We start from the raw sequence: 55,221 nt of genomic DNA on the forward strand, positions 1-55,221 counted from the left end.
TCCGCAACGCCAATGCGGAGGCAGAAGCGCTGGCCAAGATCGCCGGGCACCCGCTCGAAGCCTGGGACTGGGCCTACTACTCCGCCAAGGTCAAACGCGAACGGTATGCAGTGGACGAACAGGCCCTGCGCCCTTACTTCGAGCTGGACCGCGTCCTGCACGAGGGCGTGTTCTTCGCCGCCAACGCGCTGTACGGTGTCACCTTCCACGAACGCGCAGACCTCTCCGGCTACCACCCGGACGTGCGGGTCTGGGAAGTCCGCAATCCGGACGGCACGGAGCTGGGGCTATTTTTGGGCGACTACTACACCCGCGAGTCCAAGCGCGGCGGAGCATGGATGAACTCTCTGGTGGAACAGTCCGGCCTGCTCAACACCCGGCCCGTGGTGATCAACAACCTCAACATCTCCAAGCCACCGGCCGGCGAACCCACCCTCCTGACCCTCGACGAACTCCGCACCGCGTTCCACGAGTTCGGCCACGCCCTGCACGGACTGTTCTCCTCCGTCACGTACCCGCGTTTTTCCGGTACCTCCGTGCCGCGGGACTTTGTGGAGTACCCCTCGCAGGTCAACGAAATGTGGATCATGTGGCCCGAAGTTCTGTCGAACTATGCACGCCACCATGCCACCAACGAGAAGCTCCCGCAGGAGATCGTGGCCAAGCTTGATGCCGCGCAGCTGTGGGGCGAGGGCTTTGGCACGACCGAGTACCTGGGCGCTGCCCTGCTTGACCTGGCCTGGCATGTCCTGGACGGCACAGAGGTGCCCGAGGACGTTCTGGAGTTCGAGGCCGGGGCATTGGCAGCGGCCGGCGTGGCACACCACCTGATCCCGCCGCGCTACCGCACGGGGTACTTCCAGCACATTTTTGCCGGTGCCGGCTACGCCGCGGGCTACTACTCCTACATTTGGAGCGAGGTGCTGGACGCCGAGACGGTGGAATGGTTTAAGGACAACGGCGGCCTCACCCGCGCAAATGGCGACTTCTTCCGGGCTGAACTGCTCTCCCGCGGCAACAGCCGGGATCCGCTGGATTCCTTCCGCGCCGTCAGAGGCCGCGACGCCGGACTCGAACCGCTGCTCAAGCGCCGCGGCCTCGAGTAGCCCACGGAATCCACCCCGCGCAGCCCAACTGACTCGCAGGTGGGGTCGTTTTGAGCCCTCAAAACGACCATATCTGTGAGTCAGTTGGGCGTTGGTGCAGTTACCAGCCGCGCTCGGCGAGGCGGTGCGGCTGCGGGATTTCGTCGACGTTGATTCCGACCATCGCCTCGCCCAGGCCGCGGGAGGCCTTGGCGATCTCGTCCGGGTCATCAAAGAATGTAGTGGCCTTCACGACGGCGGCCGCCCGCTGGGCCGGGTTGCCGGACTTGAAGATACCGGAGCCAACGAAGACACCGTCGGCGCCGAGCTGCATCATCATCGCCGCATCCGCCGGGGTGGCGATGCCGCCGGCGGTGAACAGCACCACGGGGAGCTTGCCGGTGGCGGCCACTTCCTTCACCAGTTCATACGGGGCCTGCAGTTCCTTGGCCGCGACGTAGAGCTCGTCCTCGGCCATCCCGGCGAGCCGCTTGATCTCCGCACGGATCGAGCGCATGTGCGTGGTGGCGTTGGAGACATCCCCGGTGCCGGCCTCGCCCTTGGACCGGATCATCGCCGCGCCCTCGTTGATCCGGCGCAGCGCCTCACCGAGGTTGGTGGCACCGCAGACGAAGGGAATCGTGAAATTCCACTTGTCGATGTGGTTCGCGTAGTCCGCCGGGGTCAGGACCTCGGACTCGTCGATGTAATCCACGCCCAGGGTCTGGATGACCTGGGCTTCGACGAAGTGGCCGATCCGGACCTTCGCCATGACCGGAATGGACACGGCGGCGATGATCGCCTCAATCATGTCCGGATCGGACATGCGGGACACGCCGCCCTGGGCGCGGATGTCGGCCGGAACGCGTTCCAGCGCCATCACTGCCACGGCTCCGGCATCCTCGGCGATGAGGGCCTGCTCGACGTTAACGACGTCCATAATGACGCCGCCCTTGAGCATCTCCGCCATACCGCGCTTAACGCGGCTGCTGCCCGTAACGCTCTGTGCGGACGCGCCGGCTTCGCTGCTTACATCAGGTGTAGACACAAAAACCCCTATGGGTAGATAGTTGACCTCGCCGGAGCGCTGACGGCGCACAAGAACCGCTTCGCACGCACCGGGTTACCGGATCCATTGGCCGGCACAGCTAATACTAGTCCCCCGTTGCGCGGCGCTGAATTTCCGTTACACCCCGGGCCGCCGTCGAAGGCGCACGCTCAGGCCGCCTGTTCGGACGCGGTGCCTTCGGTTGATTCGATCCACTGGCGGTGCACTGCGATGATCCGCTGGACGATGGTGACGAGGCTCGCGGCGGCCAGCAGAATCAAGGTCACAAAAAGCACCACGCTCGGCAGGCCCAGGCCGGTGAAGCCCGTCACCACCAGCACGGACACCAGCCGCTCGGCGCGCTCTGCAATGCCCACGTTTGCCTCGAAGCCCAGCGCCTCGGCCTTGGCCCGGGCGTAAGAAACCACCATTCCCAGGACCAGGCAGAGGATGGCGGCCACGGCGATGGCGATGTTCGCCCCGCCGGTGAAGAACCAGACCGCGACGCCGGCGAACAGTGCCCCGTCGGCCACCCGGTCCAGGGTGGAGTCCAGGAAATTGCCCCAGCGTCCCCCGCCCTTGTGCATCCGGGCCATAATGCCGTCGATGACGTCGGAAAAAATGAACGCAGTGATAAAAAGCGTCCCCCACCAAAGCTGGCCCAGCGGGTAGAAAACCAGCGCCCCGACCACCACGCCTAGGGTTCCGACGATGGTCACGGCGTCCGGGGAGACGCCGATCCGCAACAGCCACCGGGCGAGCGGGGAGAAAAGCGCGGTGAAGAATCCGCGCGCGTGCCTATTGAGCATCCGTGGCCCCGACAGTCGCCTGCCCCGCGCCGTTCTCCTGCGGCCACGCGTCAGCCACTTGCTGACGTACCTCGCCCAGGGTCTGCGTGATGGCCTTGGTCTGGGCGATGATCGGGAAGAAGTTTCCGTCCCCGCCCCAGCGCGGAACCACGTGCTGGTGCAGGTGCCCGGCTATGCCGGCACCGCCGGTTACCCCCTGGTTCATGCCCAGGTTGAATCCCGTCGGATTGGCGACCTTGCGCAGCACACGCATGGCCGTCTGGGTCAGTTCGGCGAATTCCGCCGTTTCCGCCACGTTTAGGTCCGTATAGTCGGGAATGTGCCGGTACGGGCACACCAGCAGGTGGCCCGGGTTGTACGGAAAGAGATTGAGCACCACATAGCTGGTCCTACCACGGTGGACGATCAACGAATCATCGTCATCGCGGTCCGGCGCCACGCAGAACGGGCAGTCGTCCACGTTCTTGAACTGGTTCTGGCCGCCCTTGATGTAAGCCATGCGGTGCGGAGTCCACAGACGCTGGAAGGCGTCCGGCACCCCGGCCAAAGCAAAGTCGTCCGTCACGCCAGCATCCCCCGGATAGTCCGGGGCGGCACCTGTGGATTCCCGCATCGCTGGTCCCTGTCCGCTAGCTGGTCCGGTTACGGACGGCGTCGACGATCCGCTGGACGGCTTCAGCAACCGGCACACCGTTGTCCTGGCTGCCGTCACGGAAGCGGAAGGATACGGCTCCGGCTTCGGCGTCGTCGCCCCCGGCGATCAGCACAAACGGGACCTTGTCCTTGCTGGCGGTGCGGATCTTCTTCGGAAAACGGTCCGAGGAAATGTCCACCTCCGCACGGATGCCGGCGGCCTTGAGCCGGCCCACAACGTCGAACATGTAATCGTTGAACGCCTCGGCCACCGGAATGCCGACCACCTGGACGGGAGCCAGCCACGCCGGGAAGGCACCGGCGTAGTGCTCGGTCAGGACCCCCATAAAGCGTTCAATCGATCCGAACAGCGCGCGGTGGATCATCACGGGGCGCTGGCGGCTGCCGTCGGCGGCCTGGAACTCGAGTTCGAAGCGCTCGGGCAGGTTGAAGTCCAGCTGGATGGTGGACATCTGCCAGGTGCGGCCGATCGCGTCGCGGGCCTGCACGGAGATCTTGGGGCCGTAAAACGCGGCACCCCCCGGATCGGGAACCAGGTCGAGTCCGGATTCCTCGGCCACCTCGGCGAGGGTCCGGGTGGCTTCCTCCCAGATCTCATCCGAACCCACGGACTTCTCCGGGTCCTTGGTGGAGAGCTCCAGGTAAAAGTCGTTCAGGCCGTAGTCCTTGAGCAGCGCAAGGACGAAGTTGAGGGTCTTGGTGAGCTCATCCTTCATCTGCTCGCGGGTGCAGTAGATGTGGGCGTCGTCCTGGGTCATGCCCCGGACCCGGGTGAGGCCATGCACAACGCCGGACTTCTCGTAGCGGTAGACGGAACCGAATTCGAACAGGCGCAACGGCAGTTCGCGGTAGGACCGGCCGCGGGAGCGGAAGATCAGGTTGTGCATCGGGCAGTTCATCGGCTTCAGGTAGTAGTCCTGGCCGGGCTTGCGGACGGTGCCGTCCTCGTTGAGTTCCGCGTCGATGTGCATCGGGGGGAACATGCCGTCCCGGTACCAGTCCAAGTGGCCGGACACCTCGTAGAGGTGGCCTTTAGTGATGTGCGGGGTGTAGACGAACTCGTAGCCGGCCTCGACATGGCGCTGACGGGAGTAATCTTCCATCGCTTTGCGGATGATGCCGCCCTTGGGGTGGAACACCGGCAGGCCGGAACCCAGCTCGTCGGGGAAGGAAAACAGGTCCAGTTCAGCCCCGAGCTTGCGGTGGTCGCGACGCTCGGCCTCGGCCATCCGCTCCTGGTAAGCCTTGAGTGCTTCCTTGGTGGGCCACGCGGTGCCGTAAATGCGCTGCAGCTGCTTGTTCTTCTCGCTGCCGCGCCAGTACGCCGCTGAGGAGCGGGTGAGCGCGTAGGCGTTGGAGATCAGTTTGGTGTTGGGCAGGTGCGGTCCGCGGCACAGGTCACACCAGACGGCTGTGCCTTCCTTGCGCTCGACGTTGTCGTAGATGCTCAGCTCGCCGCCGCCCACTTCAACACTGGAGCCGTCGGCGTCGGAGCCTGCGCCCTTGAGGCCGATCAGTTCAAGCTTGTAGGGCTCGTCCTTCATCGCCTCACGCGCTTCGTCCTCGGTAACCACACGGCGGACGAACTTCTGGTTCTGGTTGATGATCTTCTGCATCATCTTTTCCAGAGTCTTCAGGTCCTCCGGTGTGAACGGCTCCCCAACGTCGAAGTCGAAGTAGAAGCCGTCGGTGATGTACGGGCCGATGCCCAGCTTGGCGTCGGGGCGCAGCTGCTGGACGGCCTGGGCCATCACATGGGCGGCGGAGTGCCGCAGGACGTTAAGGCCGTCGGGGGAATCGATGGTGACGCCCTCAACTGCCGCGCCCTCGGGCAGCGGCTGGTCCAGGTCCTTCAGCTCGCCGTTAATGCGGGCCACAACGACGTCGCGGCGCTCAAAAAAGAGTTCCGCGCCGGTGGTCCCGGTAGCCACCTTGGTCTCTTCGCCATCGACGAGAAGGGTGATCTGCTGGGCATCTGACACGGGTGTCTCCTATTCAAAGTTGAGGCTTCGTAGCTTGTGGCGTACGGGGGCCACAGCCAGCCCCGTCCATGCTATCGGTTTCTGCAGAGGCCAACCAACGCGCCACTCAGCCTCCCAGCCCGGTAATGGCGAGGTGGCGGCTGATGCCCTCCAGCGGGCCCGGCGGCTCAGCTTCCCGGTAGTCCGGGATCCCGGCCGCCGGGGCCGGGAATGGCAGGGTCTGCGTGCGGCTCAGGTCCCAGGCCATGCTGGCGCTGATACTGATCCCCCTCGGTCCGGTCCGCCGGGTTGTTCCCCTGATCAGCAACAACCGGGTGCCGAACAGCAGCGGGCCTGTAAGCTCCTGGGCTTCATGGAAGAATACCGAGTCCACACAGCCCGTGCCGTCGTCGATGCTGATGAACACCACGCGCCGGCCTCCCCGCATGGGAGGGGTCTGGGTGGCGACCCGGACCCCCGCGACCAGCACCTCGGTGCCGTTGCGCAACCCCAGCAGCTTGTCCGCGGTGGTGACGCCGAGCCGGTCCAGCATCGGCCGGTGGCTTGCCATCAAGTGGTCGCTGACATCCACGGCCATCAGGTCCAGTTCGGCCCTGACGGTGTCCACCAGGGTCGGCGCAGGCAGCCCGGCCTTGAGGTTTTTCAACTCGACATCACCCAGCGGCAGGGACAGCTGACCATCGATCACGTCGATGCCTTTGCGGTGCGGCCGGCTTTGCAGGGCCTGCAGGTGATGGACCAAGTCCGCCCGGTTCGCGGCCCCGCCGGCGGCCCGGTGCAGGGAATCGAAAGCACCGAGCTGCGCCAGCCGCTGGATGCTGGGCCTGCTCAGCCGGGACCTGGCCCGCAGGTCCGCGAGCGAATCATAGGGCTGTCCTGCCACGATCCGTTTCAGCTCGGACCCGGAGAGTCCATAGATGCCGTTCAGGCTCAGCCGGATACCCAGTCTGCCGCGGTCCTGACCGGTATCCACACGTTCCACCCGGTACTCGGCGTGACTCCGGTTGATGTCCAGGGGCAGGATCGGGATTCCCAGCCGCCGGGCCTCGGCCACCAGGAGCCGCTTGGGATACATGCCCGGATCGTGCTCCCACAGTCCGGCGAGGAACGCCTCCGGGTGGTGGGCCTTCAGCCAGGCCGACTGGTAGGTGGGTACGGCAAAAGCAGCGCCGTGGGCTTTGCAGAACCCGAAGCTTCCGAAGGCCTTGAGCGTTCCCCAGACCTTGTCCACCACTGCGGGGCTGTACCCCCGGGCGCGGGCTTCCTTCCGGAAGAACTCCTCCACCTTTCCTTCGAGTACATCGTTGCCGAGGGCGCGGCGGAATTCGTCGGCCCGCGCCAGCCCGCATCCGGTCATCACGTCGAAGGTCTTGAGGATCTGCTCATGGAACACCGTGACGCCGTGCGTCTCCTTGAGGACGGGCTTAAGGTCCGGGTGCGGATAAACCTCGGGTGCAAATCCATGCCGGTACTCCAGGAAAGGCCGGACCATATCCGATTTCATCGGACCAGGCCGGAACAGGGAGATATCGATGATCAGGTCATTGAACTCCCTGGGCGCGAGCTTGCCGATCAGCTCGCGCTGACCGGGTGACTCGATCTGGAAACAGCCCAGGGTATGGGTACTGCGGATCAGTTCATAGGTGGGTTCGTCGTCGAGCGGCACGGCGTTGAGGTCGATCTGACCGTCCTCGGCGATGTAGTCCGGCCCCGTCCCGTCAGGCCCTGCCGGATGTGCGCCTGCGGCGACCACCTCGGCTTTGGAGGGATGGAGCCGGATCACTTCGCGGACGGCGAAGGCCATGGCGCTTTGCATCCGGACACCCAGGACGTCGAGTTTGAGCATGCCCATCGGGTCCATGTCGTGCTTGTCGAACTGGCTCATCGGCAGACCCAGCCCGCTGGGCTGGACAGGCGTCCGGTCCAGCAGGGTCGCATCCCCCAGGATCACCCCGCAAGGGTGCATGGAGATATGGCGCGGCAGCCGGTCCAGCCGTTCGGTGAGGTCCACCAGCAGATCCAGCTGCTGGTTCCCGCTGAAGTCGCGCTGTCCCACCCGGCCGGCGAATTCCTTCAGCTCAGGCTTCTCCACGAGCGCTTCACGGAAGTTCCGGGCTGAAAATCGCCACAACTGCTTGGCGATGTCCCCAATCTCGCCTTCCTCCATGCCCAGTGCCAGGCCGGCGTCTCGCACGGCACCGCGAGCGCGGTAGCCGTTTTGCATACTCATCAGGGTGACGCGCTCGGACCCGAAGCGCTCAAAGATCTTCCGGTACACGTTGTGCCGTTCAGCGCTTTCGACGTCGATGTCGATATCCGGCAGGGTGGCACGGTCCCGGGAGAGAAAGCGTTCGAAGATCAGGTCGTGCTGGAGCGGGTTTACCTGGCTGACGTCGATCAGATAATTGACCAGGCTGGAGGCCCCCGAGCCTCGGGCCGCTGCCCGTACCCCCATGTCCAGGATCATCCGGGACACCTCGGCCACGGTCAGGAAGTACGCGGCGAAGCCCAGGTTGTCGATGATTCCCAGCTCATGCTCCAGCCGCGAACGCAGCTCCCCGGCAGCTTTGCCGGTGATCCCCGGGAACCGCCTGCCGATGCCGGCCTCGCAGCGCAGGATAAGTTCGGCGAGGGGATCCCCGGCGATTCCGATCACTGTGGCTTCCGGCACCACGGGCTGTTTCCAGCCCATGTCCGTTACCGGGTCCATCCTGCAGCGGTCCGCGAGCGCCTCGGTCTGCGCCATCAGGCTTTTGAGGTCGGCAGCGCCGTATCCGGCGGCGTGCATGATCTCCTTGCCCAACTGCAGCATCTGGCCGGAGGATTTCAGCCAGCCCTGCCCGTTGGGCTGAAGCAACGGGGCGGCGGAAAGCTCGGGCAACGATTTCAGCGTGCGGGCGGAATCCAGCACGTCCGCGGTAGCCGCCCCGTCCTCGGCGACGTAACGCACGGCGTTGCTCAATACAGCGGGAACCCCGTGCTCAGCGGCAAGCTTGAGCATCCGTACAGCGTGGGCGGTGCTCAGCGGTTCCCCGGGCGGACTGAGCTGGCTGACCACCTCGGCGGCGATTGTTCCCGGGGGCATGGCATCGAGCCAGCGTTTGAACAGGGTGCGGGGGCGCAGGTAGCGCCTCCCGCCCATGGCACGTCCCACGTCGGAGTCCGGGCCGATCAGCACGGTCAACACCGGCTTGAGCGTTTCCGGGTGCAGGGTCCGGGAGGCCAGCTCGGACCTGGTCACCGCGACCGGCACCGCTCCCCCGGCCTTGCCCGTGGTGCGGGCATGCGCATCGGAGATCAGCCGGCACAGCGCACGGTAGCCCGCACCGCTGTTGTTCCCGTGGGCCAGCACAACCACACGTCCCGCTACCTCGGTGCGGAGGTCGCCGTCGTCGTCAAAGACCGCAAGTTCCACGCCGGCAATCGGATCAAGTCCCGCAGCCATGCAGGCCTTGAGGTGTTTGACTGTTCCATAGAGGCCGTCACGGTCCGTGCAGGCGAGCGCCGTCGCGCCGTCCGCGGCAGCGGCGGCGGCCAGCTCATCCGGCCAGGAGACCCCGTAGTGGGCGCTGAAGGCGGTGGAAACATGGAGATGCGTAAAGCTCATGCTGATTCGGGCGCAAGGAACGGACGCAGGGCGTCGTGGATCCGCAGCAGGCGCCAGCGTCCGCTGCCCACATGCCGGGTGAGGTCAAGGGTGAGGCTGTCGGTGTCGGTGGAATCTGCCGGGCGCACCTGCACCCGCCAGATCTCGTGATCCACCAGCCCGGGACCGCTTCCCAGCGGTGCCCGCTGTTCCTCAGCCCACCATTGACGCCGCTCGTACCAGCGGACCGGTTCCGCACAAAGGATGTAGTGGCGGCCGGCCCAGCCGAGCGTCAAAGGCTCGCCCGAAGGGGCGCAGACGACGTCCACGGTCTCGCTGAACATACCCACTGCGCCTCCCGGACCACACCATGTGAAAAAACGACCGGTAGAAAAACGATCGGCAACAATTCGAACATATATTCGAACAACTCCAGTCTACGACGGTCCTTCGGCAAAACCTAGGTCAGGGGTGGACGGACGTACGCGCAGGTAGCAGGATTGAGCCATGAGCTCCCATAACGCACTTCTGAAACACGTCAGCATCGCCGCCGAGGACACGTCCCTGGTGGCGAAGTTCGATATAGACGGAAACATCCCCGGCCAGGGCGCTTATGTGGTGGGGCTCGTCGCGGCAACACCGGATCATTCCCACCAGCGAAGGATGGGGATCGAGTTTATGAACGGGGAGGCGGTGTCCTTCTACTGCTTCAGCCATGACGGCACGGAGGAGAACTTTGACCTTAAGGGTGTCGACCACTCCGGAAACACCATCACCGGGCATTTCCCGCTCAGCACGGTCATGGGCCTGGCCAAGGGCCACCTGATGACGGCATTCAGCGACTGTGACGGCCGGGAGTACCAGTCAAACGTTGCGGTAGAGGAAGCCCTCTAAGCCGCCCGTCAGGAGCTGGCTTTGTAAACCTCCAGCTCGAGCGTGATAAAAGCATCGACCATGGCCCGGTAGGTTTTTTCGATGAGGTCGACGTCGATGTCCTTCTGCTGGGCCGTGGTGCGGACGTGTTCGATCACCCGCTCCACGCGTCCGGGGGCCCGCACCTCGGCGCTGTCCGCTTTGAGGGTTCCGGCGATCCGGATCAGGCGCTCGCGGCGGCCGATCAGGGACACGATCTGTTCGTCCACCTCGTCAACCGCCACCCGGACAGCCGCGAGCTGTTCCCGGTCGGCTTTGGCAGCTTTATCGTTTTCGTGATTTGTGGACATGTCCATGACAGTATCGAAAGATGCAGCCACGAGTCGATTTAATTTCACTGGGTGTCCGCAGCGTTGGCGCCTCCCGTAGTTTCTACGTCGATGGCCTGGGTTGGCCCGTCCACCGAGAAGTCCGCGGCGAGGTTCTGTTCATCCAGGCCAACCACGGGCTCATCCTCTCGCTCTGGGACGCCGGCCAGATGCAGGCAGAAGCCGGCACCGATCCACCCGCCGGCATTCCCTGCATCACATTGAGCCACAACCTGGCCAGCGCCGCGGAAGTGGACTGGGTGATGGCGGAAGCCGAATCCGCCGGAGCGGCCGTTATCGCGGCGGCCAAGACCCAGCCCTGGGGCGGCTATACCGGCTACTTCGCCGACCCCGACGGCTACCGCTGGGAAGTTGCCTTCAATCCCAGCTGGGCGGTCGACGGCGGCGGGAAGGTGACACTCTGAACCGGCCACCCCGCGTGCCCGCCGCAGCACTGCAGTACGGCTGTGTGCGCATCCCTAGAACAGGCTTCCCACCGGCCGGATCAGCTCCGGGGAATCATTTTTGACATTCCCGACCGCGGTACCCACGGCGTCGATCGTCCAGCCCTCCGCAACGTCGTGCGCGCCCGCCCGGACCAGATCGACCAGCCCTGCGGCATCGTCGGCCTGCGGATCCAGCCACGCCTGCAGCGTCGTCCGGTGCATTGGCAGCGGAACCCGGTCGTGCAGGGCCGTGAGCTCGGCCAGCATCCCCCCGGCATAACCCTCCGGCGGCGCGTCGGTAGTCATGATCGACGTCGAGAGCAGCCAGCGTTCCGGGTCATCGTCGGCCTTGGCGGGGTCTTTCCACCATTCGTAGAGACCGGCGAAAACTATCGGATGGCCGTCCTTCGGGTGCACGTAGTAGGGCTGCTTGCCGCGGCCCTGGCCCTTCCATTCGTAGTATCCGTCAGCGGGAACCGCACACCGCCGGGCCCGGGTTGCCTTCCGGAACGCCGGCTTCTCCAGCACACTCTCGCTGCGGGCGTTAATCATCTTGGAGCCGATCCCCGGGTCCTTGGCCCAGGACGGCACCAAGCCCCAGCGGGCGATATGCAACTGCCGGACCGGCGTGCCGTCCACCAGCCGTTCCAGCAGGATCGGCACCTCCGCGGTCGGGGCCACGTTCCACGACGGCGGAATCACGGTCTCCTCTTCGAGTCCCGCGTCGAACTCGGCCAGCAGGTCTCCGACGGCCCTTGCCATCACGTAGCGTCCACACATGGCACCAGCATGCCACTGCGCCCAAACGGTGTCATCCGGCGGTCTTCGAACCCGGGCCCGCGGCGGCCGGCGTCCGGCCGCCGCTTCGCATCAGGGCGCGTCGTCGACGGTGAGGACTATCTTGCCGCGGGTGTGCCCTTCCATATTGAACCGGAAGGCATCTGCCGCCTGCGGCAACGGGAAAGTCCGGGCAATTTCGACCCGGATTTTGTGCTCGTCCACCAGGTCGGCAAGTTCCTGCAGCTCGGCGCCTACGGGGTTGACCCACATCCAGGTCCCGGCGTGCTGCTCCACTTCACTGTCGGCAATCGAGGCGTGCCGGCCCCCGTCGGCCAGGACAGCGAGGGTGGCTTCGAGATTCCCGCCCACGAAGTCTGCGACAACGTCGACGCCGTCCGGACGCAGGGCACGAATCCGCTCCGCGAGTCCTTCGCCATAGCTGACGGGCTCGGCGCCGAGGGAACGCAGGAAGTCGTGGTTCTTCTCGGAAGCGGTGGCGATTACACGGGCGCCGAGCGCCACGGCGATCTGGATTCCGAGGGACCCCACACCGCCGGCGCCGCCGTGGATCAGCACCGTCTCGTCCGCCGTGAGACCCAGCCGGGTGAGTACCTGATAAGACGTCAAACCGGCCAGCGGAAGACCTGCGGAGGCATTCCACCCCAGGGATGCAGGCTTGCGCGCAAGGAGCCGCTCCGGCAGGGCGATGTACTCAGCAAAGCTACCGCCGTGGACGTAGTCCTTGCGGCCATAGGAAATGACTTCATCGCCGGGCCGGAAATGCGGCGCGTCGATCCCCACCGACTCGACAACGCCGGCCACATCCCAGCCGGGGACCGCCGGGAACTGCACGTCCATCGCCGCGTCCAAGTAGCCGGCCATTATTTTCCAGTCGACCGGGTTCACCGACGCCGCCTTGACCTTTACCAGGACCATGCCCGGCCCTACCTTCGGCAGCGGGAGCTCTGCCAATTCAAGGACGTCCGGATTGCCATATTCGCTATAAGTAATTGCCTTCATGCCAGCGTCAACGGCTGCCGCCGGGACCCTATTCCACAACCTGCCGGAGGGTGTCGGGCCTCACCTCCCGGGCGCTGAGCGCACACGGCGCGGGCATTGCCCGGGAATAGCGCGCCGCAGGTTACGGTTATTTGCAGTGACATCCCACTTTTGCCGGCATGGGCGCTGCCATCCAGCGCCGGCACCCAGCTTTGAGGAGAACTTCGTGGACTTTACCCCCGAATCCGGCACCATCACCATGTTTTCGACCACGTGGTGCGGCTACTGCAACCGCTTGAAGAAGCAGCTGGATGCCCAGGGCATCGGCTACACCGAGATCAACATCGAAGAAGTTGAAGGCACCGCCGATCTCGTGGAAAAGCTCAACGGAGGTAACCGGACGGTCCCCACTGTGCTGTTCCCGGACGGCACTGCAGCCACCAACCCCTCCGCGGCTGAGGTCAAAAGCCGCCTTGCGGCTTAAAGCCCACCTTTGAACCGGTAACGAGCGACGGCAGGGTCTCCCCGGAGGCCGTGCCGTCGCTCGTTATGCGAAAGAATGTTGTGCGGCAAAAACCCCGATACAAGCAGAGGAGCTATTCCCATGGTCCATAAAGTCAAAGGCGTCATAGCCCGCTCCAAGGGCGCGCCCGTCACCCTGGAAACCATCCTGGTCCCGGATCCCGGACCCGGGGAGGCCCTTGTGGACATCCTCACCTGCGGTGTCTGCCACACCGACCTGCACTACAAGCAGGGCGCCATCAACGATGACTTCCCATTCCTGCTCGGCCACGAGGCCACCGGCGTTGTCAGCGCCGTTGGACCCGACGTCACCGAGGTTGCCCCCGGCGACCGTGTGGTGCTGAACTGGCGCGCCGTCTGCGGCGAATGCCGGGCGTGCCGGCGCGGCCAGCCGCAGTACTGCTTCAATACCCACAACGCCACCCAGAAGATGACACTCGAGGACGGCACCGAGCTCACCGCGGCGCTGGGCATTGGCGCGTTCGCCGAGAAGACACTCGTCGCCGCCGGGCAGTGCACCAAGGTCGACCCCGAGGCTGACCCGGCCGCGATCGGCTTGCTCGGCTGCGGAGTGATGGCAGGCATCGGCGCGGCCATCAACACCGGAAACGTCAAGCGCGGCGATACCGTCGCCGTCATCGGTTGCGGCGGTGTCGGCGTGGCAGCCGTTGCCGGTGCCGCGCTCGCCGGTGCCACCACGGTGATCGCCGTTGATATTGATCCCAAAAAGCTCGAACGCGCCAAGGACCTCGGCGCAACCCACACCGTGGACTCCTCCGCCGCGGACCCGGTGGAGGCAATCCGTGCACTGACCGGCGGCTTCGGCGCCGACGTGGTGATTGACGCCGTCGGACGTCCGGAGACCTACAAACAGGCGTTTTACGCCCGGGACCTGGCCGGGACCGTCGTCCTGGTGGGTGTGCCCAATCCCGAGATGACCCTGGAATTGCCGCTGCTGGATCTCTTCGGCCGGGGCGGCTCGCTTAAGTCCTCCTGGTACGGCGACTGCCTGCCTTCGCGCGACTTCCCCATGCTGATCGACCTCTACCAGCAGGGCAAGCTGGACCTGGATGCCTTTGTGACGGAACGGATCACGATCGACCAGATCGAGGAGGCCTTCGAGAAGATGCACGGCGGTTCCGTGCTGCGATCGGTGGTTGAACTGTGAGCGGAGGTTCCGCGCAGGGCCTCCGGATCGACCGTCTGGTCACCTCGGGTACCTTCTCGCTCGACGGCGGCACCTGGGATGTTGACAACAACGTCTGGATCGTGGGCGACGAGTCGGAGTGCGTTGTGATCGACCCGGCGCATAACGCCGGTGCCGTGGCCGCAGCCGTTGCGGGCCGGAGAGTGAAGGCGATCCTGTTGACCCACGGACACGACGACCACATCGCCGCCGTCGGCGATTTCCGCGGCCGCGTCGGCGCGCCGGTATATCTGAACCGGGACGACTGGATGCTGTGGGAGCGGGTCTTCCCGGGAACCGAACCGGACCACGCGATCGAGGACGGCGACAGCTTCGAGGTCGCCGGCGCCCGGCTCGTGGCCCTGCACACGCCCGGACATTCGCCGGGTTCCATGTGCTTCCTGCTGGCGGAGGAGGGAACCGTTTTCAGCGGCGACACCCTGTTCCAGGGCGGTCCGGGGGCCACCGGCCGGTCCTACAGCGATTTCCCCACCATCATCGAGTCCATCAAGGGCCGGCTGCTGACGCTGCCGGCGGACACCGTGGTCCGGACCGGGCACGGTGACCCGACCACTGTCGGTGCCGAAGCGCCGCAGCTGCAGGACTGGATCGCCCGGGGCCACTAGGGGCCAGGGACCACCACCGGCAACAAGCAGGCCGGGCACCGCTGGTGCCCGGCCTGCTTGTTCGAACGTTCACGCGGGCCGGAGGCCAAACCGGGGTGAGCTATCCTGCGGGGGCGAACTGCGGGTCGGCATCCGGGACCGTCTCACCGCCGGTGGCTCTTGCCCTCCGCGGCAGGTTCGCGTAAGAGGGAACCATGAGTTCACAACAAGATCTCCTGCGCGGGCGCGTGGCCGTCGTGACTGGCTCGACACGTGGTTTGGGGTTTGCCATGGCCAGGGTCCTGGGGCACAGGGGCGCCACTGTGGTGCTGGCGTCCAGGTCGGAGGTCGACGTCGCGGCCGCCGTCGAGCGGCTGCGCACGGAAGGGATAGCGGCGTCCGGACGTCACTGCGACACCGGAGAACTGGCCGACGTCGAGGCCCTGCGCGAGGAGGCCCTCGGCCGCGGGATGCTCGACATCTGGGTAAACAACGCAGGTGCCGCCGGCGTCTTTGGGCCGACGGCGTCTACCCCGGTCGACGACTTCACGCGGGTGGTGCGCACGAATATCCTCGGCACGTTCCACGGCTCCAGGGTCGCGTTGCCAGTGTTCCTCGCCCAGGGCCACGGCGACCTCGTTAACATCTACGGCCAAGGCGACCAGGGTCCGGTGGCGCTGCAGAACGCCTATACCTCGAGCAAGCGCTGGGTCCGCCAGTTCACCGAGACGCTGCGCCGGGAGACCAAAGGCAGCGGCGTGCGGGTACATGGCATGAACCCCGGACTGGTGATGACGGACATGCTGGGGCACATCACCTCCCAGCCCGGGTACGGGCACCGACTGGGCGGGCTGCAGATCGTCGTCGGACTCTGGGGGCAGACCGCCGACGACGCAGCGCGCCCCATCGTGGAACTCGTCACCTCGGATGCCGCCGAGTACCGGTATCTGAGCAGGACAACAATGGTGACCCGGGGGGTGCGCAACGTGCTGGCCGGGCGCCTGCGGCGCGCCAACCGCATGCCCCTGGACGTCACAGTCCTTGGCGGGGCCGGCCGGGACTGACTGCGCCGCTACGGCCGCACTGAGGCGGTTGTCGAGCTGCCGTCCGCGCCGCGAAACAGCGCGTGAACAGTCGGCAAAGGCCTTCCGAACTGGGGCCCGGGGGTAGCCGGAGCCGGTGGCGGGGAAGGTATTTTCGAGCCATGACACCTCCCACTTTGCGAAAAGGTGCGGCCGCAATTGCCGCCGTTGCCCTTGGACTTCCGGCAGCCTTCATTGCTCCAACAGGCGTGTCCTTCGCAGACACCGCGGTGCCTGCATCCCAGGTACACGGACGGCAGGATGGCGGCAAACTCGAACTCGGCGCCCCGGATCTTCCCGAGACGCGAACCGTCACCACCTTGGCCCCTGGCCTGACACGGACTTCCATCACCCGCGGCGCTCCGGACGCCGCGCTGTTCTGGACCGCCGAAGTCGCCATCCCGTCCACATCTGCCGATCCCGACGCTCCGGCTTCCGCATTGTCGGATGCAGCGACAGCCGAGGCGGTGGCCCTCAAACTCCGGGACGCCGGAGTCCAGGCGCGGGTTGAGCACGTCCAGTCACCCCAGCTCGCCGACGCCGGCGGAGACCTGGGATACCGTGTGCGCGCCGGCGCGTTTGAATCGAAGGACGCCGGCACGGCAACGATCAGCCAGCTCAAGGCAGCAGGCTACGCCGCCTCCGCCTTGTACACCGGCTGGGACGGTGATGCCGGGACCGCAGGGACAACCCGGGGCCCCTGGAAGCTGGAAGTCCTCACTCTTGATCCGAAGACTTTCCGGGGTGAGCTCACCTCCGGGTTCGGCCCGGACCTGCAGGACCGGGAAACCACAAGCCAGCTCGCGACAGCCGAAACTGCCCTGGCCGGGGTGAACGGCGGCTACTTCGTCCTGGACCCGAGGGCCGGTGCACCAGGCGACCCGGCCGGAACCGCAGTGGTCGGCGGCAAACTGCTCAGCGAACCCGTCGCGGACCGGCCGGCTCTGGTCATCGACGGCAAAAAGAACGAATCATCAATCAAACGGCTGACCTGGAGCGGTCGCATCTCGTCCCCCGGCCACGGCGCGCCGCTGGCCCTTGACGGCCTGAACCGGGTACCGGGGCTGATCCGCAACTGCGGAGGTACCGGCGATCTTCCCACCAACCTGCCCCTGCACGACGCCACTTGCACGGACCCCGACGAGACCGTCGCCTTCAGCGGGGAGTTTGGTCCCTCCACACCGTCCGGTCCGGGACTCGAAGTAATCCTCGATCAACACGGCACCGTAACAGCGGTCAACAACGCCCGGGGTGCAGCCGTCCCTGCCGCCGGCAGCACAGTGCAAGCCACCGGAGCGGACGTGGCCAAGCTCAAGGATGTGGCCATCCTCGGCAAACGCCTCGATGTCGAATCGGACCTGAGCAATGAAGCCGGCAAGGTGGAGAAGACCGGCGGGGCCACCTCCGTCGTCAACGGCGGGCCGATGCTCGTCTCCGGCGGCGTCGAGAACATCACCGCCCGAAAGGACGGTATGGTTCACGCCGACGACAACAACAGTTTCTATTACGGCTGGGTCCACAAGCGCAACCCGAGGACCATCGCGGGCGTCGACGCCCAAGGGCGCACCCTCCTGGTCACGGCCGACGGACGCCAAACCACATCGCTCGGGCTGAGCATCAAAGAAGCCGCCGACGTCGCCCGGTCCCTGGGAATGGTGGACGCCATCAACCTCGACGGCGGTGGCTCCACCACCATGGTCGTAGCCGGCCAGGTCGTCAACTCCCCCTCCGACGCAGCCGGGCAGCGGCCGGTGGGCGACGCACTGCTGGTCCTTCCGCGCCGCAAGAATTGATGCCACCGGCCCGGAAACGGTTGGGCGGACACGGATGGTCAAGGTGGCCGCCCACCGGGGCCGCGGCGCGGGGCTAATGGCACTCCCGGAGAATCTCCCGGAGTGCCAAGATGGCCTCACTATAAAGCCAGGACCCATTGCTAAGCGAAGTGGAGGACTCATGGACGATAGCGGGAGTTTCAGGATTGTGGTGGGGGTGGACGGTTCGCCGCAGTCCAAGGCCGCCATGGACTGGGCAATCGTAGAAGCCAAGCTCCGCAACGGCCAGGTGCTGGCGCTTGCGGCGTGGAACTTCCCCTATGTCGGCGATGCCCTGGGCCAGGTCTGGGACTACGACGTCTTCCAGTCAGATGCCGAGGCCATCCTCAAGGCAGAGCTGGCCCGCGTCACGGACCAGGGAGTGAACATCACCGGACGCGCAGTGCAGGCTAATCCCGGCTCAGCGCTCGTGGAAGCCTCCCGGGCGGCCGACCTGGTGGTCGTCGGTTCACGAGGACACGGAGGATTCACCGGCATGATGCTCGGGTCCGTGTCGGCAGCTGCGGTTCATCATGCGCATTGCCCGGTGCTTGTACTTCGCGAACGCAGCACGGAGTAGGTCCCGATGGTGCGGTGCCCCTGGATCTCTCTTGGGCTATCGTGGGGCCATGCCCAGTCAATTAGCTGCTGTTGCCATCGACGCGATCAGGCCAAAAGTGGTCGCCGATTTCTGGTGCGCCGTCCTGGGCTGGCACGTTGTTGAAGCGGACAGCGACGTCATCAGCATTGCGCCGCAGGATAAAACCCGGCCCTCCATCGATGTAATTGCGGTGCCCGAAGGCAAGACCATCAAGAACCGGCTGCACTTCGACCTGCGGGCCGACGGCCTCTCCACTGCCGAGGAACTGGAGCGACTGCTCGCCCTCGGCGCGCAGCGCACAAATGTGGGCCAAGGCCCGAATGCCAGTTGGGTGGTACTGGCTGATCCCGAGGGCAACGAGTTCTGCTTGCTGTCCCGAACGGTCCAGGACGTCGACCCGGACTAAGCGGTTGAGCCGCCGGCGGACTCAGTATTTGTAGAAGCCTTCGCCTGTCGCGACGCCAAGCTTGCCCTTGTCGATGTAGCTCTCCTTCAGGTACCGGGCGAACGCCTGCGACCCGGCGTCGGCTGAGGACGAGGCGATGTTGTACGCGGTTCCCAGGCCCACAACGTCGTAGATCTGGAACGGGCCGCTCGGTGCTCCGGTAGCAATGCGCCAGGTTTTGTCAATCGTTTCGGGGCTGGCGACGCCCTGGAGCAGCAAGCCGGCGGCCGCATTCAGGAGCGGGACCAGCAGCGAGTTCAGGACGTACCCCGCTTTCTCCTTCTTGATCTCGATCGGCTCCAGTCCGCTGTTTCGGGCGAAGCCAACGACGGCGTCGAACACCGCCGGGTCCGTGTCGGCGGTGCCCATCACCTCGGCAATGTTCTGCGTCCAGATGTTGTTGGCGTAGTGGATGGCAAGGAAGCGGTCGGGGCGGCCGGTGGAATCCTTGAGGTCGCTGGGCAGCAGGGTTGAGGAGTTGGTGGCGAAGATGGTCTTGGCGGGAGCAAGATCCGCGAGCTTGCGGTAAAGGTTCCGCTTGAGCTCAAGCATTTCCGGTACCGCTTCTATCACGAGGTCAGCGTTCGCGACGGCGGCCCCGAGGTCAGCGGTGAGGTGGAGGTTGCCAAGAGCTGCCTCAGCCTTTCCCGCCACGGCGCCGGCAACCGTTTGTTCCCGGTAGATACCGGCGAGGTGATCGAAGCGGGCCCGGGCCTTTTCGAGAGCCGCGTCGTCGATGTCATAGGCCGTGACCTCGAATCCGTGGAAGGCGGCCTGGTAGGCGATCTGCGATCCGAGCACTCCGGTACCGAGCACGGTCAGCGTTTTGATGTCGGGCATTCGAGTTTTTCCTTTCGAGCCGGGCGCTAGGGGCGGCCGGGGTTGACGGACCCGTAGATACTGCGGATCCAGATGGTTGCTAACACGTCCAATGCGCGTGACTCGGCGATGGCGGGGCTCTCCTGGTTGAGCACCGCGGTGATCACCCGCTCGTTCATCAGGTTGAGGCTCACGGCGAGGTCGTGGGCATCGATACCCCGCGGCGCGGCCCCCCGGGCTTGCTCTGAGGTGATCACATCGGTCGAGAAGTCGGCCCAGGACTGCATCGACTTGGACCAGAGCTTGCGGACCTCATCGTTGCGGGAACGGGCCGTGATCGCCGCGGTGGCGACGCCGCGGTGGGACGCGAACACCGCCACGAACATGCCGATGGAACGGGTCCACGCTGCCGCGGGATCGCTTTCGAAATCCCGCGGCAAGTCACCGACCCGGTGTTCCACCTCGGTGATCACGCGGTCCAGAAGCGCCAGCAGCACTTCGTCTTTGGATGAAAAGTAGAAGTAGAAGGTGGGGCGCGAGATGCCGGCGCCGCGGGCAAGCTCCTCGATCGAAATGTCGTCGAAGGCCCGCCCGGCAAGGAGCGCCTCGGCGGCAGCAAGGATTGCATCCTGGCGTTCATCCCCCGAGACCCTCGCGGTACGTCGTCCTCGTTGAACCATGCCGCCCATCCTAATCCAATTTTTCGACGCGGTGTTGACTCTGTCAACGCTAAGTCGATAACTTGGCGACATGAGTGAACACGTGGATGTTTTGATTGTTGGAGCCGGGCTGAGCGGCATAGGTTTCGCCAGCCGGTTGAAACGCGAGGCACCCGGGAAGACCTTCGCAATCCTGGAGTCACGCAGCGCCGTGGGCGGCACCTGGGATCTCTTCAGGTACCCGGGCATCCGCTCCGACAGCGACATGTATACCCTCGGCTACTCGTTCCGGCCCTGGGAAGGTGCCAAGGCGATCGCCGACGGCGACTCGATCCGCGAGTACATCGAAGCGACGGTTGCGGACGAGGGTCTCGAATCGCGGATCCGGCTGAATTACCGTGCCGTCTCGGCCGAGTGGTCCAGCGAAACCGCGCTGTGGACCGTGACGGCAGTCCCGACCTCCGGCGGCGAATACCGGCAGGGCGATCCGTCGTCGACCGCCGAGGAAGTGACGTTCACCTGCTCCTTCCTGTCCGTCTGCTCGGGCTACTACCGTTATGACGAAGGCTTCACCCCGGCCATCGAAGGTGCCGACACGTTCGCCGGCTCGATGGTGCACCCGCAGCACTGGCCGGCCGACCTCGATTACGAGGGCAAGCAGGTGGTGATCATCGGCAGCGGGGCCACCGCAGTGACGCTCGTGCCGTCGATGGCGAAGTCTGCCGCCAAGGTCACGATGCTGCAGCGCTCCCCCACGTACATCGCGCCCGTCCCGTCCCGGGACCACCTGGCCGACCGCCTCCGCGGAAAGCTGCCCGCTCAACTGGCTTACGACGTCGTCCGGGCCAAGAACATCCTCTTTTCGATGTTCACGTACCAGTTGAGCCGGCGGCGGCCGGAAACAATGAAGGCGATTCTACGCAAATCGGCAGTCGCCAAGCTGCCGGCCGGATTCGCCGTCGACACGCATCTGGCCCCGTCGTATCAGCCCTGGGACCAGCGGGTCTGCGCCATCCCGAATGGGGACCTTTACCGGGCGATCAGCGCCGGTACCGCCGACATCGTGACCGACGAGATCTCGCGGATCACTCCGGACGGAATTGATCTGGCCTCGGGCAGGTCAATCCCGGCGGACGTGATTGTCACGGCAACAGGACTGAACCTGCTTGTGATTGGCGGGATGACCCTCACCGTCGACGGCGAGCCGGTGGACGTGGGCCGAACTTTGACCTACAAAGGCATGATGCTCGACGGCGTGCCCAACTTTGCGCTCACTATCGGCTACACCAACGCATCATGGACGCTCAAAGCCGATCTGGTCGCGGGATACATCTGCAGGCTGCTCAAGCACCTCGACCGCCGGAACCTGCAGTGGGTGGCACCCAAAGCACCCGTCGAGGTCGCGGGCGCTGAGCTGACGTCCCTGATTGACCTGAAGGCCGGCTACATCCTGCGCGGCGCCGACAAGCTCCCCCGGCAGGGGGCAGAGTCGCCCTGGCGGCTGCACCAGAACTACTTCCGCGACTTCGCCCTGCTTAGGGCCGGCCGGGTCACGGACCACGTTCGTTTCGGCCGGCGCGGGCAGCAGGTGCGCGGATCCGGACGGACGACGACGGCGGCGCTCCCGGATCCGCTCGACCTCCCCGGCACCGGGCACGTCGACGTCGGCGGTGCGCGGTTTCGCTACCGGAAGACCGGCAGCGGGGATCCCATGCTGCTCCTGCACGGCATCGGCCAGAGCCTGGAGGACTGGAACGAGCAGCACGAACGGCTCGCGGCGCGGCACACCCTCATCAGCGTGGACCTGCCCGGCTTCGCCTACTCCGACCGTCTCTCCGGACCCGCGACTTTGGCCAAGCTTGCCGGCTCTCTGCCTGCCTTCCTCGACGCCGTCGGGGTGCACGAGCCGCTGCCCGTGATCGGCAACTCGCTTGGCGGCGCCGTTGCCATGAAACTGGCGGCGGACCATCCGGACCGCGTCTCAGCCCTCGTACTTGCCAACAGCGCCGGGTTCGGCCAGGAGGTCGCGCTGGTCCTGCGCCTGCTCACGGTCGGGCCCCTCGCGGCTCTGCTCACGCGTCCTGCTGAGGCCGCTTCCCGCCGAACTGTGGAGTCGATCTTCTACAACAAGGCGCTGGTGACCGATGCCCGGGTCGGCCAGGCTTACGCCCTGTCGCGACGGGCGACGCACCGCAGGACCCTGCTTGAGGTCGCCCGCGATCTCGGCACCGTCTCCGGCGTCAGGGCAGAATGGCGGGCTGACCTCATGGCGGCCCTGGCGCAGTCGGACATTCCGATGCTCGTGGCCTGGGGCGACCACGACCACGTCCTCCCCTTCAGCCACCTCAAGGCGGCGACCGCGGCATTGCCACGCGCCGAGTCCCACGTCTTCCCAAAGACGGGTCACATGCCCCAGATCGAAACACCGGACGAGTTTGCAGCGGTAGTGGAGGACTTCCTCGCACGGCGCGTCGCAGACCGCCGGACGGCACGCCGCTGATCCGCCCTTCGGGGCCAGTCCTGCCGGATTTTGGCCGCTTTCATCAGCAAGGAGACCAGCCCCTGGCGGGTGCCGGCAGCTTCACTCCCGGCCCGCGTCAGCTGAACAGGCTGCCGAAGTCGCCGTAGGCCAGGGCTGCGTAGCGGGCGTAGGTGTCGAGCACTGCCGCCTCGACGGCATCCACGTCCAGGTGCGGGACAAGGTCGTTGACGGCGCCCGCGGTGGCAGGGTCCCAGTCCAGGCCCAGGGCCGCGTAGCTTGCCTCCAGCACGGCGCGGATCGGCACCGAGTTCTGCACGACGATAACCGAGCTGAACAGCCAGCCACCGGCCACCACGCGCTGCGCGGTACCAACGAGTTTGAGCTGGCGCCGGGGCACCTGCGGATCCTGCCCGTGGACACTGAACTCGCCCGGGCAGTATTCACCGGGAATCTCCCCGACCGCCGCGTCGACGCCGGCGGTCCGCAGGGCGCTCGCAAGCAGTTCGCCAAAGAAGGAGAAACGCCCTTTGGCTCCGGCGATCGCGTCTGTGGCCGGTTCCAGGTGATCGATCACCAGCGTGCCCTCGTGATAGGCGGCGGCGCGTCCGCCTGCCTTGCGGATCAGCGGCTCGAACCCCAGCTCGCGGCAGGCCAGCGCCGCGGCATCGAAGCCCGGCAGGTGGGTGTCCCGCTGCCCGAAGGCCACCGTGGGCGCCGGGCGGTAGAGCCGGAGCATGGCCCCCGCTTCGCCGGTTTTGACCTTCCGGAGCAGCTCCAGGGCGAGGTCCAGGTCCGCGGCTGCCCCCAGCGATTCTTCCTGCCGGAAAATCGTCAGCGTCCGTGCTGCGCCAGCGGCCTCCGGCATCTTGTTATGCTCCCTTATGCTCATCTTGCAATTCCTCGTCGTGGCCGCCGCATTCGCCGTCATCGATTCCATCTGGCTCAAGTCGATGAGCAAGTTCTATCGAAGCCATCTCGGGCACCTTATGGCAGATAAACCCAATCTAGGGTACGCCGTTGTGTTCTACGTGCTGTACATCGCGGGGATCGTCTTCTTCGCGCTCCAGCCCGCGCTCGACGGCGGCAGCTGGCTCACCGCACTCGGCTACGGCGCCGCGCTGGGAACCTTCGCCTACGCCACCTATGACCTGACGAACGCTTCGACCCTGAAGAACTGGCCGCTGGTCATCGTGGTGGCGGACATTGCCTGGGGCGCTGTGCTGACCGGCCTTGCCACCGTCGTCGGCTGGCTCGTGTTCCACTAGGCGGCGCTCCACCGGCGCCAGCGCGGATGGCGCCGGACGGGCCGGCCGCGCGCTAGGACTTCCGGAGCGTCAGGATCTGCTCGGCGCGGCCGAACGGGCCGTTGAGGTCGTGCAGCACGGTGGACGTCAGGCCAATTCCGTCCGTACCGAACGAGACTTCGTTGTCCAGTCCCAGCCACTCCCCTTCGGGGCGCCGGTACATGTGGATCTGGAGGTCCAGGTTGGGAAAGGCGTAGCTGCCGGTGCCCGGTGGAACGCGGGCGGCAATGCCGTTGGCGGTGTCCACCAGCCCGATCAGCCGGGCGAGGTCACTGCTGTCCGCTGTGTCCGTCAGCGGATGGTCCGTGTGCAGCCAGACGGTGCCCGAACCGGCCCGGTGTCCGTCCGCGATCCGCATCTGCAGCGAGGCAATGTACCCGCCCGGCCAGACTGTGGCCGCGTCGTACGGTTCGCAGTCCTCCGGTGCGGGGATCTTCGGGTCCTCAAAGGCCGCGACGGCTGAAGTGTCGGAAGTGATCATCCGCCACGCCGTGGCCCGGATCGCGGTGCGGCCGCCGGCCACCAGTTCGGCCTGCAGCAGTTCGATGGTCCGGCCCGGCCGCAGGGTCGTGGTGACAACCTCGAATTCGCCGCCCGGAATCAGCCCGAGGATCTCATAGCTCAGCCGTGCCATCCGCATGTCGTTGCGCGGGTTATGCCGTGCCAGGCAGTCGGCCATAATGCCCGAGGCGGGTGCCATGTGCTGTTCGTGTACATTCCAGGCTCCCTGGGCGTGGATGGTGGAGCGAAAACGCCCGCCGCCCAGCGATTCGTAGTAGAAATTTCCCTCGGCAAGCACCGGTAGTTCAAAAGTCAACGTCTGCCCTTTCGCGTGGCTGGTAATCCCAGAACACACTATCGCTTCCGCTGCGCCGGCAGGCGGGCCCTCAACCGGGCAGGTTTCAGTCTTCTACCCGGACACCGCGCCAGAAGGCAACATGGTCCTTGATCTGCCGGGCGTCCGCCTTTGGCTCGGCGTAATACCAGGCGGAATCATCGTTGCGCTGGCCGCCGACCACAAGGCTGTAATAGCTGGCCTTGCCTTTCCAGGGGCAGACGGTGCTGTAGTTGCTCTCCTGAAGGTAGTCGGAGTTCACCGAGGACAACGGGAAGTAGTGGTTTCCCTCCACCATGACAGTATTTTCGCTCTCCGCGATGACCGTGCCGTTCCAGATTGCCTTTGCCATGATGTTCTCTTCCGTTGGTGGATCGGACGCCTGTTCAGGCGGGCGCGCCCCGCTGCCCGCCATTGGTTCAACGACGGGGGCCGCCCAAAGATTCCACTGGAACGGCCGGGAACCGCGGCGTTAAGTCCCCGCCGATTCACTCGACTGGGTAGACTCGGAAGTGAATTCCCGCGACTATCCGCTGAAGAGGTGCCCCCTGATTCGAGTCATCAGCTACAACCTGCGTAAGCACCATGCCAGCGGCGAGCTGGTTGATCTGGCGCACAATTTTGGCATTGATGCCTTGTGCCTGCAGGAATGCGACACTGACGATCTCCCGGACACGATCGGTGATCTGCACCTTGCCGACTCCACCAAAGGCAACCGGCTGGGCCTGGCGATCTACTACCGCAGGGACCGGTTCCGCGCCTATGAGACGAAGACTTTCGCGCTGAAGAAGTCCCTGCATGACCGGGTCCTGTCCCCCGCCCACGAACGGCTCATCGGTACCCGGGTGGTGGACAACGAAACGGATCACAACCTCGTTATCGCTTCCTTCCACGCGGCTCCTTTGACCGCTTCGAACTCACTGCGGCGGAACCAGATCCATGCGGCCCATGCGGAATTGCTGAGCATGGGCGGTGGCCTCATGTCGCTGATGGTGGGCGACTTCAACTACCCGTTTTTCACGAAGTACCTCACGGAGGAAATGAAGGATGCCGGCTACGACCTGACCCTCAGCGACCGGCGCACCTACACGCGCTACAAGGTGTTCAAGGGACACTTTGATTTCGCGACTTCGCAGGGCCTCAATATCGAAAGCGTGGAAACCCTCCCCCGGGGCGCCTCAGACCACCTCCCCATCCTTATCTCGGCGGAGTACGGCCAGGACGCCACCGGCACCTCCTCGTCCCCAGCCGCGTAGGCAGTTGCACCGTGCGGGGAGCTTGGGTGCCCAAAGCCCCGCCCGGGCTCCTGACGGTGCGCAACTATAAGCGAATCTGGCTGAAATCGGATCTGATGGCCGGCGCGGCCCTCAGTGCCTTCCTCATCCCCACCGGAATGGCCTACGCCCAGGCCGCCGGGCTGCCGGCAGTCACAGGCCTCTACGCCTCGATCATCCCGCTGCTCGTCTACGCCGTCTTCGGACCGTCCAGGGTCTTGATTATCGGACCGGATTCCAGCCTGGCCCCGATGATCGCCGCAGCCCTCCTGCCGCTCGCCGGCGAGGATCCGGACCACGCCGTAGCCCTGGCCGGTCTCCTGGCGCTGATGATCGGCGGGCTGCTCCTGGCGGGCAGGATCCTCAGGCTCGGTTTTGTCACCAACCTGCTGTCCAAACCCATCCGCGTTGGCTACCTTAACGGAATCGCCGTGGCGATTATGCTCAGCCAGTTGCCTAAACTGCTCGGCTTCCCGTCCCCCGGCGGCTCGCTTGTTGGCATCGCAACGGGCACCTTCACGGAAGTGGCACGGGGCGCCGTTCAACCCCTCGCGTTTTTGTTCGGCGCGGGCACCATCGCCGTCATCGTGGTGTGCCGTGTTCTGCCCTGGAAGCTCCCCGGCGTGCTGATCGCCGTCGTGGCGGCCACCTTGCTGACCGCGGCACTGAACCTGGCGCCGGCGCTCCCCACCGTCGGAGCCCTGCCCCGCGGCTTGCCGCTCCCGGCCCTCGGCGGAGTCAGCTTCGCTGACGTGCTGGCCTTGGTCGGCCCGGCGGCAGGCATCGCGCTGATTGCCTTTGCCGATACCTCGGTGCTCTCCAAAAGCCTGGCCGCCCGGAGCGGAGCGCACGTCAGCGGGAACCAGGAAATGGGTGCCCTCGGCATGGCGAATCTGGCCAGCGGCCTCTTCGGCGGATTCCCAATCAGCGGCAGCACCTCGCGGACGCCCATCGCCCTCGAAGCCGGCGCCAAGAGTCCGTTGGGCGGAGTCTTTGCCGCCGTTCTCGTGGCGCTGTTTATGGTCCTGGCGCCCGGCGTCACATCGTACCTGCCCGCACCCGTGCTGGCAGGTGTGGTTGTGGTCGCCGCGGCGTCGATCTTCGACGTCCGAACGCTGCTGCGGTTGCTCAAGATGAGCCGGACCGAGGCCGCACTGCTGGTTGCCACGTTCCTGGGCGTCGCCTTTGTGGGGGTGCTGGAGGGGATTGTTGTCGCCATCGGCCTGTCCCTGATCGCCTTTGTCCTGCGCGCACTGGACCCCTACCGAACCGAACTGGGCAGCGTGCCGGACGTTCCCGGCTACCACGACCTGAGCCGGCATCCCGAGGGCCACCGGGTCCCCGGCCTGGTCATCGTCCGCTTCGATGCGCCGCTGTTCTTCGCCAATGGGGCCGTCTTCACCGATCACATCAGGATGCTCGTCGCCGGCACGACCCACCCCGTGCACTGGGTGATTGTCGCGTCGGAGGCCATCACAGGCCTGGACACCACAGCACTGGATGACCTTGTGGCGCTCGACGACGAGCTCGCGAGGGGCGGGATCAGCCTGGTCTTCGCCGAGATGAAGGGTCCCATCAAGGACCGGCTGATCCGGTTTGGGGCCAGCAGCCGGTTTGGCCCGGAACACTTCTACCCCACCGTCTCCAACGCGGTGCGAAGCTACAAGGCAGCCTTCGGCCTGGAGTAGGGCAGGGCCTCAGTCCTGCAACGTGATCACGTCGATCGTGCCGTCCGGCCTGACCGTCACGAGTACACGGCGTCCGCTCACGCCCTGGAGTTCACCGGCCTGCCCGATGGCGTGGGTGCGGGCCCGCCGTTATGGTGCCTTTAGGCCCGACCCCGCCCTGACCTGCTGTTTCGCCGTCGGATTCCCTTGAGGATAAGCCAGCCGGCGACGGCAGCCAAGGCAGCGTAGGCGGCAACGTTGAAAAGGCGGGAGTACTCGTCAATGAGCCGGTACTGCGCCCCGAGCAGTGCCCCCAGCCCGATTAGCAGCGCGTTCCAGATTCCGCTCCCCGCAACCGTGAACGCGCTGAAGGTGCCGAGGTGCATCCGCCCGGCGCCGGCAGGCAACGAGATCAGGCTTCGAACGCCCGGCAGCAGCCTGCCGAAAAAAACCGCGGACTTTCCATGACGGCTGAACCAGTCTGCGGCTTTTTCACAGTCTTCCCGGTCCATTAGCGGGACCCTCGACAACCACCGGATGGACCGCTCCAGCCCCAGCCGCGCCCCCAGCCAATACAGCAGCAAGGAGCCAAGGTAGGCACCAAGGGTACTGGTGCCCAGCACGAGAGCCATGTTTATGCTCCCCTGCCGCGTGAGGAACCCCGCCAGCGGAAGGATGACCTCGCTGGGAATGGGCGGGAAGACCGTCTCCGCCAGGGCAAAGAGTCCCACACCCCCTTCACCAAGGGCGTCAACTGCGCGCGCGGCTAGACCGGCCAGGCCACCCACCCCGTCGACGCCATCGACAGCAGGCACTACGCTCGGGAAATGGGAATCGTTCGGAAAATACGTGCTGTCCTCGCTCTCGTGTTGATCGGGCTGGCGGGGACCGGTCCGGCGGCACAGGCCGTTACCGCTTCCGACATCGTTGTGGAGGACAAGGCGGGGGTACTTGACCAAAAAACCCTCCTGCCTGCAATCCGGCAGATTGATTTCTACCAGCCCACCAAGGTGGCCGTCTACACCTACAGTGGTGCGGCGTCGGATAACCTCAACGAGGAAGTCCTGCGCTTCGCCCGGTCCGAACATCCGGAATGGATCAGCGAGGACGGGCAAAAATGGGCGAACGGGCTCTATATCTTCGCCCTGGACCCGGTGGGCCGGCATGTTGGCACGTACATGGGCGAGGACCGGAAGGTCTCGCTGGATCAGCGCGAGGACATCCAGAACGCTACCAAGGAGCTCTTTCGCGATGCCCAGTGGACAACCGGCACCATCGCCGGCATCCAGCGCGGCGCCGAACTGATCAACCAGCCCTGGTACCGGTCCACAGCCTTCCTCGTCGCGGCCTGGGGTGCCGCGGCTGCCGCCGTGGCCGGCGCCGCGACCTGGCTGATCGTGCGGTGGCGGACCAGGCTCAGCAGCCGCAAGGAACAGGCTCGCGGCGACGCGAGCTACGCCAGCGTCAGCATGGACCTCCAGGTCACCGAACTGAACGCCGGCACCATCCCGGAAGCGTCCCGCTACGGCAGTACAGTGCTGGAAAAGCACCGGACCTTTATGGCGAAGTACCGCACGGCCACCGGTCTCTCCAACCAGGTCCATTCCTTGTCCGCCAGGGACCTCAGCCGCCGGCCGAACCTGAAACTGATCCGCAGCTACGCCGACGCCGCCGCCGAATTGGATGCCCTCGACGACGTTATCGCCGACACCAATGCCCTGCTCAATCGTGGCTCCGTGTGGGCGCCTGCCTGGGACCGGCAGCTCGCTCCGTTCCGCGCCGACCTCGCGGCAATTGAACAGATGCTCAGCAAGCGCAACGCCGGGGGCAACACGGCGACCGCGGCGGCCCTGCGTTCGTTCCGGGACACAAGCCACCGCGATATCGAAGGGTGGACGGCGGAACTCGCGGACGGAACCATCAGCCCTGAGACGGCCCTGGACCGGCTGCGGGACGCACGCACCCAGCTCTCCGAGCTGCTCAGGGACCACGCGGATACCGTCATCGCCGGCTACGCCAAAAACGAAAAGGAAGCCAACCTGATGCGCAAGGAAATGGAAAGCGCCCAGGCCGGCAGCAAAGCCAAGTACGGGCGTACCTACGAGCCCAGCATCCTGGGCACCGTGTACCCGGCCTACTACTTCTTCTCCGTTCCCACTTTCAACTCCGGTTTCAACACCGGTGTCAGCAGCGTCGGAAGCGCCCGCGGCGGCGGCGGCACCACCGGCTACGGCGCAAGCGGCGGAAGCTTCTCCGGGTCCGGCAGTTCATCCAGCTTCTAACGGTTCGGCCGGAATTGACCCTACCGGAGAGCCGAACTGCGGCGTACGCTCGAACTCCCGGGGTGCCGGGCAGCGAAGGAGTGATGCAATGCACAAAGTCATTCTGATGTTTCAGGTATCCCTGGACGGATTCATCGAGGGGCCGGGGCAGGACCTGAGCTGGCATCGGGTCGATGAAGAACTGCACCAACATTTTAACGAAGAGCTCCGCGGCATGGGAGCGTTTCTAGACGGCCGCGTGACGTACGAGATGATGGCCGAGTACTGGCCCACGGCCGACCAGGACCCGTCCAGCACAGACCCGGAGATCGAGTTCGCCGGGATCTGGCGGGACATGCCCAAGGTCGTCTACTCCAGGACCTTGTCGAAGGCCGGCTGGAATACGCAGGTGGTGCGCGAGGTCGTTCCCGGGGACGTGAGGCGGCTCAGGGAACACTCGGATGGCGACCTTGCGCTGGGCGGTGCAGAGCTCGCGGCGGCCTTCAGGCGGCTGGGGCTGATCGATGAGTACCGGATCTATGTGCACCCGGTCCTGCTTGGCCGGGGCAAGCCTTTGTTTCAGGCGGCCGATGACATCACGGCGCTCCGACTGCTGGAGAGCCGTACGTTCGGCAGCGGGGTGGTGTTGCTGCGGTATTCCCCGGAGCCTGCCTCCGGGCAGACCGAAGGCCGGTGATCCGCTGCCCCCAAGGCAACCGATCGACCGGCCTTCAGTACAGTGCCTGCGGTTGTGCTAGCCGGCGCGGACGAACGTTACGGGCCCCGTGGCGGTCAGCCAGGACAGCGGGTGGGCCATGGTGGCGTTGACACCGTTCATGCCGCCGCTGATGGCCTGGCCGTTGCCGGCGTAGATGGCAACGTGGCCGGACTGGACAATGATGTCTCCGGGCTGGGGGTCGCCGACTACCTTCCCGTAGTTCATAAAGCCCATCGGACCAATGTCACCAACCGGGATGCCGGCAGCGTTCAGGGCCTTCTCGACCATCGCGGTGCAGTCCTGCGTGATGCCGACCTGGCCGTACGCCACGGCCAGAAGGGTGGCATTGACCCCGCCGGCAGCCGGGGCAGCAACAGGAGCCGCTGCCGGCGCAGGTGCAGCCTGGACGTTGACAGTAGCCTTCGCGGCGGCAGGGGCGGCAGGGGCGGCCGCACGGGCCGGTGCTGCGGGGGCCGCCGGGGCCGCGACGGGCTGGGGTGCCTCGACCACGGGCGCCGGGGCAGTCTCAACGACGGGGCGTTCGAAGGTGATCTGTACAGCCGAGTCCGCCATAACCGGGGCGGCGACCGCGCCCTTGACATCGACGGAACTCGCGGGTGCGGAGTCGCGCTGGGCTGGCACGTCCGCTGCATTGGCGGCCATCGCGCCGCTGAAAACCATTCCGGAAGCGGCGGCGAAGACTGCGGCCTGACGGCCGATGGTGCGGCGGGTACTGCGAAGATCGTCGCGGTTGGGCGCGTGAGTGTTGCTGAAAGTCATTAGTTGAGCCTCTCCCAATGCCTGCGGGGTGAGCTGTCGGATTCGGATGGGAGGCACCCGGCCGCACGCGGACCCGATCATGTCGGGCCGTGCGGCTTCACCCCAAGACCCCTGGAGAACAGCGGGCCAAAAGTGGTTTCCCCGTCTCTGCCGGACGTTGCTGCGAGTTATCCCCGCGCCGCGGCAGAGTTAGGCAATCGGCTGGGGAGAGCCCGTCTCGGAGACAACAGGCACCTAACAAAGATAACGGAATGATCACAACATGTCACGTTGCGGTAACGGCGGACCGGGCTGCGGGGGCCCGCCGGCCCTTCCCGCACGCGGTCACAGGCATAGGATGTTGCCAACACCGTCCCCCGAAGCAGAGGCCCGAAAATGACCACTCCCCACGTCGCCCGGCCCGCTGTGGCAATCTGCCAGCTCAGTAACCAGCCGTTGGCGGACTTCAGTGTCAACACCGAACTGCTGGTCCTGGAAAACGGGGAAGTCCACGTTTCGACGTGGGACGCCGAGCCCCGCGACGGCGGCTTCGATGTCCGCGTCCTGAATGACCGCGTGGATACGCTCGGCTTTATGGTGATCACGGATTGGGAGTTCTTCGACGAAAAGGCCTACGCCGTTGTGGAGCGCCGACCGGGACACTCAGGGTAGCTTGCCGGCCGGGACGTCCGGGTCAGAACTCCAGCTCCGGCCGGTGCCGTTCCATCTCGGCGAGCATCAGGGCCACCGCGACGTCGGTGACCGCACTCTCGCCGTCCTGCCCCGACTCCGCTCGGGGTGGCCGCGCCAGCGCCGATCGGGCGTGACGCACGAACCGGGGCCAGTCCCCTGCGCCGGTGCGGAGTGCGCGCAGCGGTGACAGCAGGGCCGCGCGGCGCAGCCAGCCGTCGGGATCCCGAATCCAACGGTCCAGGACACTGTCGGCGCGTACCCTGCCGACGACGTCGAGCCCGGCGATCAGGGGACCAACGACGTCGATGGCCAGCGGATCAACCAAGGCGCCCAGCCGGGCACTCCGCACAAATCCCTCGATCCGGGTCAGGTCCGTATTGGTCAGCACGCCCACTTTTGACTGCAGCAGCACAACGGCGGCGAGGCGGCGTTCAAAGACCGGCACGTCCCACAGCTCGGAGCCCAGGGCGGTGATGTCATCATGGGTCAGTCCTGGATGGCGGCGGAGGGTGTCACGGACGGTTCCGCGGACGGCTCCGACCGATGCACCGTAGTACCGGTGATTGCTGCCGTGCCTGGCCTCAGCGTCCTCGGCTCGGCTCCACGAGGACTCGCGCTGGAGGGCCGCGTCAATAGCATCACCCGCATAGCTCATGGGGATATTCTCCCGCAGACCCTGGGCTGTTGATGATCCGGACCGCCAGGGCGAGCCAACGGGCCCCGCTGCTCAGGACTCCTTGGGCCGGACAACGAGCACAGGGCAGGGCGCGTGATTGATGATCTGTGTTGCCACCGATCCCAGGTGCAGCCCGGGGAATCCGCCGTGACCACGGGCCCCCACGATAACGAGGTCGGCAGCCTTGGCGGCGTCGAGCAATGCAGACGCCGCCGAATCGCCGTGAACGACTTCTCCACTTGCTGCCACGCCCTGGCTTTCAGCAGTCTCCAGGGCAGCAGCCTGCAACGTCTCGGCTGCGCGTCGGGGGGAGTCCTCTGCCACAACTTCGCCGGCGGCCGTTTCCAAAAGTGCCGGGTACCAGGCGAGCGGGGGCTTGCTCCAGGCGGTGATGAGGCGAATCCGGCCATTGCGGCGCTTTGCCTCATCCACGGCCCAGTTCAGTGCACTGTCCGAGTTCTCTGAGCCGTCAAAACCAACCACAATGACAAACGGGCCTGTACTGGTCATGTCTTTTCCATTCTCTAGATTCAGTGGGCGAGGTGGGCGAGTCGGTCGTGGCGGGAGCGAAAGCCGGTGCCAGTGGCCTAGACCTCGACGGCGGGTTTCAGCCCCTTCGCAAAGGCTGCCTGGCCCACGTGCTGGAGGCAATCGGCAAGGGTGCTGACCAGCCGCGCCCCAAGGGTGACGGGCGGGTCCCAGCGGGTATCGACAATGCGGTCGAAGTCCTTGTCGCCGAGGGATTCCAGGAACTGCACGGTCTGCTTGTGAACCGCTTCATAGTATTCCGCCAGGAGCTCCGGGGAGGCTTTCACCGCGTCGACCTGGTCCGAAGTATGGCGGTATCCGGTGTCTTTGGCAGCCAAGGGCAGATCAAAACGATCCGCAAACCCCTCCGCAATCCAGACCTGTTCCAGTCCTGCCGCAGCGGCGAGTTGCGCGTCCTCCACCCGGCTGAGATGCCAGATCAGCCAAGCCATCGAGTTTCCGGTGCCCGCTGGCCGACGGAGGAGGGCCGTACCGTCACACCCGTCAAGGGTGTCTGCCACGGTTTCACGGAGCCGGCCGAAGGCGTCCAGCAGCAGTTCGTTGGGTTTCATCGAGTCCCCTCATCGAGTAGCGTCGCTCCGCCCCATGCTTGCACGGAGAACACTGCCCCGGATAGGGCCGAATCGATCCTAAGTCCGGCCTGATCTTCGATCCTGCGTCCCGCCTTCAGCACACGCCTTCAGCACACCGCCTTCAGCACACGCCGTCAGCACACCTCCGCCGTGCGAACGTATTCAGGAGAGCAGCGCCTGCACCGTCACGTAGCTTGCGACCAGCAGAACCAGGACGCCGAAACTTCGCTTCAGGACTTTGTCCGGGATCCTGGTCCCGAGCCTGCCGGCAAGGAGGGACGTGACCATGGCCGCGCCGGCGAAGGCGGACGTCACGGCCCAGTCGATCTGCAGGTCCCCGAGGTGTGCAGCAAAGCCGGCCACCGAGTTGATCACGATGATCACCAGTGAGGTGCCAACGGTCACAGCCATCGGCAGGCCCAGGACAAGGGTCAGGGCGGGGACGATCAGGAAGCCGCCCCCCACTCCGAGGAGACCGGTCAGGAACCCCACGACGGCACCGGTGGCGATTGCCTTGGGCAGGCAGCTGCGCCAGTTGACGCCTCCGCCGGGCAAGGCGCAGGAACCGCCGGACGCCTTGGACGGAAGCATCATCCGGATCCCGGCGAGGACCATAATGGCGGCGAAGGCGAGCAGCAAAACCTTCGGGTCGAGGAGCCGGTTAACGAAAGCACCAAGATACGCGGTAGCCGTGCCGGCTGCGCCGATGATAAGAGCCAGCCGCCAGTTCACACCGCCCCGCAGCCGGGGCAACACCGCGACGGCGGAGGATGCTCCGACCACAACCAGCGACGTCGGGATTGCCGCACTCAGCGGCAGCCCCACCCCGTAGACGAGGGCGGGGACGGCCAGGATGGACCCGCCGCCGCCAACCAAGCCCAGCAGGCCGCCGACGATCAGTCCGAACGCCGCCGCGGTGATGATCACGCCTTGATGCCCAGGTTCTGCAGCGCCTGGTGTGCGGTGGGCTCATTGACCGAACGGTTCCAGGGCATCTTGGAAAGCATCTGGCCCATGGCGCAGCTGTTGGTCGCAGCCGAGAACGTCAGCCCGGCGCCAATGCCGCCGGCGAGCAGGCCCAGTTTCGGCGAGAGGAACCTGCTGCCCACCACACTGGCCAAGACCAGGGATCCGGCTGTCATCCGGACCTGGCGTTCCATGGCCCAGGTGCTTTTGCCCTTGACTACGTTGCCGCCGGCGGCAGCGAAGGCAGGAACCCCGCCGGCCAGCACGCTGGCGCTGCCCAGGCCAACGGCGTCGAGGTACTTTCGGGCCTGTTCGGCCCGGCTTCCGGACTGGCACACCAGGACCACGCGGGTGCCCATCTTGGCGGCAAACTCTTCAGTATGTTCACTGAGCATGGGCAGCGGAACATGGTAAGAGCCCTTGATGTGCAAGGAATCAAACTCGGCGCCGCTGCGAACATCGATCACCATCAGGTCATCGTGGTTGTCCTCCCAGTCCTTCAGGGTGGACGCGTCAATGGTCTGCGGCGCGGGGCGGGCTGAGGCGGTATTGGGTGCGATAGTCATAATCTCTTTCGGTCTGGCTTGGGCGGTTCCTGCGGTTGGGCGCGGAAGCGGAGGGTGGCCTGGCAGCTCAAAACTGGGAACGATGCCCCGGCACACCCGTAAGGGGTCAGCCTGTGGGGAGTCCGGCCGCGGTCCAGTCCAGCATCCCGCCGGTCATTGTGAAGGAAGTAAAGCCGGCCGCTGCCAACTGCTCGGCGGCGGCTTCGCTACGCCGGCCACTGCGGCAGACAGCAACCACACGGCGGGATTTGTCCAACTCCCCCAGCCGGGCCGGCAATTCACCCAGTGGGATGTGCTTGGCTCCGGCGATCATGCCGGATGCAACTTCATCGGCCTCGCGAACATCCACAATCTGGATGTCGCTGTCCTTCTGGAGGTGGTCGCTAAGCTGCTGGGAGGTCATGTCCATGGGGTTGCACCTTTCGGGATGCTGGTACGGCTACGTGGCGAATCCGGCCCTATACAACATACCCCTCGGGGTATGTGGTTTCAAATTTCAGGCCCATGTCCGGGCCGATCCCCTCGGCATCGACGCCCCGGGAGGCGCCGGCACCTCAGGCCAGGCGCAGGAACAATCCTCGTATTTCCTCAAGTGTGAGTTGCTGGCCCGCCGCGCCGTCGGGAGTTGTTGCCTCAGGTTCAGGCGGCGCCCCGGCGAGACACTCGCCCATCGCTGCCGAAATGAGCTCGAAACCCGCCTTGTCCAAGGCGCCGCGGACAGCCGAGAGCTGGGTGACTACACTCCCGCAATCGGGCCCGGACTCGACGGCGGCAATCAGGGCTGCGAGCTGCCCGTGGGCCCGCTTGAGCCGGTTGACAGTCCGGCGCCGGCTGGCATTATTGCCCGGGGTTGGCGCCGGAACGCTGGCTACCGAGGACATGCTCAATCACTTCCGCGGCGATATAACACAGGGCCATATGAGACGGGGTGACCATTGCGGTACCACTCAGTAATGCCGCCCAGGACGTTTACCGCGTCGTAGCCCTGCTCCACCAGGTGCGCTGTGGCCCGCGCACTGCGCCCGCCGGAGGCGCACATAACGTAGACCGCACGCCCGATCGGAATGTCGCCCAGGGAGTGGCTCAGCCGCGACAGCGGCAGGTTCCTGGTGCCCGGAACATTGGCCTCGTTATACTCCTCAGCCTCCCGGACATCGATAATGGGGACCTCGGGTGCGAGCGCTGCCAGATCATCAACAGAAATGCTTTTCATACCGCTTTCCTTCCGGCCTCCCGGGCTCCGGGCACGGCCTAATTCTTCCATTGTGATACCCCCGGGGGTATATAGGCAAGCGCTGCCTCCCGAGCGGACAACATCCGGAACCCAACAAAGGAGCGGTTGCGGTTATACCCCCGGGGGTATACAGTTGAGGCATGGCAACCCTCGACATCTCCGAAAAGACCTTCAACGACACCATTTCCGGCAATGACATTGTGCTGGTGGACTTCTGGGCATCATGGTGCGGCCCGTGCCGGATGTTTGCACCCACCTTTAGCAAGGCTTCGGAGGTGCACGCCGACGTCGTGTTCGCCAAAGTCGACACCGAAGCCGAACAAGGCCTCTCCGCGGCCGCCAACATCACCTCCATCCCCACCCTGATGGCGTTCCGCGAGGGCATCCTGGTCTTCTCCCAGCCCGGCGCCATGAACGCCGCCGGCCTTGAGGAGCTCATCACCGCCGTGAAGGGGCTCGACATGGAGGACGTCCGCAGCAAGATGTCCACCGCAGCCGCGTCCTGACCACTCACTAGCGCCCTCAAGACAGGGCTCCCAGCCGAATCAGCTTCACCACCACAACCAAGGAGAAAACCAATGTGTAGTCCCGTCCGTTGCAACAGCTGTGGCAAGATCACCTGGGCCGGTTGCGGCGAGCATGTCGATTCCGTTATGGCCGACGTCGCCGCAGAACAGCGCTGCACCTGCAAGTAATCCGACGGCGGGCCGGGAAGCTTCTTCACCAACTGGTGGAAGGCTTTCCGGCCCGTCTTCGCAGCGCTCCGGGGACCGCACTGGGCTAGCATAAGCAGACGGCGTAGCTTCGCTCCACTTCGCACCCGACGCCCTCTTGACCGCCTGCCCGAGGGGATCCACCGCCATGTCAGACACCGCCGCAACCCGCTCCGCTGAAGGCTCCGGCGGCTCCCCGGGCGGCTCCGGCAAACCTGTCCGGTGGGGAATCCTGGGCACCGGATTCATCGCGGGGCTGCAGACTTCGGATCTGGTCGGGCACGGTTTCAGCGTGCAGGCGGTGGGATCCCGCGAGCCGGCGAGAGCCAGGGAGTTTGCCGCTGGATTTCAGCTGCAGTCTTCCCATGGCAGCTATGCAGCCCTGGTAAACGACCCCGACGTCGATGTTGTGTACATTGCTTCGCCGCACCCCTTTCACTACGAGCACGCGTTGCTGGCCCTCAACGCCGGAAAGCACGTGCTGGTCGAAAAGCCGTTTGCCATGAATGCGTGGCAGGCCCGGGCCGTGGTGGACCTGGCCGAGTCGAGCGGACTGGTTGCCCTTGAGGCCATGTGGACGCGCTATCTGCCGCACATGGTCCGTATTCGTGAGTTGATCCGTTCAGGGGCCCTCGGCGACGTCCGGACGCTGATTGCGGACCACAACCAGAACCTGCCCAAGAACCCGGAGCACCGGCTCAACGATCCCGCCCTCGGCGGTGGCGCCCTCCTTGACCTGGGTATTTACCCGGTGTCCTTCGCCTTCGATGTGTTCGGGAACCCCACCAGGATCCAGGGAGCCGCCAGCATGACAGCTACCGGCGTCGACCGCCAGAGCTCGATGATCTTCGACTATCCGGATGGCCAGCAGGCCGTCCTGCAGTGCGCGCTGGACACCGCGGGGCCCAACCGGGCCGCCGTCATCGGCACCGAAGGCCGCATCGAAATCGATCCGGTCTGGTACACCCCCACCGGCTTCACCCGGTACGACGACGGCGGCACCGTCGTCGAGCGGTTCGACGAACCGGTCACCGGCCGCGGCATGCAGTACCAGGCGTGGGAAATCGAGCGGCTCATTGCCGCCGGCGCAACGGCAAACGATATCCTTTCGCCCCGCGAGAGTGTGCAGGTCATGCTGGCCCTGGACGCGGTCCGGAGCCAGATCGGGCTTTCTTACGCCAGCGACGAGCGGTAGCGGCCGCCAGTGCCACCGGCTAAGGACGCGAAGCCCGTGCCGTGGCATGCGTTGGACTCGGCAGCCGTCTTTGCCAGGCTGACGTCCGGGCCCTCCGGACTCACCGCAGCGGAGGCGTCCCGTCGACTGGGCGATGCCGGGTCCAACGAACTGACCGTCGCAGCAGCCACGCCCTGGTGGCGGGTGCTGGTGCGGCAGTTCGTCAGCCCGTTGATTGGGATCCTGTTGACCGCCGCCGTGGTCACCCTCATTCAGCAGCACTGGGTGGATTCCGGCGCGATTTTCCTCATCCTGTGTATCAATGCCGCCCTCGGGTATGTCCAGGAGCGCAAGGCTGAGGCTGACGTCCGGGCGTTGCAATCGCTCTCCACGCCCTCATGCAGGGCCTTGCGGGACGGCACCGAACAGGTGGTTGCCGGGCCTGAGATTGTGCCCGGCGATGTGGTGCTGCTCGAAAGCGGTGAACGTGTCCCGGCCGATCTCCGGCTCTTCGAAACCACCGGCCTGCAGCTGGACGAGTCTATGCTCACCGGCGAGCCCTTCGCCGCCACCAAACGCACCGAACAGCTGCCGGCCGATGTTTCCGACGCGGATCGGGCAAATATTGCCTACAGCGGCACGTTCGTGGGCAGTGGGAGGGGCAAGGGAATTGTTGTTGCGACCGGGGCCGGAACTGCGCTGGGTGAAATCAATGCCCTCGTCCAGGGCCCACCGGGCAAATCACCGCTGCAGCTGCTCACCCGGAACCTGGAACGACGAATTGGCCTGATCATCCTTGCGGCACTTGTCTTCATCTTCATCGCCGGGCTGGTGCTGGGAAACGACGTCTCCACCATGTTCCGGATATCCGTGGGACTGGCGGTAGCCACCATCCCGGAGTCCCTTCCCATCGTGCTCACCGTGGCCCTCAGCCTCGGCGTGTCAAGGATGGCGAAGCGCAATGCCATCATCCGCACCCTGCCCGCCGTCGAGACCCTGGGCTCCACCACAGTCATCGGATCAGACAAAACAGGGACCCTGACCGAGAACCGGTTGACGGTGGAAAGGCTTTGGACCACTGCGGGCCCCCTGGAGATTTCGGCCGGAGACCACGACGGCGGCGCGGACACGGCCCTTGTCCGGGCTGTTCTGCGTGCCGGTGCCTTGACCAACGAGGCAACGCTCTCCTCCGAGGACGAGGACTTGGAGTACTCCGGCGACGCCGTTGATGCTGCCATGGCGAAAACCGCCGTGGCCCGGGGCGCCATCAGTGAACAGGACCGTACCGCCCAGGCCCTGCGCCACCAGCCCTATGAACCGCATCTGCGGTACTCGCAGACAATCCACGCCGACGCCCAAGGCGGGCGGACGCTGTACGTCAAAGGGTCCCCGGAAGCGGTCATGGACGCAGCCGGCACAATGGCCGGCCGGGCCGGCGAGGACCCGCTGGACAAGGCATTGATCCATGCGGCCAATGCGGAGATGGGCCGGGATGGCCTGCGCGTTATCGCCACCGGGTCCCGCAGCCTGGCCGCCGGCGAGGAAATCCCTGCCGTATTGCCGCCCCCGTCCGGGCTTATGTTCCTTGGCATGGAAGGAATGACCGACCCGCCCCGGGCCGGAGTGGCTGACGCGATCGCACGGTGCCGGCTGGCCGGAATCAAAGTCATGATGATCACCGGCGACCACCCGGTCACCGCGACGGCCATCGCCGGGCGGCTCGGGCTCTCGACGGACAAACCTGCCCTGACCGGTTCCGAAATGGCGGAGCTGGACGATCACATGCTCGCCGCCCGCCTGCAACAGACTTCCGTCGCGGCCCGGGTCTCCCCGGTGGAGAAACTCAGGATCGTCCACGCCCTCCAGAACGCCGGCAACGTGGTGGCCGTCACCGGCGACGGCGTCAATGACGCCCCGGCGCTCCGGGCCGCAACGATTGGCGTCGCGATGGGCCAATCCGGCACGGACGTGGCCCGGGAAGCAGCCGACGTCGTTTTGACCGATGACAACTTCGTCACCATTGTGCACGCGGTAGAAGAAGGCCGGGTCACTTTCGCCGCCATCCGCAAAACCACGTATTTCCTGCTCTCCACCGGGGCCGCAGCGTTGGTAGCTGTGACGTTGAGCGTCTTCGCCGGCACTCCCCTGCTGTTCCTTCCCGTGCAGATGCTGTGGATGAACGTGGTGACCAACGGGGTCCAGGACATTGCCCTGGCGTTCGAACCGGCGGAAGGTGATGAACTCAGCCGCCCTCCGCGGCCCCCCTCCGACGGAATCCTTTCACGCACCCTCTGGTTCCGGGCCGGAATCACCGGTGCCTGGATGGCGCTGGCAGTGCTTTTGAGCTTCATCGTGGAGCTGCATGCGGGTTACCCCGAAATCCATGCCAGGACCCTGGCGCTGACAGTGTTCGTGATGCTCAGTTTCTTCCAGGTCTTCAGTTCCCGGGCCGAGAACAAGTCGCTTTTCCAGCTCAGGCTGCTGGCCAACAAGCCGCTCCTTTTTACTTCCGTGGCCGCACTCGGCCTGCACTGGGCCGTCATGAGCTGGCCGCTCACCGCCGGACTGCTCGAGCTCACTGCGTTGAGCGCCGGGGAATGGCTCCTTTGCGCGGCCATCGGATCGACAGTGCTGATCATTGTCGAAGCAGAAAAGGCGGTCCGGCGCTGGGCCCACCGCCACGATGCCCCGGCCACGTAACGTCCGCCGGGTATCCTGCGGCACGATGCCGGCCGTCATCAGCGCAACGGGTCTCCGCCGGACACGGCCGTCCTGACGTGCTCATACTTGTCCACCAGCATGCGTTTTTCCGCGCTTGTATAGCTGTGCAACTCCATACTTTCGCGCACCTCGCCCAGCCCGCTGTGCAGTGCCTCCAGCGCAGCCCCTCGCCGGTCACACCAGGCGACCTCTTCGAACAGTGCCAGGAGCCTGCTTCCAACCGCAGCGTCCTGAAGGCCGTAGTGGCGGATTTGCGATACGGCAATGGACAAAAATTCGTAAAACCGGGGCCGGGCCAGGATGACCCGGACCGTGCCGTCAGAGTCTGTCATCCGCTCGTCACTAAGGTCGCGCCCCACCAGTTCGCACAACAGGCTGGACAAGTGTCCGATGACGTGGACCGCCGTCGTCGGATCGTTGGTCCCGGGAGACAGTGCCCGGGCCGCGACATCGGCCAGCTGGCGGAAACCAAAGGCGGGATCCTGGTCGTCGGTGCGTTCAAAGCCGATCGTCACCTCGGCACCGATCTTCGCCGTGAGCTCCTCCAACTCCGCGGACGAAAACGCCCTACCGGCCGAAGCCCAGACCGTGGCGAACGGAACGCCGGCAATAAGGGAAGCCCCGGGTCGCTGATCGAGCCGGATGACTGCCCCGGACTTCCGGGCGGCCGCAGCCAGGCCTGCAGCGTCGACGGTAGATAGAAAACCCGAGGACGAGGACATAATCCGTTGACCCCGCGGGTTTTCCGCTACGCCAACGGCGGTGGCCGCGCCGACGCTGGGCGGTGCGTCCGTGGCTCCCGGTGCCTGATACTGCGGAATGACGCGCCGAATGGTGGCCGAGGTTGCCGTGTGGACATTGCGCATCATCGACTCGACGCGGATCTCACGGGTCAGGTGCGCGAGGAACAGCACTAGACCCACAACGCTCGCGATGGCCAGCAGAAAAGCCACCGTGACGGCGATATCCGGGACGAATTCGCTCCCGGTGGAGGTGCTGCTGCGGACAGTCCGCAGCACCGTCAGCGAATACGAGAACGTTCCCAGGAACAACGCCAGGGTCCCGTGCACAAAACTGTCACTGGTGAACGTGCGCAGCAGCCGGGGCGAAAACTGGCTGCTGGCCAACTGCAGCGTCACGACCGTGAGGGAAAAGGTCAAGGAGGTGACCGTAATGAGGGAGCCCGAAATCGACTGCAGGACTGCCCGGGCGGCTTCCGGCCCGCCGCTGAAAAGGTACCTCTGCAACACTTCAGGCAGCTGCTGATCCACAAGGTCATCGAGTATCGGCAGTCCAACGCCCAGCGTGACGGCCAGCGCTACCGCAACGACCGGCAGGGGCCAGAGCCGGGAACGAAAGGCTGCGCGGATCGTGTAGATCCGCGCCCGAACGCGTGAAACGGAAGCCGTGCGGGGCTGTTTCTCCGTAGTGTCCCTCATGATGCGAGTCTAATGGCCGTCCGCGCGCCTAGGATAAAAGCCCAAGGACAGCACAATATGCGATCAAGCCGAACTGTGGCTGTCGCCGGAGGGAATGCCATGGTTGCGACGCTGACGCTGGTTTTTGCGGTCCTCCTGCTCCTGGCGGTTCTCATCTCGGAACGGGCCAGCCGGACGATTCTTTCCACGGCGGTATTGTTTCTTTTGGGCGGGTTCGCTTTGGGCGCGGGCATGCTGGGGGTCCTTCCGGTAGCGCCCGGGGATCCGGTCGTCGGAGTCCTTGCCCAGCTTGCCCTGTTTTCTGTGTTGTTTACCGACGGCATGAAGGTGGGGCTCTCGGACCTGCGGTCTGCGTGGCGTCTGCCGGGCCGGGCGCTGCTTCTGGGGCTTCCACTGACGCTCCTCATTACGGCCCTGCTGGCCCATTTTGTGGCCGGGATCCCCTGGCTGGAAAGTTTCCTGCTGGGCGCGGTGCTGGCACCGACCGATCCGGTGTTTGCGGCCGCCATTGTGGGCCGCGCCGAAGTCCCTGGCCGCTTGCGCCACCTGCTCAATGTCGAGTCGGGCCTCAATGACGGCCTGGCCCTGCCGATCGTTCTGGTGCTCGTTGCGCTCGGCGGCGGCGGGGACCTTGAGCTGGGACTCCTGGCCGAGGAGATCGTCCTGGGACTGGTGGTCGGCGTCCTGGTGCCCCTGATTGTCATCCGGCTGGAACGGCTGCCCTTCCTCAAAGCGACCAAGGGTCTTCAGCCGCTGGTAGCGGTATCGATCGGACTGCTCGTACTCGCCATCTGCCTGGTGTCCGGGGCCAACCTCTTCCTGGCCGCCTTCTCCGCCGGTATCACCGTGGCAACCGCAGGACCTGGCTTCCGTGCAGAATTTGAGCAGTTCGGCGAGCTCGTCTCAGAGCTGCTGAAACTCGCCGCCATCCTGGTCTTCGGTGCGCTGATCACCCCAACATTCCTGTTCGGCGAAATTGCCTGGACCGGGTGGATCTTCGCGGTCCTGGCAATTGTCGTGGCCCGTCCTCTTGCCCTGCTGGTCTCGTTCCTGGGCACCGGGCTGCCGGCCAAGGAACAGCTCTCGGCAATGTGGTTTGGCCCGAAGGGCTTCGCCTCGGTGGTGTACGGGTTGCTGGTCCTCGAAGCCGGCGGGGAATACGCCGATGAGGTATTCCATCTGGTGGCGCTCGTCATTGTCCTGTCCATCCTGGCGCATTCCTCGACCGACGTCCTGGTCGCCAAGCAATTCGAACGGGTCACGCCGAACGCTCCCCCCACGCCAGGGTAGGTTCCCGGAAGATCAGGTTCCCCGGTGCAGCGGGACCACCAGCACCGGGACACGGGAAAACTCAAGAAGCCGAAGGGTGTGGCTGCCGATATAGGGGGCTGCGCTTCCGGGACGGTCCACCAGGGCGACGACGATCAAGGCTGCGCCGATCTCCCGGGCCTCGGCCAGGATTTCCGCTGCTACCTTGCCGGAGCGCTGCTTGAAGGCCACCGCCACCTCTGCCGCAGCGGCCAGTGCGGCCACGTGGCTGAGCGCCGCTTCGGCTGCCAGGTCAGCGTGTTTGGCCAGGGCCGCCGGATCAATGCTCCCGGGGTGCCGGTCCAGCGCCCCAGGTTCCCGGACGGTGACCACGCTCAGGCCTGCGCCGAGCCGGCGCGCGTAGTCGACGGCGACTTCGGCCGCCCGGAAGGCAGCACGGGAATCATTCACTGCCACCAGGATCACATTGCTCATGGTTCCTCCTCCCTGGCCGAAGCCTGCGGTGCCCTGCCGCTGTTCCTTGAGGCCCGGTCAGCGGCCCAGCGCAGGCGGAGGCTTTCTTCCAGCTCCTGTGCGTCAAGCTGCCGCCGGATTTCCAGCAGCTCATTTTCCAGTCGGGGAATCCAGCGGTTCTCCACCGCCCGCTGCCGGGTCCGGGTACCGGCAAGTTCAGCGGCAAGAAGCAGTTCCGCCCGTTGGACCGCGGCGTAGCGCACGCCCGCTTCAAGGGCGCTGCGATGAACGGCGGCGGTGTAGGACAGTGCCGAGCTGCCGCCGGACCGGGCCACCGCCGGGAGCGAACACTGGGGGTCTTCCGGATACATCACACCCATCGCACTGCCCCACCGCATCCGGACTTCGGCGGGATCCGACGGGACAGCAGCCTCGAGTTGACGGCTTCCGTCCAGGGCGGCGGCGCGGCGCAACCAGGCCGCGGCTTCCGTTGCCAGCTGTTCCCATTCCCCGCGGGCCAGCTCCGCGCGGAGCTGGAGCCGTTCCAGCTCGTCGGAGAGGATGTGCTGCTTGCGGTCCAGCAGGCGCGCGCCGTGCCGGGCAGTCACCAACCGGCGCTCGATCCGGACCTTGCCGGCCCTCCCCATCCCGCTCACGGCTGTTCGTCTCCGCGGGGCAGGTAGCGGTCCAGGAACGTCGTCGAGACCATGGTCAGCTCTTGTTCGGGCAGCGCGGCGAGCGCCGTCCACGCCCGGCCGAGGGTGTCGTCCAGGGAGCGGATTTCGTCCCGCCCCTGGTTGAAGAGTCCCTCTTCCACGAGCGTGCGGTACTTGATGTAGCTACGGTCGGTTTCACTCAGGGCCGCGGCGCCTACCAGCTCAGCCAGTTCGGTGGCCTGCCGGGCCCGGGCCATGGCTGCGAGCACCTGGGCCGCAACGTCGAGATGGTCCTCGCGCGTCCGGTCCTTGCCCGCCCCGCTGCGCATCAGACGCGACAAGGAGGACAGGACATCGACCGGCGGGTAGATGCCGCGCGCAGCGATATCGGCGGCAAGGACAATTTGCCCTTCCGTGATATAGCCCGTCAGGTCCGGCACGGGGTGGGTAATGTCCCCGGCCGGCATGGTCAGTACCGGCACGATCGTCACCGAACCGTCGTGGCCCTTGACCCGGCCGCAACGCTCATACAGGGTGGCGAGATCGCTGTAGAGGTAGCCGGGGTAGCCCCGGCGTGCCGGGATCTCCCGCCGGGCCGCAGACACTTCACGGACCGCTTCGGCGTAACTGGTCATGTCTGACATGATCACCAGGACGTCGTGGCCCTCGGTGTAGGCGAGATGTTCGGCAACGGTCAACGCGATCCGCGGAGTGAGGATGCGTTCGATCACCGGGTCGTCCGCGGCGTTGAGCAAGAGCACCAGCTCTCCCCCGGCCGAACGTTCTTCAAGGCGGTCCCGGACATAGGCGATGTCCGCATGGGTCAGCCCCATGGCGGCGAACACCACCCGGAACGACTTCCCGCCGGAGGTCGCCTGCGCCGCGATCTGGGTCGCCAGCGTTAGGTGTGGCAGGCCCGGGACGGAGAAGATGGGGAGTTTCTGGCCCCTGACCAGCGTCGTGAGGCCATCGATGACCGATATGCCCGTCAACACCGGTTCCTGCGGGGGTTCACGATAGACCGGGTTCAGCGGCCACCCGCTGACCGGAAGGGTTGCGGTGCCCGTCACCGGCGGGCCGCCGTCGAGCGGCTCTCCGCGTCCGTTGCAGACCCGTCCGAGCCAGTCCGTTCCCACCTGGATATGCAGCGGACGGCCCTCAAAGCGGATCCGGATGCCGTCCAGTGCCATTCCGTCGGTGCTTTCAAGAACCTGCAAGGTGGCGAGGTCCTGATCCACTTCAAGGACCAGGCCATGCCGGCGCTCGCCGCCTTCCATGTCGACGGTAGCAAATTCGTCCCAGCCCACACCCTCGATCCCGCCCGCAACGAGCAGCGGCCCGCGGAGCTCCCGCACGTCCCCGTGGGAGATCCGGGCGGCGAAAGATAGCGGGAGCGGTACAGGTTCAGCACCTTCGGCCGTCCGGCGGTTGGCCATCGGGCCGTCCTGGTCAGTCACTGCAGGGCCTCCAGTGCTTGCAGTACCTCGACGCTGCGGGCTTTGACAGCCGCCGCGTCCGAGGGCCCTGTTTCTTCACGCGCCCGCAGGACCGGACCCAGATCGGCCTCCTCAATGGTGGTGGCTGCGACGCCTTTTTCCACCAGTGCCTGGCAGGCGTCGACGACGACGAGCACAAGGTCCAGCAAAGCGGCACCTTTTTCCGCCGAACAAAAGCCGTCGTTGGCGCTCAGCGCGTTCTGCATCAGGACGCCGTCGCGCAGCAGGCGGCCACCGAGCAGCACCATCCGTTCATGGCCAGGCAACGATGAGGCACCGATGATTTCCGCGAGCTCGGCCAGTCGGTCCGCCTCGGCCAGCAGCGCTGCAGCCCGGGCCCGGCGGGCGGCCCATCCCGGGCTCCCGTTGGCAGCATGCCAGCGGCCGAGGGCTTCCGCGTCGCGGGCAAAAGAGCCGGTCCAGCTGACGGCTGGATAGTGCCGGGAATAGGCCAGATCACGGTCCAGCATCCACAGCGACCGGACGAACCGCTGCGAGTCCGTGGTCACCGGTTCCGTCATGTCGCCGCCCGGCGGCGAAACGGCGCCGATCACCGTCACGGATGCCGTGTTCCCGCCGAGTGTCGTCACCCGGCCGGCGCGCTCGTAGAAGGACGCTAATTCAGATGCGAGATTGGCCGGGTAACCCTCCTCGGCAGGAAGGTCACCGTTGCGGTTCGCGAATTCACGCAGCGCCTCTGCCCACCGGGAGGTCGAATCCGCGATCACTACAACGTCGTAGCCCATGTCGCGGTAATACTCCGCCACGGTGATCCCGGTGAAGATACTGGCCTCCCGCGCCATCATTGGCATATTGGAGGTGTTTGCAATGATGACTGTCCGGTCGATCAGTTTCCCCCCGGTACGCCCGTCCTCAAGCTGCGAGAGCCCGTCGAGGACGTCTGCCATTTCGTTGCCGCGCTCCCCACAGCCCACGTAGACGATGACGTCGGCATCGCTCCATTTGGCGATCTGCTGCAACATCATGGTCTTGCCCGTGCCGAAACCCCCGGGAACGGCCGCAGCGGCTCCGCGTGCCACCGGAAACATCAGGTCGAGGACCCGTTGGCCGGTATGCAGCGGCACCGCAGCCGTGAGCCGGGACCGGAACGGCCGCGGCCGGCGCACCGCGCAGCGCTCGGACAGGGTTACCTCGCGTCCGGAAATCACTGCCACTTTGTCCAGCACGTGGACCTGGCCTTCCGGTGCCAGCCAGGTGAGCTCCCCGGAGACTCCGGCCGGAACCAGCACACGGTGCACCACCGACCCGGACTCCGGCACGGTACCGAGGACATCGCCGGCAGAGACTTCCGACCCGGCAGCCGCCTCCGGCCGGAAGGTCCACTCGCGGGCCAGGACGGTGGGGTCTTCAGCGGATCCTGAGCGCTCGGGCGTGAGCCACATCGGTGCGGAGGACAGCGGGCGCATCAACCCGTCAAACACCTGGCCGAGCAGGCCCGGACCCATCAGGCCTGAGAGCTCCCCGCCGGTGGGGACAGCGGCGTCGCCGGCTTTGAGTCCGCCAGTGTATTCGTAGGCCTGCAGCGTTGCCCGGCTCCCGGCTATCGCCACCGTCTCGGCGCTGATGCGCCGGGGCCCGACGGCGATCAGCTCAAGCATGGACAGGCCTTCGGCCCCCTCGATCTCCACCAGCGGACCGCTGACACGCTTCACCGTGCCCTCCGCCCGGGCTGCTACCTGGTCCACAACTCACTCACCTCAGGCATGGCGTCGAGGGTCATCTCGGCGAGAAGGGGAAGCGAAAGGTCCAGTCGGCGCGAGCCCGCTTCGGCAACGACGCCCCCGTCGGGGCTGGTGGAGACGACGACGTCCGGGCCCAGCAGCTCCCTGCACCGGGCCGTCAGTCGATCCATCAGCCCGGTGTACCGGGGGTCGGACGTGAGGCCGCGGACTGCCTCACGCAGCCCGCGGTGGAGTTCCAGACGCAGGGAATTGCGCTGGGCGAGGACCAGTTCATGAGCCTGGCGGCGTACCCTCGCCGAAAGCAGGACGGCTTCGGAACGGGCTGACTCCCCGCCCTCCTTGGCCGCCGCGCCGAGAATTTCCGCGGCTTCGGCCCGTGCGTCGGCCAGCAGCTCGTTTGCTTGCCTGCCGGAACTGTCCCGGAGCTCGGCTGCCTGCTTTTCGGCCGCCGCCCGGAGTGCGCGGCGCACCGGTTCCAACGCCTTCTGTGATTCCGTTGCGAGCCCGGTCATGAGGGCAGCACCACTGTCATGGGCGAATGGGGATCGGCCAGTAGAAGCTGCAGCGCCTGCGCTGAACGGGGCGTGAGGAAAACGATTGCCGTGTTGCCGGGCAGCTCCGTCCATGCGTGACGGATTTCCTGAGCAGTGGCTGCGGAGAAAACGCTCACGCCCGCGAGCCGGAATCCGTCCAGCAGCGTCGGCTCGCCGATCGCGGCAATGATGTCGGTCAAGGTTCCAGCTCCCGCTCAGGCCTTGCCGATAAGGATGATGGCGATGATGAGGCCGTAAATGGCGATCCCTTCCGCCAGCCCCACCACAACCATGGCCCGGCCGAAGATTTCCGGGCGTTCACTCATTGCAGCCAGGGCAGCGGATCCGGTGTAAGCGACGGCAAAAGCCGCCCCGATCGAGGATCCGGCGACGGCGATGGCGGCGGCGATCAGGGCTGATCCGCCGGCACCTGCCGGGGTGTCGGCGGCTGCTGCGGCGAGGGCCGGGACCGCTGCGCCTGCCGCGGCTGCGGGCGCAGCGCTCAGCGCGCCGGCCAGTAGTGCCAGGGATGCTCCCATCACCACGACATTGAGTGCGGCGAGGATCTTGAACGCGGACTTTCGCCAGCGCCTTACGCACAGGATGGCCCCAGTGGCCGCGAGGAGAAAAACAGGAACGGTTCCGAACCAGAGATTCACAGGAGTTGCCTTTCAGCCGGTAGGCCGGACGGAGCACTTGACGAATCGTCGCCAGGACCGGAAGCGGCGGTGAGTTCCGGGGACCACGGCGTGAAGGGGCGCCCCTCGGATTGGAAGATGCGTGAAAACAGTTCGTAGTATTCAAGGCGGAGGGCTTGGATGCCTGCCACCAGGGCCTCAAGGGCAAAGGTGACCGCATTGCCCACAATGAACAGCACAATGGCGGCCGCAGCACGCCAGTCCGGGGCCCACAACGCCGTCGTCCCGTTCCAGACCACCATCAACAGCGCAGCGTGCGTCAGTCCGAAGGCTGCCAGACGGGCGAAGGAGACAAGGTTCGAGCCGAGCCGGATGACGGTATCCACCAGTTCGATCACGGCCTGGAAGCCGGCAGTGGCTCCTCCCCCGGCCTCAACGAAGAGTCCGATGAAGATAAAGACCAGCGCAGCGAGCGAGACAACGACGGCGGCCGCCGTCAGGATCGCGGTGCCGGTGCCGAGCCCCCAGACGAGGAGTCCGACGGCAACGAACAACAGGGAACCCGCGATGCCGGAGCGGGAATAGAGGGCATAGCCCCAGCCACCCTCCCTGACCCTGTTGATGGTTCCGATGGCATAGGCGCCGGCTAGCAGGAAAGCCCCCACCCCGAGTCCGGCCACTAGGAGCGGCACCGGATTCGCCAGGGGTTCCAGCCACAGCACGGGTATCAATCCGGTGGGACCGAACGCCTCCCCGTAAAGTGCCCCGAAAACCATGGCGGCCAGGCCGGCGCCGGTCACGAACAGCCAGGTCCTTTGCAGCTTGGCCAGCTTCTTGATCCGGCCACTTCGCAACAGGAGTCCGACGGCGAGCAGGACCGCCCCGTGTCCCACATCGCCAAACATCATCCCGAACATAAGCACGTAGGCAATGCCGGCGAGGCGCGAAGGGTCCAGATCTGCGTAGGGAACCGTCCCGTAAGTGTCCACGAGGGTCCGGGACACTCGGCTCCGGTCCCCGCCGGCGAGCATCGTGGGTGGCTGGATCCACCTCGGCCGGGGCAGCGGGACAACGGCGGCCCCAAGTGGCGCCAGCGTGGCTTCCAGTGCGGGAATCTCACGCTGCGGCGTCCAGCCTACGAGCGCCGCCGAAGGCCCGGAGACGATGAAGGCAGCCGCCGCCTTATCCAGTTCGTCGGCGTCGTTGCCCGGTGTGTACGGGAGGTCAAGCTCGACGACGGCGCTGGCCGCCAGGTCCACGAGCATTTGGCGCCGGTTCTGCTCGGGCACCACCAGGGCCACCCGTTCCATCCGGACCGGGGCCAGCGATTCACGCTGCCTCATCGAGCACCTCGCTTGATCCGGCACCGGCGGCAGCGGCCGCCAGCGCCGCCCGGACACGCCAAGCATCCACGGACAGCACAGCGATGGCGCCCAGCACCACATCCGGGCCCGGCATGGAACCGTGCAACAACCGGAATCCGTCCTTCTCCACCCCCGCGCGTGCCCGGGCCTCCGCACGCCACAGCTCTTTCGGTGATGCAATACCTTCGAGGACCGTCCGCAGCGGCGGCGGAAGCGCGGATGAAAGCTCGGCGATGGTCCTGGCGGTTTCCCACGAGCGGCCGAGCACGGGGTGCAGCAGGTGCAGCACCGGCGGCGCCGGGGATTCGGCGTCGACGGTGAGGATCCGGGCCGCGATGAGAACGCACGCCGCACCGCACCACGGCTGCGCCGGCGGTGCGGCAGCGGCCAGCCGCCGCAGCCAGGCGACGGTCAGGGCGTCCCGGAGCGGGCCCTGGCCGGCAGCGCCGACGTCGCCCCAGGCCGTCGCGCGCAGGGTGATGGCGAGATCCTCCGGTGATCCCGCGGACCGCACACGGGGCCATGCGGTCGCAAGTGCACCAAGCCGATACGGCTCCGGCGCCTTTGCTCCACCGCCGAGCTGGTGGGCCAAAGCCGTGATGTTCTCGATCTCAAAAGCCCCCGCTGCCGCCCGGGCGAGTGCTGTGCCCGATGCCGGGAGCCACCCGGCAAGCACCCGCAACTGCCACAGGACGGTCTCCTGGACGGCCCGCTGGGCAGCGGCGAGTCCTGCGGCCGCACCGAGACGTTCCGCGTAGCTTGACTCCTGCAGCGCGGACAGCGCCCGGTCCAGGGTCGGCAGGGCCGCCGTCGTGCGGCTGGCGCCGGCACCTACACGGCGCTGCGCCATGGACCGTGCCCGCACGGATGCAGCAACCCAGTCCGCTTTCATTGTTGCCCGGCGCGCTGCGGGGCCAGGAGCATGTTGATGACCTGGTCGACGGCGGCGGGGATGCGGGCCGCACCGGACTCTTCCAGGGCTGCGGCCTCGTGGTGTGCCTGCTCCAGCGCCTGCGAATCCCGGTCCGCTGCTTCCTTGGCCACCCGCGTGGCTGCATTTGCCCGCTCGGCTGCGGCGTCCAGCCGCGCCTGGGCGACGATGGCCGACGCCTGCACCCGAGCTTGGGAAACGTCGCTTTCCGCGGCGGCCCGCGCGTCCTCCACCAGGGCCGCACACGTCAGCACATCAGCGGCAAGTGCTGCGAATACCGGTGCCAGTTCAGCGGCGGGACCCTGGTTGTCCGCGGCAGGCACACCGGCCGGACCCGCCGGGCCAGGGGCGCCGACAGGCCGGAAACGGTCCAGGATACTTAACCGCGGCATATCCGGTAACCGGGGGCGTTGGCGGCACACGTGAGCATCTTTTCAGCATCCACGCAGATGCCTAAGGCAACAAGGGCACAACGGCCCGCCCGGTGTTGGCCCCTAGTGGTTGGCGACTTCGTCCCGGTCGCCTTCGCGGTGGGCCTTGATGCTGTCGGCGACGGCCATGGCGATCAGCACCAGCACGCTTATGACCGCCGCGCCGACTTTCGGCAGCGGCAGCGTCGCCGCGGCGAGGAGGGCAAGCGCCACGAACGCTAACGGGCGGGACGCCGGCAAGTCCCCGTCGACCCGCCACAGGTACCACCCCTGGGCGAGGACAAACAGGGCCGGGCCGCCGAAGATCATCAGGTTGGTAAAAACGTCCGTCGTTTCCAGCGGGTGCGCAATTGCGATCTCGTCGCCGACGGATGCAAGGATCAGGCCCGCCACCATGCCCATCAGCGCGTAGATGGCCTTGCGGCTCAGCCGGGCAGGGTCCGGGCTATTCTTCAGCGTTTCCATCGTGACTCCCTCGGAGCGGCGGAAGTAGCTCCACCACAACGCGATCGTGCCGATGATCGCCACGCCGGTGACGAGGCCTGTAGGTACATCCAGTTTGACGCCGACCACGGTTGATCCGGTTACCAGGATGGTGTCGCCGAAGGCGATCAGCAGGAAGAGCCGGCACCGCTCGAACAGATGCTCGCCAACGAAGGGAAAATGCCGCGTATCCGTCCGCCGTCCCGGCAGCGGGTGCCCGGAGACAAATCCCAGGAGGTCGATCAACGCCGCAGCGCCCCAAAGGGCCAGCCTCAGCTCGCCTTCGGCCATGGCGCCCGGAATCCAGAGGAACGTGGTTCCGAGGATCCAGACCAGCATGCGGCCGTGATGATCGTGCATGGTCTTCTCAAGCCCCAGCCGGAGGGCCCAGATGTTTCGGCCGATCTGCAGCGGCAGGTAGAGGGCGACAAACAACCAGCCGCTCTCACCGAAGGCCTCACCGAGGGTGCTGTTCATAAAAAAGCCCAGGAACATGGTGGTCAGCAGCATCCAGCGGACCGGGTTCTTTTCCGTGTTGGTCAAGGACGTCAGCCAGGCGGTAAAGGACCACACACTGAACACGGCCAGGAAGAGGATGGCCGTCTGCCCGGCTCCCACCCAGTCACGGTGCTCGAGCAGGTGGTGGGAGATCTGGTTAAGGGCAAAGACGTAGACCAGGTCGAAGAAGAGTTCCAGTGGACGGACCTCAGCGTCGTCAGGATGCCGCGTCATGCCGGCCGCGACGCCTGCCTCAGTGGCGGGTCCGTCGTCGTGCGCGTGGTGGTCCGGTTGCTGCACAGGGGTGCCTTTCCTGGCCAGGCCGGATGAATACACCGGCACAAGAAATTGCTGCCTGCGGGTCACCCCCGGATCCGCTCGGCAACGCTGAGTACAGTGTGCCACGCACCCCCCGGGGTTCGCCCGTCCGACGCCGGCAGGGAAGTGCGCAAGCGGGCAGATTCCCACGCTGAGTTGCCCACGCCACCGGCGCACACAGACTGCCCGGCGAGTCCCAGCAGGTCCCTCGAACGCTGAGACGCTCCCTGCTGACCACGGGCAGCCGGAGAATCGATCTTTTGTTCAACAATTCCTTGCGTAGATTGTTCAACAGTCTGTAGAGTGGCGGAAGACAATAATTGTGACGCCAGTCACCCAATCGTTGGGAACTCCCATGGAAACCACCTCCGTCAAGGCCGGCCTCAAGCCAGCCGCCCGGCGTTCGGCCCTGCTTGGCGCCATGTTCCTGATGGCCACCAGCGCCATCGGCCCGGGCTTCATCACCCAGACGACGGCCTTTACCGTCCAGCTCGGCGCCGCCTTTGCCTTCGCGATCCTGGTCTCCATCCTGGTTGACATCGCCGTGCAGGCGAACGTCTGGCGGATCATTGGCGTCTCGGGCCTGCGGGCCCAGGAGCTCGGCAACAAGGTTCTGCCCGGCGTCGGATGGTTCCTCGCCGCGCTGGTCTTCTTGGGTGGCATCGTCTTCAACATTGGCAACATCGCGGGAACAGGGCTCGGGACCAACGCGATGATGGGTGTGGATCCCAAAATCGGCGGGGCGCTGTCCGCCGTCGTGGCCATTATGATCTTCCTCAGCAAAAGGGCCGGGGTGGCCCTGGACCGGATCGTGGTGATCCTCGGGGCCCTGATGATCCTGATGACGCTGTATGTTGCGGTGGTTTCCGCCCCGCCTCTGGGTGAGGCGCTCAAGAACACCGTGATGCCGGAGAAGGTCGACTTCCTGGTCATCACCACCCTCATCGGCGGCACCATCGGCGGCTACATCACGTACGCGGGTGCCCACCGCATGCTTGACACAGGCATCACCGGCGTCGAAAACGTCAAACAAATCACGCAGAGCTCGATCGTCGGAATCCTGGTCACCTGCGTGATGCGCATCCTGCTGTTCCTGGCGATCTTCGGCGTCGTCGCCGGCGGCGTGGCGCTGACCGGCAGCAACCTGGCAGCTTCGGCATTCCAGGCAGCAGCCGGCGATATCGGCATGCGCGTCTTCGGCGTCATCCTGTGGGCAGCTTCCATCACCTCCGTGATCGGTGCGGCGTACACCTCGGTCTCCTTCGTGACGAAGTCCAGCACCAAGGCGCGGACCCGGAACCTGATCACCGTCGGCTTCATCGCTTTCTGCAGCGTCGCCTACCTGCTGATCGGCCAGGCCCCGCAGCAGCTCCTGATTTTCGCCGGCGCCTTCAACGGCCTTATCCTCCCGGTTGGTTTCGGCGTGCTGTTGTGGGTGGCGTGGCGGCGTCGGGACCTCCTCCACGGCTACGTCTACCCGAAGGG

General features: G+C 65.8%; 59 protein-coding genes and 1 riboswitch (2 of these 60 running past the window's edge). Of the genes, 23 read left to right on the forward strand and 36 right to left on the reverse strand.

Annotation, left to right across the window (positions count from 1 at the left end; all coding sequences use genetic code 11):
* A protein-coding gene (locus ABIB49_RS03075; RefSeq protein WP_354156668.1) for a M3 family metallopeptidase crosses the window boundary here: on the forward strand, positions 1-1,106 show its 3' portion. Its footprint begins 907 nt before the window's first position; 1,106 of the gene's 2,013 nt are visible here — the last part of the coding sequence; its start codon lies beyond the left edge, outside the window; its stop codon occupies positions 1,104-1,106.
* Positions 1,107-1,206: 100 nt separating this feature from the next.
* Here ABIB49_RS03075 and pdxS read toward each other — a convergent pair whose 3' ends face one another.
* The 6 genes from pdxS to ABIB49_RS03105 form a co-directional block, all read right to left on the reverse strand.
* Positions 1,207-2,133 carry a pyridoxal 5'-phosphate synthase lyase subunit PdxS gene (gene pdxS, locus ABIB49_RS03080; RefSeq protein ID WP_226775090.1) on the reverse strand — a complete coding sequence of 309 codons (927 nt, stop codon included), beginning with the start codon at positions 2,131-2,133 and terminating at the stop codon, positions 1,207-1,209.
* Positions 2,134-2,303: 170 nt separating this feature from the next.
* Positions 2,304-2,942: a phosphatidylinositol phosphate synthase gene (gene pgsA, locus ABIB49_RS03085; protein ID WP_226775089.1), complete on the reverse strand. Its 639-nt coding sequence runs from the start codon at positions 2,940-2,942 to the stop codon at positions 2,304-2,306.
* Positions 2,932-3,555, reverse strand: coding sequence for an HIT family protein (locus ABIB49_RS03090; protein ID WP_226775088.1), 624 nt, complete (start codon positions 3,553-3,555; stop codon positions 2,932-2,934). Before ABIB49_RS03090 ends, pgsA begins: the two co-directional genes overlap by 11 nt.
* A 16-nt stretch (positions 3,556-3,571) precedes the next feature.
* Positions 3,572-5,578 carry a threonine--tRNA ligase gene (gene thrS, locus ABIB49_RS03095; RefSeq protein WP_226775087.1) on the reverse strand — a complete coding sequence of 669 codons (2,007 nt, stop codon included), beginning with the start codon at positions 5,576-5,578 and terminating at the stop codon, positions 3,572-3,574.
* 106 nt (positions 5,579-5,684) lie between these two features.
* Positions 5,685-9,185, reverse strand: a complete 3,501-nt coding sequence (locus ABIB49_RS03100) for a DNA polymerase III subunit alpha (protein ID WP_226775086.1) — start codon at positions 9,183-9,185, stop codon at positions 5,685-5,687.
* Positions 9,182-9,514: a DUF6504 family protein gene (locus tag ABIB49_RS03105; RefSeq protein WP_354156669.1), complete on the reverse strand. Its 333-nt coding sequence runs from the start codon at positions 9,512-9,514 to the stop codon at positions 9,182-9,184. Before ABIB49_RS03105 ends, ABIB49_RS03100 begins: the two co-directional genes overlap by 4 nt.
* A gap of 157 nt (positions 9,515-9,671) precedes the next feature.
* Between ABIB49_RS03105 and ABIB49_RS03110 the strand changes: the two genes are divergently transcribed.
* Positions 9,672-10,058: a hypothetical protein gene (locus ABIB49_RS03110; protein ID WP_226775084.1), complete on the forward strand. Its 387-nt coding sequence runs from the start codon at positions 9,672-9,674 to the stop codon at positions 10,056-10,058.
* 8 nt (positions 10,059-10,066) lie between these two features.
* On the opposite strand, the gene ABIB49_RS03115 is transcribed toward ABIB49_RS03110, so the two are convergent.
* Positions 10,067-10,393, reverse strand: coding sequence for a chorismate mutase (locus ABIB49_RS03115; RefSeq protein ID WP_226775185.1), 327 nt, complete (start codon positions 10,391-10,393; stop codon positions 10,067-10,069).
* A gap of 14 nt (positions 10,394-10,407) precedes the next feature.
* Here ABIB49_RS03115 and ABIB49_RS03120 point away from each other — a divergent pair, with 14 nt between their 5' ends.
* Positions 10,408-10,830, forward strand: coding sequence for a VOC family protein (locus tag ABIB49_RS03120; RefSeq protein ID WP_282360201.1), 423 nt, complete (start codon positions 10,408-10,410; stop codon positions 10,828-10,830).
* 54 nt (positions 10,831-10,884) lie between these two features.
* Here the strand turns inward: ABIB49_RS03120 and ABIB49_RS03125 are convergent, their stop codons facing one another.
* Both ABIB49_RS03125 and ABIB49_RS03130 read right to left on the reverse strand, forming a co-directional pair.
* Positions 10,885-11,631, reverse strand: a complete 747-nt coding sequence (locus ABIB49_RS03125; RefSeq protein ID WP_354156670.1) for an SOS response-associated peptidase — start codon at positions 11,629-11,631, stop codon at positions 10,885-10,887.
* Positions 11,632-11,721: 90 nt separating this feature from the next.
* A complete protein-coding gene (locus ABIB49_RS03130) occupies positions 11,722-12,651 on the reverse strand; it encodes an NADP-dependent oxidoreductase (protein WP_354156671.1) in 930 nt (309 codons plus the stop codon).
* Positions 12,652-12,856: 205 nt separating this feature from the next.
* On the opposite strand from ABIB49_RS03130, the gene ABIB49_RS03135 reads away from it, so the two are divergent.
* From ABIB49_RS03135 to ABIB49_RS03165, 7 genes are all read left to right on the forward strand, one after another.
* Complete coding sequence (locus tag ABIB49_RS03135) at positions 12,857-13,114, forward strand: mycoredoxin (protein ID WP_024367105.1); 258 nt, start codon at positions 12,857-12,859, stop codon at positions 13,112-13,114.
* Positions 13,115-13,234: 120 nt separating this feature from the next.
* Positions 13,235-14,320, forward strand: coding sequence for an S-(hydroxymethyl)mycothiol dehydrogenase (locus tag ABIB49_RS03140; protein WP_226775080.1), 1,086 nt, complete (start codon positions 13,235-13,237; stop codon positions 14,318-14,320).
* Positions 14,317-14,964, forward strand: coding sequence for an MBL fold metallo-hydrolase (locus ABIB49_RS03145; protein WP_282360207.1), 648 nt, complete (start codon positions 14,317-14,319; stop codon positions 14,962-14,964). The genes ABIB49_RS03140 and ABIB49_RS03145 overlap by 4 nt, the downstream gene beginning before the upstream one ends.
* Before the next feature lie 194 nt (positions 14,965-15,158).
* A complete protein-coding gene (locus ABIB49_RS03150) occupies positions 15,159-16,007 on the forward strand; it encodes an SDR family NAD(P)-dependent oxidoreductase (RefSeq protein WP_354156672.1) in 849 nt (282 codons plus the stop codon).
* 140 nt (positions 16,008-16,147) lie between these two features.
* A complete protein-coding gene (locus ABIB49_RS03155; protein ID WP_226775077.1) occupies positions 16,148-17,818 on the forward strand; it encodes a phosphodiester glycosidase family protein in 1,671 nt (556 codons plus the stop codon).
* Between the two features lie 160 nt (positions 17,819-17,978).
* Positions 17,979-18,416, forward strand: coding sequence for a universal stress protein (locus tag ABIB49_RS03160; protein ID WP_226775076.1), 438 nt, complete (start codon positions 17,979-17,981; stop codon positions 18,414-18,416).
* A gap of 49 nt (positions 18,417-18,465) precedes the next feature.
* Positions 18,466-18,843, forward strand: a complete 378-nt coding sequence (locus ABIB49_RS03165; RefSeq protein ID WP_226775075.1) for a VOC family protein — start codon at positions 18,466-18,468, stop codon at positions 18,841-18,843.
* Between the two features lie 21 nt (positions 18,844-18,864).
* Here ABIB49_RS03165 and ABIB49_RS03170 read toward each other — a convergent pair whose 3' ends face one another.
* Both ABIB49_RS03170 and ABIB49_RS03175 read right to left on the reverse strand, forming a co-directional pair.
* Positions 18,865-19,722: a 3-hydroxyacyl-CoA dehydrogenase gene (locus ABIB49_RS03170; RefSeq protein WP_226775074.1), complete on the reverse strand. Its 858-nt coding sequence runs from the start codon at positions 19,720-19,722 to the stop codon at positions 18,865-18,867.
* 26 nt (positions 19,723-19,748) lie between these two features.
* Complete coding sequence (locus ABIB49_RS03175) at positions 19,749-20,381, reverse strand: TetR/AcrR family transcriptional regulator (RefSeq protein ID WP_226775073.1); 633 nt, start codon at positions 20,379-20,381, stop codon at positions 19,749-19,751.
* A gap of 70 nt (positions 20,382-20,451) precedes the next feature.
* On the opposite strand from ABIB49_RS03175, the gene ABIB49_RS03180 reads away from it, so the two are divergent.
* On the forward strand, positions 20,452-22,860 hold the full coding sequence (locus ABIB49_RS03180; protein ID WP_354156673.1) for an alpha/beta fold hydrolase: 2,409 nt from the start codon (positions 20,452-20,454) through the stop codon (positions 22,858-22,860).
* Positions 22,861-22,957: 97 nt separating this feature from the next.
* On the opposite strand, the gene ABIB49_RS03185 is transcribed toward ABIB49_RS03180, so the two are convergent.
* Positions 22,958-23,731, reverse strand: coding sequence for a lipoate--protein ligase family protein (locus ABIB49_RS03185; RefSeq protein ID WP_396021282.1), 774 nt, complete (start codon positions 23,729-23,731; stop codon positions 22,958-22,960).
* Here ABIB49_RS03185 and ABIB49_RS03190 point away from each other — a divergent pair.
* Complete coding sequence (locus ABIB49_RS03190) at positions 23,724-24,107, forward strand: DUF2177 family protein (RefSeq protein WP_226775071.1); 384 nt, start codon at positions 23,724-23,726, stop codon at positions 24,105-24,107. The genes ABIB49_RS03185 and ABIB49_RS03190 overlap by 8 nt on opposite strands.
* Positions 24,108-24,159: 52 nt before the next feature.
* Here the strand turns inward: ABIB49_RS03190 and ABIB49_RS03195 are convergent, their stop codons facing one another.
* Together ABIB49_RS03195 and ABIB49_RS03200 are read right to left on the reverse strand one after the other, a co-directional pair.
* A complete protein-coding gene (locus ABIB49_RS03195) occupies positions 24,160-24,963 on the reverse strand; it encodes a thioesterase family protein (RefSeq protein WP_226775070.1) in 804 nt (267 codons plus the stop codon).
* Between the two features lie 85 nt (positions 24,964-25,048).
* On the reverse strand, positions 25,049-25,333 hold the full coding sequence (locus ABIB49_RS03200) for a DUF427 domain-containing protein (protein ID WP_253032642.1): 285 nt from the start codon (positions 25,331-25,333) through the stop codon (positions 25,049-25,051).
* Between the two features lie 199 nt (positions 25,334-25,532).
* On the opposite strand from ABIB49_RS03200, the gene ABIB49_RS03205 reads away from it, so the two are divergent.
* On the forward strand, positions 25,533-26,237 hold the full coding sequence (locus ABIB49_RS03205; protein ID WP_226775183.1) for an endonuclease/exonuclease/phosphatase family protein: 705 nt from the start codon (positions 25,533-25,535) through the stop codon (positions 26,235-26,237).
* Between the two features lie 26 nt (positions 26,238-26,263).
* Positions 26,264-27,943, forward strand: coding sequence for a SulP family inorganic anion transporter (locus ABIB49_RS03210; RefSeq protein WP_226775068.1), 1,680 nt, complete (start codon positions 26,264-26,266; stop codon positions 27,941-27,943).
* A 140-nt stretch (positions 27,944-28,083) separates the two neighbouring features.
* Here the strand turns inward: ABIB49_RS03210 and ABIB49_RS03215 are convergent, their stop codons facing one another.
* On the reverse strand, positions 28,084-28,737 hold the full coding sequence (locus tag ABIB49_RS03215; protein WP_354156674.1) for a DedA family protein: 654 nt from the start codon (positions 28,735-28,737) through the stop codon (positions 28,084-28,086).
* Positions 28,738-28,749: 12 nt separating this feature from the next.
* On the opposite strand from ABIB49_RS03215, the gene ABIB49_RS03220 reads away from it, so the two are divergent.
* Entirely contained in the window at positions 28,750-30,204 is a 1,455-nt protein-coding gene (locus ABIB49_RS03220) for a DUF5129 domain-containing protein (protein WP_354156675.1), read from the forward strand.
* 88 nt (positions 30,205-30,292) lie between these two features.
* Entirely contained in the window at positions 30,293-30,880 is a 588-nt protein-coding gene (locus ABIB49_RS03225) for a dihydrofolate reductase family protein (RefSeq protein ID WP_354156676.1), read from the forward strand.
* A 57-nt stretch (positions 30,881-30,937) separates the two neighbouring features.
* Here the strand turns inward: ABIB49_RS03225 and ABIB49_RS03230 are convergent, their stop codons facing one another.
* Positions 30,938-31,681, reverse strand: coding sequence for an NlpC/P60 family protein (locus ABIB49_RS03230; protein WP_354156677.1), 744 nt, complete (start codon positions 31,679-31,681; stop codon positions 30,938-30,940).
* A gap of 4 nt (positions 31,682-31,685) precedes the next feature.
* Positions 31,686-31,853: riboswitch (cyclic di-AMP (ydaO/yuaA leader) on the reverse strand.
* A gap of 203 nt (positions 31,854-32,056) precedes the next feature.
* Between ABIB49_RS03230 and ABIB49_RS03235 the strand changes: the two genes are divergently transcribed.
* Positions 32,057-32,332 (forward strand): hypothetical protein, encoded by a 276-nt coding sequence (locus ABIB49_RS03235; protein ID WP_283479545.1) that lies wholly within the window; start codon positions 32,057-32,059, stop codon positions 32,330-32,332.
* 22 nt (positions 32,333-32,354) lie between these two features.
* On the opposite strand, the gene ABIB49_RS03240 is transcribed toward ABIB49_RS03235, so the two are convergent.
* The 8 genes from ABIB49_RS03240 to ABIB49_RS03275 all read right to left on the reverse strand — a co-directional run bounded on the left by ABIB49_RS03240 (position 32,355) and on the right by ABIB49_RS03275 (position 36,895).
* Positions 32,355-33,008 (reverse strand): DNA alkylation repair protein, encoded by a 654-nt coding sequence (locus ABIB49_RS03240; RefSeq protein ID WP_226774508.1) that lies wholly within the window; start codon positions 33,006-33,008, stop codon positions 32,355-32,357.
* A gap of 72 nt (positions 33,009-33,080) precedes the next feature.
* Positions 33,081-33,539, reverse strand: a complete 459-nt coding sequence (locus ABIB49_RS03245) for a universal stress protein (RefSeq protein WP_226774509.1) — start codon at positions 33,537-33,539, stop codon at positions 33,081-33,083.
* Between the two features lie 77 nt (positions 33,540-33,616).
* Positions 33,617-34,129, reverse strand: coding sequence for a mycothiol transferase (locus ABIB49_RS03250; RefSeq protein ID WP_354156678.1), 513 nt, complete (start codon positions 34,127-34,129; stop codon positions 33,617-33,619).
* Between the two features lie 183 nt (positions 34,130-34,312).
* A complete protein-coding gene (locus tag ABIB49_RS03255) occupies positions 34,313-35,074 on the reverse strand; it encodes a sulfite exporter TauE/SafE family protein (RefSeq protein WP_396021264.1) in 762 nt (253 codons plus the stop codon).
* Positions 35,074-35,682 carry a rhodanese-like domain-containing protein gene (locus tag ABIB49_RS03260; protein ID WP_253032631.1) on the reverse strand — a complete coding sequence of 203 codons (609 nt, stop codon included), beginning with the start codon at positions 35,680-35,682 and terminating at the stop codon, positions 35,074-35,076. Before ABIB49_RS03260 ends, ABIB49_RS03255 begins: the two co-directional genes overlap by 1 nt.
* Positions 35,683-35,788: 106 nt before the next feature.
* A complete protein-coding gene (locus ABIB49_RS03265) occupies positions 35,789-36,091 on the reverse strand; it encodes a rhodanese-like domain-containing protein (protein WP_226774513.1) in 303 nt (100 codons plus the stop codon).
* Positions 36,092-36,236: 145 nt separating this feature from the next.
* Entirely contained in the window at positions 36,237-36,563 is a 327-nt protein-coding gene (locus ABIB49_RS03270; RefSeq protein ID WP_354156679.1) for a metal-sensitive transcriptional regulator, read from the reverse strand.
* Positions 36,564-36,565: 2 nt separating this feature from the next.
* Complete coding sequence (locus tag ABIB49_RS03275) at positions 36,566-36,895, reverse strand: rhodanese-like domain-containing protein (RefSeq protein ID WP_282360220.1); 330 nt, start codon at positions 36,893-36,895, stop codon at positions 36,566-36,568.
* Positions 36,896-37,056: 161 nt separating this feature from the next.
* Between ABIB49_RS03275 and trxA the strand changes: the two genes are divergently transcribed.
* From trxA to ABIB49_RS03290, 4 genes are all read left to right on the forward strand, one after another.
* Positions 37,057-37,422 (forward strand): thioredoxin, encoded by a 366-nt coding sequence (trxA, locus tag ABIB49_RS03280; protein ID WP_354156680.1) that lies wholly within the window; start codon positions 37,057-37,059, stop codon positions 37,420-37,422.
* Between the two features lie 72 nt (positions 37,423-37,494).
* Positions 37,495-37,611, forward strand: coding sequence for a DUF8730 family Cys-rich protein (locus tag ABIB49_RS19280; protein ID WP_502913746.1), 117 nt, complete (start codon positions 37,495-37,497; stop codon positions 37,609-37,611).
* A gap of 166 nt (positions 37,612-37,777) precedes the next feature.
* Positions 37,778-38,824, forward strand: coding sequence for a Gfo/Idh/MocA family protein (locus ABIB49_RS03285; protein WP_226774517.1), 1,047 nt, complete (start codon positions 37,778-37,780; stop codon positions 38,822-38,824).
* Positions 38,825-38,860: 36 nt separating this feature from the next.
* Complete coding sequence (locus tag ABIB49_RS03290) at positions 38,861-41,503, forward strand: cation-translocating P-type ATPase (protein ID WP_282360221.1); 2,643 nt, start codon at positions 38,861-38,863, stop codon at positions 41,501-41,503.
* A 38-nt stretch (positions 41,504-41,541) separates the two neighbouring features.
* Here ABIB49_RS03290 and ABIB49_RS03295 read toward each other — a convergent pair whose 3' ends face one another.
* Positions 41,542-42,963, reverse strand: coding sequence for a DUF2254 domain-containing protein (locus ABIB49_RS03295; RefSeq protein ID WP_354156681.1), 1,422 nt, complete (start codon positions 42,961-42,963; stop codon positions 41,542-41,544).
* Positions 42,964-43,020: 57 nt separating this feature from the next.
* Here ABIB49_RS03295 and ABIB49_RS03300 point away from each other — a divergent pair, with 57 nt between their 5' ends.
* Positions 43,021-44,253, forward strand: a complete 1,233-nt coding sequence (locus tag ABIB49_RS03300; RefSeq protein ID WP_354156682.1) for a cation:proton antiporter domain-containing protein — start codon at positions 43,021-43,023, stop codon at positions 44,251-44,253.
* Positions 44,254-44,265: 12 nt separating this feature from the next.
* Here the strand turns inward: ABIB49_RS03300 and ABIB49_RS03305 are convergent, their stop codons facing one another.
* The 11 genes from ABIB49_RS03305 to ABIB49_RS03355 form a co-directional block, all read right to left on the reverse strand.
* Positions 44,266-44,706 (reverse strand): universal stress protein, encoded by a 441-nt coding sequence (locus tag ABIB49_RS03305; RefSeq protein ID WP_283479531.1) that lies wholly within the window; start codon positions 44,704-44,706, stop codon positions 44,266-44,268.
* Positions 44,703-45,332 carry a V-type ATP synthase subunit D gene (locus ABIB49_RS03310; protein ID WP_283479732.1) on the reverse strand — a complete coding sequence of 210 codons (630 nt, stop codon included), beginning with the start codon at positions 45,330-45,332 and terminating at the stop codon, positions 44,703-44,705. The genes ABIB49_RS03305 and ABIB49_RS03310 overlap by 4 nt, the downstream gene beginning before the upstream one ends.
* Positions 45,333-45,337: 5 nt before the next feature.
* Entirely contained in the window at positions 45,338-46,798 is a 1,461-nt protein-coding gene (locus ABIB49_RS03315) for a V-type ATP synthase subunit B (protein WP_282360226.1), read from the reverse strand.
* The gene (locus tag ABIB49_RS03320; protein WP_283479529.1) at positions 46,795-48,543 is read right to left on the reverse strand and encodes a V-type ATP synthase subunit A; all 1,749 of its coding nucleotides are present in this window, start codon (positions 48,541-48,543) and stop codon (positions 46,795-46,797) included. Before ABIB49_RS03320 ends, ABIB49_RS03315 begins: the two co-directional genes overlap by 4 nt.
* Entirely contained in the window at positions 48,531-49,052 is a 522-nt protein-coding gene (locus ABIB49_RS03325) for a F0F1 ATP synthase subunit B family protein (RefSeq protein WP_354156683.1), read from the reverse strand. Before ABIB49_RS03325 ends, ABIB49_RS03320 begins: the two co-directional genes overlap by 13 nt.
* On the reverse strand, positions 49,049-49,273 hold the full coding sequence (locus ABIB49_RS03330) for a V-type ATP synthase subunit F (protein ID WP_226774525.1): 225 nt from the start codon (positions 49,271-49,273) through the stop codon (positions 49,049-49,051). Before ABIB49_RS03330 ends, ABIB49_RS03325 begins: the two co-directional genes overlap by 4 nt.
* Before the next feature lie 15 nt (positions 49,274-49,288).
* Positions 49,289-49,732 (reverse strand): ATP synthase subunit C, encoded by a 444-nt coding sequence (locus tag ABIB49_RS03335; protein ID WP_354156684.1) that lies wholly within the window; start codon positions 49,730-49,732, stop codon positions 49,289-49,291.
* Positions 49,729-51,054, reverse strand: a complete 1,326-nt coding sequence (locus tag ABIB49_RS03340) for a V-type ATPase 116kDa subunit family protein (protein ID WP_354156685.1) — start codon at positions 51,052-51,054, stop codon at positions 49,729-49,731. The genes ABIB49_RS03335 and ABIB49_RS03340 overlap by 4 nt, the downstream gene beginning before the upstream one ends.
* The gene (locus tag ABIB49_RS03345; protein WP_354156686.1) at positions 51,041-51,925 is read right to left on the reverse strand and encodes a hypothetical protein; all 885 of its coding nucleotides are present in this window, start codon (positions 51,923-51,925) and stop codon (positions 51,041-51,043) included. The genes ABIB49_RS03340 and ABIB49_RS03345 overlap by 14 nt, the downstream gene beginning before the upstream one ends.
* A gap of 38 nt (positions 51,926-51,963) precedes the next feature.
* On the reverse strand, positions 51,964-52,398 hold the full coding sequence (locus ABIB49_RS03350) for a hypothetical protein (protein WP_282467993.1): 435 nt from the start codon (positions 52,396-52,398) through the stop codon (positions 51,964-51,966).
* Between the two features lie 102 nt (positions 52,399-52,500).
* Positions 52,501-53,718, reverse strand: coding sequence for a low temperature requirement protein A (locus ABIB49_RS03355; protein WP_354156687.1), 1,218 nt, complete (start codon positions 53,716-53,718; stop codon positions 52,501-52,503).
* A 373-nt stretch (positions 53,719-54,091) separates the two neighbouring features.
* On the opposite strand from ABIB49_RS03355, the gene ABIB49_RS03360 reads away from it, so the two are divergent.
* On the forward strand, positions 54,092-55,221 hold the 5' portion of the coding sequence (locus tag ABIB49_RS03360) for an NRAMP family divalent metal transporter (RefSeq protein WP_282360235.1). It continues 88 nt past the right edge of the window; 1,130 of the gene's 1,218 nt are visible here — the first part of the coding sequence; it begins with the start codon at positions 54,092-54,094; its stop codon lies beyond the right edge, outside the window.

It is taken from the genome of Arthrobacter sp. UYCu512, from assembly GCF_040547075.1.
In the GTDB taxonomy this organism is placed as follows: Bacteria; Actinomycetota; Actinomycetes; order Actinomycetales; family Micrococcaceae; genus Arthrobacter.

Coding starts and splice junctions, on each gene's coding strand:
- ABIB49_RS03140 (WP_226775080.1), top strand. CDS start 13,235: ATGGTCCATAAAGTCAAAGGCGTCATAGCCCGCTCCAAGGGCGCGCCC.
- ABIB49_RS03265 (WP_226774513.1), bottom strand. CDS start 36,091: ATGGACATGACCTCCCAGCAGCTTAGCGACCACCTCCAGAAGGACAGC.
- ABIB49_RS03285 (WP_226774517.1), top strand. CDS start 37,778: ATGTCAGACACCGCCGCAACCCGCTCCGCTGAAGGCTCCGGCGGCTCC.
- ABIB49_RS03345 (WP_354156686.1), bottom strand. CDS start 51,925: ATGGCGCAGCGCCGTGTAGGTGCCGGCGCCAGCCGCACGACGGCGGCC.
- ABIB49_RS03325 (WP_354156683.1), bottom strand. CDS start 49,052: ATGACCGGGCTCGCAACGGAATCACAGAAGGCGTTGGAACCGGTGCGC.
- ABIB49_RS03090 (WP_226775088.1), bottom strand. CDS start 3,555: ATGCGGGAATCCACAGGTGCCGCCCCGGACTATCCGGGGGATGCTGGC.
- ABIB49_RS03125 (WP_354156670.1), bottom strand. CDS start 11,631: ATGTGTGGACGCTACGTGATGGCAAGGGCCGTCGGAGACCTGCTGGCC.
- ABIB49_RS03155 (WP_226775077.1), top strand. CDS start 16,148: ATGACACCTCCCACTTTGCGAAAAGGTGCGGCCGCAATTGCCGCCGTT.
- ABIB49_RS03300 (WP_354156682.1), top strand. CDS start 43,021: ATGCGATCAAGCCGAACTGTGGCTGTCGCCGGAGGGAATGCCATGGTT.
- ABIB49_RS03235 (WP_283479545.1), top strand. CDS start 32,057: ATGACCACTCCCCACGTCGCCCGGCCCGCTGTGGCAATCTGCCAGCTC.
- ABIB49_RS03130 (WP_354156671.1), bottom strand. CDS start 12,651: ATGAAGGCAATTACTTATAGCGAATATGGCAATCCGGACGTCCTTGAA.
- ABIB49_RS03245 (WP_226774509.1), bottom strand. CDS start 33,539: ATGACCAGTACAGGCCCGTTTGTCATTGTGGTTGGTTTTGACGGCTCA.
- ABIB49_RS03270 (WP_354156679.1), bottom strand. CDS start 36,563: ATGTCCTCGGTAGCCAGCGTTCCGGCGCCAACCCCGGGCAATAATGCC.
- ABIB49_RS03190 (WP_226775071.1), top strand. CDS start 23,724: ATGCTCATCTTGCAATTCCTCGTCGTGGCCGCCGCATTCGCCGTCATC.
- ABIB49_RS03165 (WP_226775075.1), top strand. CDS start 18,466: ATGCCCAGTCAATTAGCTGCTGTTGCCATCGACGCGATCAGGCCAAAA.
- ABIB49_RS03180 (WP_354156673.1), top strand. CDS start 20,452: ATGAGTGAACACGTGGATGTTTTGATTGTTGGAGCCGGGCTGAGCGGC.
- ABIB49_RS03305 (WP_283479531.1), bottom strand. CDS start 44,706: ATGAGCAATGTGATCCTGGTGGCAGTGAATGATTCCCGTGCTGCCTTC.
- ABIB49_RS03240 (WP_226774508.1), bottom strand. CDS start 33,008: ATGAGCTATGCGGGTGATGCTATTGACGCGGCCCTCCAGCGCGAGTCC.
- ABIB49_RS19280 (WP_502913746.1), top strand. CDS start 37,495: ATGTGTAGTCCCGTCCGTTGCAACAGCTGTGGCAAGATCACCTGGGCC.
- ABIB49_RS03175 (WP_226775073.1), bottom strand. CDS start 20,381: ATGGTTCAACGAGGACGACGTACCGCGAGGGTCTCGGGGGATGAACGC.
- ABIB49_RS03170 (WP_226775074.1), bottom strand. CDS start 19,722: ATGCCCGACATCAAAACGCTGACCGTGCTCGGTACCGGAGTGCTCGGA.
- ABIB49_RS03230 (WP_354156677.1), bottom strand. CDS start 31,681: ATGACTTTCAGCAACACTCACGCGCCCAACCGCGACGATCTTCGCAGT.
- ABIB49_RS03160 (WP_226775076.1), top strand. CDS start 17,979: ATGGACGATAGCGGGAGTTTCAGGATTGTGGTGGGGGTGGACGGTTCG.
- ABIB49_RS03150 (WP_354156672.1), top strand. CDS start 15,159: ATGAGTTCACAACAAGATCTCCTGCGCGGGCGCGTGGCCGTCGTGACT.
- ABIB49_RS03350 (WP_282467993.1), bottom strand. CDS start 52,398: ATGCCGCGGTTAAGTATCCTGGACCGTTTCCGGCCTGTCGGCGCCCCT.
- ABIB49_RS03260 (WP_253032631.1), bottom strand. CDS start 35,682: ATGACTATCGCACCCAATACCGCCTCAGCCCGCCCCGCGCCGCAGACC.
- ABIB49_RS03250 (WP_354156678.1), bottom strand. CDS start 34,129: ATGAAACCCAACGAACTGCTGCTGGACGCCTTCGGCCGGCTCCGTGAA.
- ABIB49_RS03295 (WP_354156681.1), bottom strand. CDS start 42,963: ATGAGGGACACTACGGAGAAACAGCCCCGCACGGCTTCCGTTTCACGC.
- ABIB49_RS03220 (WP_354156675.1), top strand. CDS start 28,750: ATGGGAATCGTTCGGAAAATACGTGCTGTCCTCGCTCTCGTGTTGATC.
- ABIB49_RS03340 (WP_354156685.1), bottom strand. CDS start 51,054: ATGAGGCAGCGTGAATCGCTGGCCCCGGTCCGGATGGAACGGGTGGCC.
- ABIB49_RS03185 (WP_396021282.1), bottom strand. CDS start 23,731: ATGAGCATAAGGGAGCATAACAAGATGCCGGAGGCCGCTGGCGCAGCA.
- ABIB49_RS03115 (WP_226775185.1), bottom strand. CDS start 10,393: ATGGACATGTCCACAAATCACGAAAACGATAAAGCTGCCAAAGCCGAC.
- ABIB49_RS03310 (WP_283479732.1), bottom strand. CDS start 45,332: ATGGGGAGGGCCGGCAAGGTCCGGATCGAGCGCCGGTTGGTGACTGCC.
- trxA (WP_354156680.1), top strand. CDS start 37,057: ATGGCAACCCTCGACATCTCCGAAAAGACCTTCAACGACACCATTTCC.
- pgsA (WP_226775089.1), bottom strand. CDS start 2,942: ATGCTCAATAGGCACGCGCGCGGATTCTTCACCGCGCTTTTCTCCCCG.
- ABIB49_RS03100 (WP_226775086.1), bottom strand. CDS start 9,185: ATGAGCTTTACGCATCTCCATGTTTCCACCGCCTTCAGCGCCCACTAC.
- ABIB49_RS03225 (WP_354156676.1), top strand. CDS start 30,293: ATGCACAAAGTCATTCTGATGTTTCAGGTATCCCTGGACGGATTCATC.
- ABIB49_RS03110 (WP_226775084.1), top strand. CDS start 9,672: ATGAGCTCCCATAACGCACTTCTGAAACACGTCAGCATCGCCGCCGAG.
- ABIB49_RS03275 (WP_282360220.1), bottom strand. CDS start 36,895: ATGAAAAGCATTTCTGTTGATGATCTGGCAGCGCTCGCACCCGAGGTC.
- ABIB49_RS03120 (WP_282360201.1), top strand. CDS start 10,408: ATGCAGCCACGAGTCGATTTAATTTCACTGGGTGTCCGCAGCGTTGGC.
- ABIB49_RS03200 (WP_253032642.1), bottom strand. CDS start 25,333: ATGGCAAAGGCAATCTGGAACGGCACGGTCATCGCGGAGAGCGAAAAT.